Origin of the sequence: Neisseria sp. P0004.S004, assembly GCF_051963335.1 — a bacterium.
Classification (GTDB): domain Bacteria; phylum Pseudomonadota; class Gammaproteobacteria; order Burkholderiales; family Neisseriaceae; genus Neisseria.
The window spans coordinates 57,672-115,342 of record NZ_JBQCUK010000009.1 but is presented as its reverse complement, the minus strand read 5'-3'; the positions used below and the strand labels follow the sequence as shown (position 1 = coordinate 115,342).

53 protein-coding genes and 2 pseudogenes (2 of these 55 cut by a window edge) are annotated in these 57,671 nt (G+C 50.8%); 29 read left to right on the top strand and 26 right to left on the bottom strand.

Features of this window, described 5'->3' with window-relative positions; genetic code table 11:
• Together ACTHRY_RS09235 and ACTHRY_RS09230 are read right to left on the bottom strand one after the other, a co-directional pair.
• Positions 1-940 carry the 5' portion of a DUF4178 domain-containing protein gene (locus ACTHRY_RS09235; RefSeq protein ID WP_193388262.1) on the bottom strand. The gene continues 581 nt to the left of window position 1, outside the view, so 940 of the gene's 1,521 nt are visible here — the first part of the coding sequence; its start codon is at positions 938-940; its stop codon lies beyond the left edge, outside the window.
• A gap of 162 nt (positions 941-1,102) precedes the next feature.
• Entirely contained in the window at positions 1,103-2,116 is a 1,014-nt protein-coding gene (locus ACTHRY_RS09230) for an SPFH domain-containing protein (RefSeq protein WP_049323967.1), read from the bottom strand.
• 435 nt (positions 2,117-2,551) lie between these two features.
• Here ACTHRY_RS09230 and ACTHRY_RS09225 point away from each other — a divergent pair, with 435 nt between their 5' ends.
• On the top strand, positions 2,552-3,382 hold the full coding sequence (locus ACTHRY_RS09225) for an outer membrane beta-barrel protein (RefSeq protein WP_049323968.1): 831 nt from the start codon (positions 2,552-2,554) through the stop codon (positions 3,380-3,382).
• A gap of 189 nt (positions 3,383-3,571) precedes the next feature.
• Here the strand turns inward: ACTHRY_RS09225 and ACTHRY_RS09220 are convergent, their stop codons facing one another.
• A complete protein-coding gene (locus ACTHRY_RS09220) occupies positions 3,572-3,970 on the bottom strand; it encodes a DUF350 domain-containing protein (protein ID WP_079453827.1) in 399 nt (132 codons plus the stop codon).
• 205 nt (positions 3,971-4,175) lie between these two features.
• Here ACTHRY_RS09220 and ACTHRY_RS09215 point away from each other — a divergent pair, with 205 nt between their 5' ends.
• Positions 4,176-4,928 (top strand): CPBP family intramembrane glutamic endopeptidase, encoded by a 753-nt coding sequence (locus ACTHRY_RS09215; RefSeq protein WP_049323873.1) that lies wholly within the window; start codon positions 4,176-4,178, stop codon positions 4,926-4,928.
• A gap of 73 nt (positions 4,929-5,001) precedes the next feature.
• Here ACTHRY_RS09215 and ACTHRY_RS09210 read toward each other — a convergent pair whose 3' ends face one another.
• Entirely contained in the window at positions 5,002-5,349 is a 348-nt protein-coding gene (locus tag ACTHRY_RS09210) for a hypothetical protein (protein ID WP_003686176.1), read from the bottom strand.
• A 174-nt stretch (positions 5,350-5,523) separates the two neighbouring features.
• Here ACTHRY_RS09210 and ACTHRY_RS09205 point away from each other — a divergent pair, with 174 nt between their 5' ends.
• Together ACTHRY_RS09205 and ACTHRY_RS09200 are read left to right on the top strand one after the other, a co-directional pair.
• Positions 5,524-6,414, top strand: a complete 891-nt coding sequence (locus ACTHRY_RS09205; protein ID WP_049323872.1) for a DMT family transporter — start codon at positions 5,524-5,526, stop codon at positions 6,412-6,414.
• A gap of 18 nt (positions 6,415-6,432) precedes the next feature.
• Positions 6,433-6,789, top strand: a complete 357-nt coding sequence (locus ACTHRY_RS09200) for an STAS/SEC14 domain-containing protein (RefSeq protein WP_003678720.1) — start codon at positions 6,433-6,435, stop codon at positions 6,787-6,789.
• A 157-nt stretch (positions 6,790-6,946) separates the two neighbouring features.
• Here the strand turns inward: ACTHRY_RS09200 and argS are convergent, their stop codons facing one another.
• Positions 6,947-8,665 carry an arginine--tRNA ligase gene (gene argS / locus ACTHRY_RS09195; RefSeq protein WP_049323871.1) on the bottom strand — a complete coding sequence of 573 codons (1,719 nt, stop codon included), beginning with the start codon at positions 8,663-8,665 and terminating at the stop codon, positions 6,947-6,949.
• A gap of 153 nt (positions 8,666-8,818) precedes the next feature.
• Between argS and ACTHRY_RS09190 the strand changes: the two genes are divergently transcribed.
• Both ACTHRY_RS09190 and ACTHRY_RS09185 read left to right on the top strand, forming a co-directional pair.
• Positions 8,819-9,355 (top strand): isochorismatase family protein, encoded by a 537-nt coding sequence (locus ACTHRY_RS09190; RefSeq protein ID WP_049323870.1) that lies wholly within the window; start codon positions 8,819-8,821, stop codon positions 9,353-9,355.
• Positions 9,356-9,368: 13 nt separating this feature from the next.
• A complete protein-coding gene (locus ACTHRY_RS09185; RefSeq protein WP_049323869.1) occupies positions 9,369-9,869 on the top strand; it encodes a GNAT family N-acetyltransferase in 501 nt (166 codons plus the stop codon).
• 56 nt (positions 9,870-9,925) lie between these two features.
• Here ACTHRY_RS09185 and tehB read toward each other — a convergent pair whose 3' ends face one another.
• Positions 9,926-10,795 carry an SAM-dependent methyltransferase TehB gene (gene tehB, locus ACTHRY_RS09180; RefSeq protein WP_049323868.1) on the bottom strand — a complete coding sequence of 290 codons (870 nt, stop codon included), beginning with the start codon at positions 10,793-10,795 and terminating at the stop codon, positions 9,926-9,928.
• A 12-nt stretch (positions 10,796-10,807) separates the two neighbouring features.
• A complete protein-coding gene (locus ACTHRY_RS09175; protein WP_049323867.1) occupies positions 10,808-11,197 on the bottom strand; it encodes a PH domain-containing protein in 390 nt (129 codons plus the stop codon).
• Positions 11,198-11,316: 119 nt separating this feature from the next.
• Between ACTHRY_RS09175 and rnhA the strand changes: the two genes are divergently transcribed.
• The 4 genes from rnhA (at position 11,317) to ACTHRY_RS09155 (ending at position 13,741) form a co-directional block, all read left to right on the top strand.
• Entirely contained in the window at positions 11,317-11,754 is a 438-nt protein-coding gene (rnhA, locus tag ACTHRY_RS09170) for a ribonuclease HI (protein ID WP_049323866.1), read from the top strand.
• Positions 11,755-11,764: 10 nt separating this feature from the next.
• A complete protein-coding gene (locus tag ACTHRY_RS09165; protein ID WP_239662121.1) occupies positions 11,765-11,935 on the top strand; it encodes a hypothetical protein in 171 nt (56 codons plus the stop codon).
• Positions 11,936-12,075: 140 nt separating this feature from the next.
• On the top strand, positions 12,076-12,474 hold the full coding sequence (locus ACTHRY_RS09160; RefSeq protein WP_049323865.1) for an HIT domain-containing protein: 399 nt from the start codon (positions 12,076-12,078) through the stop codon (positions 12,472-12,474).
• A 73-nt stretch (positions 12,475-12,547) separates the two neighbouring features.
• The gene (locus ACTHRY_RS09155; RefSeq protein ID WP_049323864.1) at positions 12,548-13,741 is read left to right on the top strand and encodes an LD-carboxypeptidase; all 1,194 of its coding nucleotides are present in this window, start codon (positions 12,548-12,550) and stop codon (positions 13,739-13,741) included.
• A 62-nt stretch (positions 13,742-13,803) separates the two neighbouring features.
• Here ACTHRY_RS09155 and serC read toward each other — a convergent pair whose 3' ends face one another.
• The gene (gene serC / locus ACTHRY_RS09150; protein ID WP_049323863.1) at positions 13,804-14,910 is read right to left on the bottom strand and encodes a phosphoserine transaminase; all 1,107 of its coding nucleotides are present in this window, start codon (positions 14,908-14,910) and stop codon (positions 13,804-13,806) included.
• A gap of 343 nt (positions 14,911-15,253) precedes the next feature.
• On the opposite strand from serC, the gene rimP reads away from it, so the two are divergent.
• The 5 genes from rimP (at position 15,254) to ACTHRY_RS09125 (ending at position 23,875) form a co-directional block, all read left to right on the top strand.
• On the top strand, positions 15,254-15,685 hold the full coding sequence (gene rimP, locus ACTHRY_RS09145) for a ribosome maturation factor RimP (RefSeq protein ID WP_003745685.1): 432 nt from the start codon (positions 15,254-15,256) through the stop codon (positions 15,683-15,685).
• 27 nt (positions 15,686-15,712) lie between these two features.
• Positions 15,713-17,218 carry a transcription termination factor NusA gene (gene nusA, locus ACTHRY_RS09140; RefSeq protein WP_049323862.1) on the top strand — a complete coding sequence of 502 codons (1,506 nt, stop codon included), beginning with the start codon at positions 15,713-15,715 and terminating at the stop codon, positions 17,216-17,218.
• Between the two features lie 11 nt (positions 17,219-17,229).
• The gene (infB, locus tag ACTHRY_RS09135; RefSeq protein WP_049323861.1) at positions 17,230-20,118 is read left to right on the top strand and encodes a translation initiation factor IF-2; all 2,889 of its coding nucleotides are present in this window, start codon (positions 17,230-17,232) and stop codon (positions 20,116-20,118) included.
• A gap of 349 nt (positions 20,119-20,467) precedes the next feature.
• On the top strand, positions 20,468-23,206 hold the full coding sequence (locus ACTHRY_RS09130; RefSeq protein WP_049323860.1) for a calcium-binding protein: 2,739 nt from the start codon (positions 20,468-20,470) through the stop codon (positions 23,204-23,206).
• A 111-nt stretch (positions 23,207-23,317) separates the two neighbouring features.
• Positions 23,318-23,875: a nitroreductase family protein gene (locus tag ACTHRY_RS09125; RefSeq protein WP_049323859.1), complete on the top strand. Its 558-nt coding sequence runs from the start codon at positions 23,318-23,320 to the stop codon at positions 23,873-23,875.
• Between the two features lie 79 nt (positions 23,876-23,954).
• On the opposite strand, the gene ACTHRY_RS09120 is transcribed toward ACTHRY_RS09125, so the two are convergent.
• The 4 genes from ACTHRY_RS09120 to yajC all read right to left on the bottom strand — a co-directional run bounded on the left by ACTHRY_RS09120 (position 23,955) and on the right by yajC (position 28,294).
• A complete protein-coding gene (locus tag ACTHRY_RS09120; protein ID WP_049323858.1) occupies positions 23,955-24,836 on the bottom strand; it encodes a carbohydrate kinase family protein in 882 nt (293 codons plus the stop codon).
• Positions 24,837-25,159: 323 nt separating this feature from the next.
• Positions 25,160-26,095 (bottom strand): protein translocase subunit SecF, encoded by a 936-nt coding sequence (gene secF / locus ACTHRY_RS09115; RefSeq protein ID WP_003686183.1) that lies wholly within the window; start codon positions 26,093-26,095, stop codon positions 25,160-25,162.
• 3 nt (positions 26,096-26,098) lie between these two features.
• Positions 26,099-27,952 carry a protein translocase subunit SecD gene (gene secD, locus ACTHRY_RS09110; RefSeq protein ID WP_003745673.1) on the bottom strand — a complete coding sequence of 618 codons (1,854 nt, stop codon included), beginning with the start codon at positions 27,950-27,952 and terminating at the stop codon, positions 26,099-26,101.
• A 75-nt stretch (positions 27,953-28,027) separates the two neighbouring features.
• Complete coding sequence (gene yajC / locus ACTHRY_RS09105) at positions 28,028-28,294, bottom strand: preprotein translocase subunit YajC (RefSeq protein WP_003675720.1); 267 nt, start codon at positions 28,292-28,294, stop codon at positions 28,028-28,030.
• Between the two features lie 177 nt (positions 28,295-28,471).
• Between yajC and ACTHRY_RS09100 the strand changes: the two genes are divergently transcribed.
• The 5 genes from ACTHRY_RS09100 (at position 28,472) to copM (ending at position 34,526) form a co-directional block, all read left to right on the top strand.
• Positions 28,472-29,530, top strand: a complete 1,059-nt coding sequence (locus ACTHRY_RS09100) for a histone deacetylase family protein (RefSeq protein WP_003745671.1) — start codon at positions 28,472-28,474, stop codon at positions 29,528-29,530.
• A gap of 236 nt (positions 29,531-29,766) precedes the next feature.
• Positions 29,767-30,831, top strand: coding sequence for a 2,3-butanediol dehydrogenase (locus ACTHRY_RS09095; RefSeq protein WP_003745670.1), 1,065 nt, complete (start codon positions 29,767-29,769; stop codon positions 30,829-30,831).
• Positions 30,832-30,949: 118 nt separating this feature from the next.
• Positions 30,950-32,092 carry an NADH-dependent flavin oxidoreductase gene (locus ACTHRY_RS09090; protein ID WP_049323857.1) on the top strand — a complete coding sequence of 381 codons (1,143 nt, stop codon included), beginning with the start codon at positions 30,950-30,952 and terminating at the stop codon, positions 32,090-32,092.
• A 213-nt stretch (positions 32,093-32,305) separates the two neighbouring features.
• Positions 32,306-33,901 carry a peptide chain release factor 3 gene (locus tag ACTHRY_RS09085; RefSeq protein WP_049323856.1) on the top strand — a complete coding sequence of 532 codons (1,596 nt, stop codon included), beginning with the start codon at positions 32,306-32,308 and terminating at the stop codon, positions 33,899-33,901.
• 241 nt (positions 33,902-34,142) lie between these two features.
• Positions 34,143-34,526, top strand: a complete 384-nt coding sequence (gene copM / locus ACTHRY_RS09080; RefSeq protein WP_036491551.1) for a CopM family metallochaperone — start codon at positions 34,143-34,145, stop codon at positions 34,524-34,526.
• Positions 34,527-34,550: 24 nt separating this feature from the next.
• On the opposite strand, the pseudogene ACTHRY_RS09075 reads toward copM, so the two are convergent.
• Positions 34,551-34,721: pseudogene (locus ACTHRY_RS09075) on the bottom strand (IS3 family transposase); the annotation flags it as partial.
• A pseudogene (locus ACTHRY_RS09070) lies at positions 34,708-35,274 on the bottom strand (sulfite exporter TauE/SafE family protein); the annotation flags it as partial. The pseudogenes ACTHRY_RS09075 and ACTHRY_RS09070, both read right to left, overlap by 14 nt.
• Positions 35,275-35,471: 197 nt before the next feature.
• Between ACTHRY_RS09070 and ACTHRY_RS09065 the strand changes: the two are divergent.
• Positions 35,472-36,017, top strand: a complete 546-nt coding sequence (locus ACTHRY_RS09065) for a TIGR00645 family protein (protein WP_036491548.1) — start codon at positions 35,472-35,474, stop codon at positions 36,015-36,017.
• Positions 36,018-36,088: 71 nt separating this feature from the next.
• Here ACTHRY_RS09065 and ACTHRY_RS09060 read toward each other — a convergent pair whose 3' ends face one another.
• Positions 36,089-37,039, bottom strand: coding sequence for a bile acid:sodium symporter family protein (locus ACTHRY_RS09060; RefSeq protein WP_049360179.1), 951 nt, complete (start codon positions 37,037-37,039; stop codon positions 36,089-36,091).
• A 277-nt stretch (positions 37,040-37,316) separates the two neighbouring features.
• Between ACTHRY_RS09060 and ACTHRY_RS09055 the strand changes: the two genes are divergently transcribed.
• Positions 37,317-37,754, top strand: coding sequence for a hypothetical protein (locus ACTHRY_RS09055; protein WP_049323852.1), 438 nt, complete (start codon positions 37,317-37,319; stop codon positions 37,752-37,754).
• A 192-nt stretch (positions 37,755-37,946) separates the two neighbouring features.
• Here the strand turns inward: ACTHRY_RS09055 and ACTHRY_RS09050 are convergent, their stop codons facing one another.
• Positions 37,947-38,834, bottom strand: a complete 888-nt coding sequence (locus tag ACTHRY_RS09050; protein ID WP_234398658.1) for a YicC/YloC family endoribonuclease — start codon at positions 38,832-38,834, stop codon at positions 37,947-37,949.
• A 137-nt stretch (positions 38,835-38,971) separates the two neighbouring features.
• Here ACTHRY_RS09050 and rph point away from each other — a divergent pair, with 137 nt between their 5' ends.
• Both rph and ACTHRY_RS09040 read left to right on the top strand, forming a co-directional pair.
• Entirely contained in the window at positions 38,972-39,700 is a 729-nt protein-coding gene (rph, locus tag ACTHRY_RS09045; RefSeq protein ID WP_003745651.1) for a ribonuclease PH, read from the top strand.
• A gap of 171 nt (positions 39,701-39,871) precedes the next feature.
• Entirely contained in the window at positions 39,872-41,092 is a 1,221-nt protein-coding gene (locus tag ACTHRY_RS09040) for an aspartate kinase (protein WP_003745649.1), read from the top strand.
• Positions 41,093-41,170: 78 nt separating this feature from the next.
• On the opposite strand, the gene ACTHRY_RS09035 is transcribed toward ACTHRY_RS09040, so the two are convergent.
• Positions 41,171-41,611 (bottom strand): DNA polymerase III subunit chi, encoded by a 441-nt coding sequence (locus ACTHRY_RS09035; protein WP_049323851.1) that lies wholly within the window; start codon positions 41,609-41,611, stop codon positions 41,171-41,173.
• Positions 41,612-41,648: 37 nt separating this feature from the next.
• Complete coding sequence (locus ACTHRY_RS09030; protein ID WP_049323880.1) at positions 41,649-44,135, bottom strand: heavy metal translocating P-type ATPase; 2,487 nt, start codon at positions 44,133-44,135, stop codon at positions 41,649-41,651.
• Between the two features lie 361 nt (positions 44,136-44,496).
• On the opposite strand from ACTHRY_RS09030, the gene ACTHRY_RS09025 reads away from it, so the two are divergent.
• Positions 44,497-44,622, top strand: a complete 126-nt coding sequence (locus ACTHRY_RS09025) for a hypothetical protein (RefSeq protein ID WP_003678791.1) — start codon at positions 44,497-44,499, stop codon at positions 44,620-44,622.
• A 65-nt stretch (positions 44,623-44,687) separates the two neighbouring features.
• On the opposite strand, the gene hflX is transcribed toward ACTHRY_RS09025, so the two are convergent.
• The 4 genes from hflX to lptF all read right to left on the bottom strand — a co-directional run bounded on the left by hflX (position 44,688) and on the right by lptF (position 49,415).
• The gene (gene hflX, locus ACTHRY_RS09020) at positions 44,688-45,848 is read right to left on the bottom strand and encodes a GTPase HflX (protein ID WP_049323850.1); all 1,161 of its coding nucleotides are present in this window, start codon (positions 45,846-45,848) and stop codon (positions 44,688-44,690) included.
• Positions 45,849-45,892: 44 nt separating this feature from the next.
• Positions 45,893-47,113, bottom strand: coding sequence for a glycosyltransferase (locus ACTHRY_RS09015; protein ID WP_239662120.1), 1,221 nt, complete (start codon positions 47,111-47,113; stop codon positions 45,893-45,895).
• A gap of 119 nt (positions 47,114-47,232) precedes the next feature.
• Positions 47,233-48,303 carry an LPS export ABC transporter permease LptG gene (lptG, locus tag ACTHRY_RS09010; protein ID WP_049323849.1) on the bottom strand — a complete coding sequence of 357 codons (1,071 nt, stop codon included), beginning with the start codon at positions 48,301-48,303 and terminating at the stop codon, positions 47,233-47,235.
• On the bottom strand, positions 48,300-49,415 hold the full coding sequence (lptF, locus tag ACTHRY_RS09005; RefSeq protein WP_049323848.1) for an LPS export ABC transporter permease LptF: 1,116 nt from the start codon (positions 49,413-49,415) through the stop codon (positions 48,300-48,302). Before lptF ends, lptG begins: the two co-directional genes overlap by 4 nt.
• A gap of 158 nt (positions 49,416-49,573) precedes the next feature.
• Here lptF and ACTHRY_RS09000 point away from each other — a divergent pair, with 158 nt between their 5' ends.
• The 3 genes from ACTHRY_RS09000 to znuD all read left to right on the top strand — a co-directional run bounded on the left by ACTHRY_RS09000 (position 49,574) and on the right by znuD (position 54,061).
• The gene (locus tag ACTHRY_RS09000) at positions 49,574-50,983 is read left to right on the top strand and encodes a leucyl aminopeptidase (protein WP_440374203.1); all 1,410 of its coding nucleotides are present in this window, start codon (positions 49,574-49,576) and stop codon (positions 50,981-50,983) included.
• Positions 50,984-51,083: 100 nt separating this feature from the next.
• Positions 51,084-51,566, top strand: coding sequence for a cupin domain-containing protein (locus tag ACTHRY_RS08995; protein WP_440374204.1), 483 nt, complete (start codon positions 51,084-51,086; stop codon positions 51,564-51,566).
• A 206-nt stretch (positions 51,567-51,772) separates the two neighbouring features.
• Positions 51,773-54,061 carry a TonB-dependent zinc receptor ZnuD gene (gene znuD, locus ACTHRY_RS08990; RefSeq protein ID WP_440374202.1) on the top strand — a complete coding sequence of 763 codons (2,289 nt, stop codon included), beginning with the start codon at positions 51,773-51,775 and terminating at the stop codon, positions 54,059-54,061.
• Positions 54,062-54,145: 84 nt separating this feature from the next.
• Here znuD and ACTHRY_RS08985 read toward each other — a convergent pair whose 3' ends face one another.
• The 4 genes from ACTHRY_RS08985 to ACTHRY_RS08970 all read right to left on the bottom strand — a co-directional run bounded on the left by ACTHRY_RS08985 (position 54,146) and on the right by ACTHRY_RS08970 (position 56,382).
• Positions 54,146-54,958, bottom strand: coding sequence for a phosphatidylserine decarboxylase (locus ACTHRY_RS08985; protein ID WP_049360163.1), 813 nt, complete (start codon positions 54,956-54,958; stop codon positions 54,146-54,148).
• Positions 54,959-55,183: 225 nt separating this feature from the next.
• Positions 55,184-55,450 carry a hypothetical protein gene (locus tag ACTHRY_RS08980; protein ID WP_049360160.1) on the bottom strand — a complete coding sequence of 89 codons (267 nt, stop codon included), beginning with the start codon at positions 55,448-55,450 and terminating at the stop codon, positions 55,184-55,186.
• Positions 55,431-55,838: a phage holin family protein gene (locus ACTHRY_RS08975; protein ID WP_070823109.1), complete on the bottom strand. Its 408-nt coding sequence runs from the start codon at positions 55,836-55,838 to the stop codon at positions 55,431-55,433. The genes ACTHRY_RS08980 and ACTHRY_RS08975 overlap by 20 nt, the downstream gene beginning before the upstream one ends.
• Positions 55,839-55,947: 109 nt before the next feature.
• On the bottom strand, positions 55,948-56,382 hold the full coding sequence (locus ACTHRY_RS08970) for a DUF883 family protein (RefSeq protein WP_440374201.1): 435 nt from the start codon (positions 56,380-56,382) through the stop codon (positions 55,948-55,950).
• 265 nt (positions 56,383-56,647) lie between these two features.
• Between ACTHRY_RS08970 and ACTHRY_RS08965 the strand changes: the two genes are divergently transcribed.
• Positions 56,648-57,671, top strand: the beginning of a protein-coding gene (locus tag ACTHRY_RS08965; protein WP_440374200.1) for a DNA methyltransferase. The gene runs 1,733 nt beyond the window's last position; 1,024 of the gene's 2,757 nt are visible here — the first part of the coding sequence; its start codon is at positions 56,648-56,650; the stop codon falls past the right edge of the window.

Below are 57,671 nucleotides of genomic sequence, written 5' to 3'. Positions count from 1 at the left end.
TTTCGAATGTTTCCTGTGCGTCGGTTTCGGCGTATCTGACTGCGCCCATAACGTAAAATTCGCGATTTTTCAGACGGCCTTGTCTGCCGACGGGCAGGGTAAACAGGCTTTGCTGCGCCGTTCGTATGGCGTTGGCGGTAATGAGTTCGGCTTTGTCTTTGCCGATTGCCAATTCGCTGCCGCAGCTTGGGCAGTTGAGATGGGCGGTGAGGCCGTTGACCCAGTGGACGGACGAGCCGCAGTTGGGACAGTTTTCTGAGGAAATACTGCCTTTCAGACGGCCTGCGCTTTCTTTGATTTCGTCTTCGCTGCGGGTGTTTTCCAGCTTCAAATCATCTAGGTTTACCATCCGCCCAAAGAAGGCTTCAGGTGTTTCGCTGCTGTAATCGAGCGTGATGAAAAGGTTTTCGCAACGCCAGTCGGAAACCCGATTTTCTGCATCCTCTTTCAAAACAAACGGCAACTCACCCTGCGCGGCCGCATGTTTCAAGCTGATGTTGCGGACATCGGAGGCAATATAGCGTTTATCTTGAAAAATCAGCTCGCTAAACCCGGCTCGCGTGTCTTCAAATCTCGGCGGATTATCGATTTCGACCGGCATGGTCATCACATACAAATCGCCCGCCTCTGAAAGCCAACCGGCCTTGCCGTCGTCAAACAGCGCATACCATTCGTTCCACGCGCCATCGTCGTATTGCACCTGAAGCCGTCCGACCAAGGTAAAGCGTTGTGCGACAAATGTGCCGCTGGTTCCGATTTGCAGCGGACTAAAATCTTCCAGCAATGCGGAATCGCGGCCGGAGTCGACAACGCCGTTATCTTGCCGTACCAGCATGCTGTTGCAATAGCTGCACACCAGCGTCACGGCAGAAGCAGAATGCGCTTCGACAGGTGCGCCGCAGCTTGGGCAGTCGGTTTTGAAGAAAGGAGTTTGAGACATGGGTTTGCTTTTTTAGAATAAGTTGGGATGTTTCAGACGGCCTTAACGTTTTTGAAGTCGGACAGGCTTAATCAAATCATTCGAAAGGCCGTCTGAAACCTTTTCCACAGAAGCAGCTCAACGCTTCTTTTGAATGATATTTTTCAGACGGCCTTCAATTGATCAACCAATCAGCTGTTTCAACACTTCAGCCTTGGCTTTGTCAAAATCTTCTTGCGAAATCAAACCGCCATCGAGCAAAGACTTGAGTTTTAACAATTTCGCCTGCGGATCTTCGGCAGCCGGCTGAACATTTTGTTGAGCCTGTTGCGCATTCGGCTGCATCATGCCAGACATGGCACCCGCCATCGCCTGACCAATACCGGCACCCACGCCCAAACCCGCACCGATTCCGGCAAGTCCGCCTTCATTTTGTGCTGCAAGCGGGATAGATTCGGCGGTTTGATATTGGGTGTAGCGACCCAAATCGCCGATAACGCCCATCGAAATTTTCTTATCCAACGCAGCCTGGATAGAAGCAGGCAAGGAAATGCTTTCAACCGTAAAGTTTTCCAGCGCCAAACCCAGCTTGGCAAATTCTGCACCGAGCAATTCGCCGATTTTTTGCGACAACAAAACTTGGTTCGCCGCCATATCCAAAAACGGAATACCGGAGCTGCCAAATGCGGCCGCCAGTTGAGTGACTGCAATATTACGCAGCTGGTTTTCCAAATCTACGCCGCTGTATTGCGCCGCCACACCGCTGACTTCTTTGAAGAATTTTGCCGGATCGCTGATGCGGTAAGAATACATACCGAACGAACGCAGTTGCACCGCACCAAACTCGGCATCGCGCACGGTAACAGGTTGGGACGTACCCCATTTTCGTGCAAGCTGTTGTTTGGTATTGAAAAAGTAAACATCCGATTTAAACGGAGATTCAAAGAACTTGTCCCAGTTTTTCAAGTTGGTCAGCACCGGCAGCGTTTGCGTATTAAGCGTGTAACGCCCCGGACCGAACACGTCGGCGGTTACGCCTTCATCGACAAACATCGCCATCTGCGCCTCACGCACAGTCAGGCTCGCACCGTTTTGGATCTCCTCATCGGCAATCGGGAAACGCCACATCAGCAGGCTGTCATCGGGATTCGGCCATTGAATGACGTCGATAAACTGTTTCTTGATAAAGTTGAACATTTCAGTTCCTTATTTGAAGAAGAAGGGATAACTTATGGGCAATCAGGTCAATTTGCCTATCGGTCATATCGCTTATTTTATATGAATAGATAAAATGTTATACGATATTAACATTTAAAATGTCTTTAATGTATGTGAATAGAGTGGGCAGCTGTATATACTTTATCGCAAACTAAATAATAACCATAGGAATATTAACTTATTGAAAAATTCGAAATTAAACCTCTTGCGACTCAGTTTTACACGTTTTCCAGGTTTTTTTTATCCATACTGTCTCATAAAAAAGACAAATATTTACGATAAATCATTAAAAAATATAATAAGAGCAAATATATTACCCCATCGGCATTGTTAATATTCATTAAATATTATAAACTTTGCCATGCAATGGTACTAAATTATCACACTGATTTTTCCAAACTAAAAGGAATTTACATGAAAAATTCTGCTCATTTCTGTCTTGCTGTATTGGCACTGTCTGCTGCAGTAAGCGCACAGGCTGCCCGCCCTGTTGAATTTACCGTTGGTAGCGAATATTACAACGAAACCTATCGTGAATATGAAAAAGATGGCAGTCGCTTAATGCAACAAAAAGGCAATCTTTGGTCTATTAATGCGGGGGTTAAATACCGTTTCAACGATCGCCATGCGGCAAAATTGGAAGGCCGTTATTCCCGTGGTAAATCAGATTACACAGGAAGTTTCCAAAATGGATTTGGTGAATCCACAGGTTATGGTTCTGCCACACTCAAAGATGCCCCACGTCGTGCATACGATATCCGTGCCTTATATGAATATACACATCCGATTAATGATCGCTTCAGCCTGACTGCAGGTGCAGGCTTGGGACACCGTGTTCTGAGAGATTTGAGCCGACGTGTCGATCCTGATGATTATGACCGCAAAAACCGAACCACATATGCACAAATCAATGCCGGTGTAAATATCGCCCTTCCAGCAAACTTTGAGATTTCTCCTCGTATTGCCTACAATCGTGCCGTTAAGGGCCGCCAGTATTCTTACGAGCCAGATCGAGAAGAAACCAGAATGAAACAAGGTGGCGGACAAGGTATTGAGGTTGAAGTACCTGTATCTAAAAAATTCGCTAACGGTTCTAAAATCACCCTGACCCCGTTCTATCGCGGCTGGAAAGTCAAAGATTCAAACTTTACCGTTACAGAAGACTATGGCTTCGTTCAATTGGGCGCGATCGAACCTAAAAACCGCACCCGCGAAACAGGTGTAAGATTGCAATACTCATTCTAATTTAACGAAGTAGTTAAAACGTTTCAGACGGCCTTGTATATAACAGGCCGTCTGAATTTTTTGATGCCTCCCAAATCTCATCATTCCCTAATACCATCAGACATAAGACATTATCCGTCAAAAAAATCTACCGCTGTTTTTTCCAGACAAGATTTGAGATGAGTACATCTTTTGCGATCAAGCCCAAAATCAAGTCAAGCAAGCAGCGTTCAAAATGCCAATCGAGATGGATACCGCGCCAAATAACGCGCCGACGGCGACATTGTTGCCGATGAGTTCTGCGGTAGCGCCTTTAATCATCATGGTGGCGGCGAAATAGACAAAAATCTGAATCACGGCTGCGGCAAGGGCCCACAGGATAAAATCGATGAAGCTGACACTGTGGGCAATGCTTGACGCCAGTGTCAGACAGAAACCGACCAACGCGCCGCCAAATGATAAGGAGCAGGCAAGATTGCCGTTTTTAATCAGGCGCAATTCCTCAACGGGTGTAATCCGCAGATATACGGCGGCAAAAACAACGGTCATGGCGATACCTACCAACATATATTGCAGGTAGAGCAGATATTGGGACAGAGAAATACTCACGATAAGATTCCTTGGTTTGCAATAAAGTGATTATGCCATATTTTTGAAGATAAACCCTTCGGAAAATATGGCATTTTTAGAAGCGCTTCAGGCCGTCTGAAACAGCCTGATTTTTAATTCATGTTTTATTATGATAATTGTTGACGATTTTTGTATATTTATGTAACTATTGCGCACCGCTATTTATTAGATCAAAGAGGAGAATATGAGCATACTCGCCGCCATCCGCCCCAAAGAGCCTTTGCGCCATTTGCGCTGGTTTGACATGCTGATTGTAACCGCCATCCTGTTCGGTCAATTTGCCTACCGCTCCACCCAACTTTATATCGCCAGCCTGATGCCGCAAGTGGAAACGGCCGCCGTTGCCGAAGAGGCGCGCGATACTGCGGTAACCGGCGTGGCTTATTCGGAAAACATGAGCCTGCAGTTGACGCTGCTTGCTATTGCTCTGATTTACCTCATTATCCGCCGTTTCGACTTCAAACAATTGCCGATTCGTTTTAATTTAGGCGTGTTGTTTTGGACGCCTGTGATTTTTATCCTGATGGGCCTAACCGCCGATGCGGTAACTTCATTAAGCGGCGGCTACAATTACTTTACCACTGAAATCTTCCAATACATCAAACCATTATCCATCTTCGACAAATTTGCCGCCCTTGCGCCGATGGCCATCCTCTACGGCCTTTTAAACGGCTTTTATGAGGAATTCTGCTTCCTCGGCCTCTTGACCTGCGTGGAAGACAAATACAAATGGCAGGCATTGGCCTATTCGACCTTGGTGCGTATCTCCTTCCATACTTATCAAGGCATGCTTTGGGCGACCGTTATCGGCGTCGTTTTCGGCTTGATGTACTACTTTTTCTACAAATACAAAGTCAAAAACCTGCTGCCGTTTTTCCTGATTCACGCCTTGGCAGATATGTTCGGCTCCGGCTTCATCTATTTGATTTGCGCTTAATGGCAACGGTTGACTGAATAAACAAGGCCGTCTGAAACATCATTTTTCAGACGGCCTTTTATCCTCTATCGGTTTACTTAATCAAAGTAATTGCTACATCGGCATCTTCGGTTGCAACTGCCTCAATCACTGCATCGCCGCCAAAACGCAACACCGATCCTGCGCCGACCGTATGTTTTTCAGTCTGATTCAACGTCACGTCAAAGCTTCCTTTTCCAACGGCAAAAATCAGCGTTTTAAAACCCGGATGATCGTGCGGCTTAATTTGCTCCCCTTTCTTCATGTCCTTCTTAACGACCATGTAATTTTCGCCGCTGAAAATCTTACCGTTTTCGGAAGAAACTTCTCCCAAAGGCGCGGCAGAAACGGCAACGGAAAACAAAGCGGACAGCAATACAGCAGAAATATTGGAAACTTTCATGACAAGCCTTTCTTGAAAACAGGGCTTCCATTCTATAAAAAACCACTTCATTATTCAATAATAATTCTTATTTCTAATAAAAAGGCCGTCTGAAACCCAACGATATTTTTCAGACGGCCTGATTGACCTGTATAATATTTTCTTATTAATAAAATCGCTTTACATACCCATCAAATGGAAACCGTCAGAAAAGATCCGCTCGGCTCGGCATGGATGGTTATCGCCGCGCTCAGCTTTACCGTCATGAACCTCTCCGTCAAAGCCGCCTCTACACATTTCGGTTTTTCCAGCGGCGAGCTGGTCTTTTGGCGCATGCTGGTCTCCACCCTGTTCTTAGGCATCATGGCCAAAGCGCAAGGCAACACGTTTTCCACACCGCATTGGAAAACCCATCTCAACCGCAGCGTCATCGGCACGCTTGCCATGATGTGCACGTTTTATTCCGTCATGCACCTGCCGCTGGCAACAGGCGTCACGCTCAACTACACGTCCTCCATCTGGCTGGCCATTTTTTCATTTTTCATTTTAAAAGAACGAATTACGCTTTATACCCAAGCCATTTTGGTTATGGGCTTTATCGGCGTTATCCTCTTGCTCAACCCATCTTTTCAAGGTGGACAGGAGTGTGCCGCGCTGGTCAGTTTGGCAGGCGGCGCCATGTCGGGCTGGGCGTATTTGCAGGTACGCGAACTCTCGCTTTTGGGCGAGCCGGGCTGGCGCGTGGTGTTTTATTTGTCGCTTACCGGCCTGATTATGGGCGCAGTCTGGAGCACCATCACAGGCTGGCATCCGCTGACCGTGTCTTCCCTGCCCTATCTGGCCGGCATCGGCATCTCCGCCATGATTGCACAATTGGCCATGACCCGCGCCTACAAGGTCGGCAAGAAATTTACCGTTGCCTCGCTTTCCTACCTGACCGTCGTTTTCTCCGCCCTGTCCGGCGTACTGCTTTTCGGCGATAAAATCACTTGGCAGGAAGCCGCCGGCATGGTTATCATTGTTGCAGGCGGCGTGTTCAGCAGCTTTACTCCGGCCTCAATCAAAAAATTTCTGATGAAGCAATAATTTAACAAGGAGAACACCATGATTTCCATCCGCGAACAATCTTACGGCTTAAACGTAGCGCTGTACAACGAGTTCACTTTGGACGATTTCCGCCAATTGGAAGAAGCCTTGTTGGCCGCAAAACAAAAAGTCCATCTGCCCGACATCCTGTTGGACTTGTCCATGCTGAAAGACTTCACCATCGATATGGCAGTCGAGCAAATCAAATTTCTCAACCAACACGAAACCGACTTCGGCCGCGTTGCCGTCATTACCGACGATATCTGGATTAAACTCGGCGCGCGCCTTTCCAGCCTCCTGACCAACCAACATCCCAAATATTTCAGCGACGCTGCCGAAGCACAGGCTTGGTTGTTGGCAAGCAATTTGAAATAAAGACAAGGCCGTCTGAACGCATTACCTAAGTAAATTCAAAACCGCTTAGGCTCAAAATCAACGGTATCACAATATTTTTCAAAGCATAAAAAAGGCCGTCTGAAACCTTGCAACCTGCAACGTTTCAGACGGCCTTTCATCGTTTTTATTCAAAAATTTACATCACATCCAACACATCAATGCCCAACAATTCCAAGCCTTGTTTCAGCGTGTCGCCGGTGAGCTTCGCCAGTTGCAGGCGGCTGTTGCGGGTTGCGCCTTCTGATTTCAAAATCGGGCAGGCTTCGTAGAAGCGGCTGAACAGAGTGGCAATTTGATAGAGGTAGGCGGCGAGATAGTGCGGATACGCGGTATCTGCCACGCTTTGCAGTACGTCTTCAAATTTCAGCAGCTCGGCGGCCAGTTGTTTTTCCAAAGGTTCGGTCAAAACGGTTGGCGCGGTTGCATCCCATTCGCCGGCTTTGCGGAACACGCTTTGCACGCGGGTGTAGGCGTATTGCAGGTAAGGGGCGGTATTGCCTTCAAACGAAAGCATGGCGTCCCAGTCGAACACATAATCGCTGGTGCGGTTTTTGCTCAAATCGGCGTATTTGACCGCGCCGATGCCGACGGTTTTGCCGATTTTAGCTGCTTCGTCTGCGCCCAATTCAGGATTTTTCTCTTTCACCAAAGCAGTGGCGCGCTCAACGGCTTCGGTCAGCAAATCAACCAGTTTTACAGTATCGCCGCTACGCGTTTTGAATGGTTTTCCATCTTTACCCATCATCGTACCAAAGCCGATAAACTCAGCTTTTACATCTTCCGGCAGATAGCCTGCTTTACGGGAAGTGGTAAAGAGTTGCTCAAAGTGCAGGGCTTGGCGGTGGTCGACGACGTACAGCAGGCGGTCGGCATGAAGCGTGCCGACGCGGTAGCGCAAACACGCCAAGTCGGTGGAAGCATAAAGGAAGCCGCCGCCTTGTTTTTGTACGATAAATGCGGCAGGTTCGCCTTCTTTGTTTTTGAACTCGTCCAAGAACACGACTTTTGCGCCGTCGTCTTCGACTGCAAAACCTTTTTGAACCAAATCATCGACCACGGGCTGCAAATCATCGTTGTATTTCGATTCGCCCGCCACGTCTTCAGGACGCAGTTTCAAGCCCAGCGTGTCATAAACGGCTTGGGCGTGCGAGAGCGAAATATCGACAAACTGTTTCCACAACGCCAACACGGTTTCATCGCCGCCTTGTAGTTTCACAACGTATTCGCGCGCGGTGTCGGCGAAGGCAGGATCTTCGTCAAAGCGTACTTTGGCGGCGCGGTAAAACTGCTCCAAATCCGCCAGTTCAAATGCAGCATTGTCTTTTTGCTGCTCAACCAAATAAGCGACCAACATACCGAACTGCGTACCCCAGTCGCCGACGTGGTTTTGACGGATAACGGTGTTGCCCATAAATTCCAACACGCGCGAAATGCTGTCGCCGATGATGCTGGAACGCAGGTGGCCGACGTGCATTTCTTTGGCCAGATTAGGCGAAGAATAGTCGATAACGACGGTTTTCGGTTTGTCGGTTTTCGCCACACCGAAACGCGCGTCTTTCAAGGCCGTCTGAATGTTTTGGGCGAGAAATTCGGGACGCAGGCGCAGGTTGATAAAGCCCGGGCCGGCTACTTCCGCGCTTTCAATCACGGCGTTGTCGGCCAATGCTTCGGCCACTTTTTGCGCCAACTCGCGCGGATTTTGTTTGGCTTTTTTCGCCGCACCCATTACGCCGTTGATTTGGAAATCGCCGTGTTCGGCGTTTTTGGTCGGCTGTAAAACAACGGGACTGTCGGCGATGCCTGCGGCGGCAAAGGCTGCTTGGGCTTCACGTTCGACGGTTTGGTATAAATTCATGTTGTCGGTCTCTATCAATTCAAATCAGGCGGTATTTTAAAAGAATTTCGGGCTTTAAAACAGGGCAAGCTGCAATACTTTTCCAGCGGCTTGTTATATGATTGCATTCTGATTCAACGATTTTGCTGTAAAGGCCGTCTGAAAGGAAAAGCCATGAACCCTCAAAATACGCTTTGTCTGATTGTCGATATTCAAGAACGCCTGTTGCCCGCCCTCTCCGGCGCGGACGAAATGTTGGAACGCTGCCGCCTGCTGATTCAAGGTTTGACAGCTTTGGGCGTACCCTTTGCCGTAACCGAACAATATCCGAAAGGTTTGGGCAACACTGTGTCCGCCGTATCGCTGCTTTTGCCTGATGGGACGCCGTTTGTCGAGAAAACCCGATTCTCGGCGTTTTTACCTGAAATTCAGGAAATCTTACGCAAAAACGACATCAAAAACGTCATTTTAGTTGGAGCAGAAGCGCATATCTGTATGCTTCAGACGGCCTTGGATTTGAAAGCGCAAGGTTACGCCGTATCCCTGCCTTTTGAATGTACCGCCTCGCGCACAACAGCCAACCGCGACAATGGTTTGGCGCAACTGAGCCGTCAGGGCATTATCGTTTCCAATGTCGAAAGTATTTTGTTCCAACTGCTCGGCGATGCCAAACATCCGGCCTTTAAGACTATCTCCAAACTAATTCAATAACAGGCCGTCTGAAATGCAATACACCATCCGCCCTGCCCTGCGCCAAGACTTGCCCGCCATCATCGATATTTACAACAGCACCGTGGCCACGCGCCAATCCACGGCCGATTTGTCGCCGACCACGGTTGCCGAGCGTGAAATGTGGTTTGCCGCGCACACGGACAAACGCCCGATCTACGACCTTTACGATACCGACGGCACCGTATTGGCCTGGGGCAGTTTCAGCGACTACCATCCGCGCTACGCCTACCACATCAGCGCGGAAGTCAACATTTATGTCCGCCACGATATGCGCGGCGCAGGCGTGGGCAAAATCCTGTTGCGGCATATGCTCGAACGCGCGCCGTCCTTAGGCATCCGCAACGTCATCGCGCTTGTGTTCGGCCACAACTATCCGAGCCTGAACCTGTTTCACCGTTTCGGATTTGAAGAATGGGGGCGGCTGCCGCAAGTCTGCGATTTGGACACCATGTTGGCAGACGTGGTGATTTTGGGCAAAAGGATTGTCGATTGATGACGGCAAAGGCCGTCTGAAAACTGAATTCAGACGGCCTTTTGACGGCAAAACCTTTATTCCGGTTTCTTCGCCAGCATGGTGACGAATTTAAACTGAATCGGATTGCCAAATTCGTCTTTTGCGTGCATCGAGCCCAGCTCTTCCTTGTATTCCACCAATTCCCAATCCTTATAGTATTCGCGCAACTCGCCCTCGCCGAACTTGAACGGGAAAGGCATCGGGCAAGGGAAATCTTCCGTATCCATCGCAGACACGATCAGGTTGTAGCCACCGGGGTTGGTGTGTTCCTTCATATTGGCAATCACGTCAGGAACGTAACGCGGCATCAGGAACATAAATACCACGGTCGCCACCATATAATCGAAGTGTTCCTGAATATTGGCGGCGTTGAGGTCGTATTCAAACGCGCGGACATTCAACTCTTCAATACGCGCCAGCTCTTCCACGTTTTGAACCGCGTTCGGATTATTATCAACAGCGGTAACGTCAAAACCTTTCAAACCCAGATACAGCGCATTGCGGCCCTGACCGCAGCCCATATCCAAAACCTTGCCGACAGGCACGATGCCCTCGGCGGCGCGGACGGCCGAATGTGTCGCGCTCATGCCGTATTTCTTATTGAAATAGTCCGCCGCCTCGCAGTAAAACGACAGTTGGATTTCCGTGTCTTGCGTTTGCGGCGCGATAAAGTGCCATGCTTGCGGATGGATAACCCAATCATCGCTTTCAGGCGTCAACTCGTGCGTGGCCGTAATATTGCCCGCCTCGTCCACTTCGTTGAAGTTCAGACGGCCTTGGAGGACATTGAGGCAGCCCCAAGTACCGGCGGCAGTATTGTGTTTGGACAACAAGGCTTCGGGAATCTCGTCCGCCGTCCACACCGGCATCTGTTTGTAACAAAACAATTCTTGCTGTTCGCTCATCATGTTTCCTTTCTATTTTGACGGTTTCAACACAGCTTCTGCCAAGGCTTTCTGAATGGCAATCACGCTCTTGTCGCTTTTAAACTGCAAGGTTTCAGTCGGCACTTCGCTGGAAGAAACCCAAATCTTCAGCTCGGCATCCAAATCGAAATGACCCGAGGTTTCCACCGAAAAGCGCGATACGGAACGATACGGAATCGAACGGTAAGACACTTTCTTGCCGGTCAAACCCTGCTTGTCCACCAACACCAGCCGATATTCGGTAAACACAATCAAATCGCGCACCAGGCTGAATGCCATTTTTACCTGTTCGCCATCAATCAGGATATTCGCCAAATCGCGTTCCACCGCATCGGCGTCTTTTTGCGAAGCATTGCCCAAAAGGCCGCTGAACAATCCCATATCTGCCTGCTTTCTATACGAGTGATAAGTGCAGGGTATTTTACACGTGCAAACCGTATTTGCCGATATTTCAGACGGCCTTATGTTATGATACCGCCTTATTCGACAAAGACATGCCCATGGATAAACCCGTTTACCTCTACACAGACGGCGCATGCAAAGGCAACCCCGGCGCAGGCGGCTGGGGAGTGTTTATGCGCTACGGCACACACGAAAAAGAATTGTTCGGCGGCGAAGCCGAAACCACCAACAACCGCATGGAGCTGACCGCCGTCATCGAAGGTCTGAAATCCTTAAAACGCCGCTGCCAAGTCGTCATCTGCACCGACTCTCAATACGTCAAAAACGGCATGGAAAGCTGGATACACGGCTGGAAAAAAAACGGCTGGAAAACCGCCGCCAAAAAACCGGTTAAAAACGACGATTTATGGAAAGAGCTGGATAGTTTGGTTCAACAACACGATGTCCGCTGGACGTGGGTAAAAGGCCATGCCGGACACCCTGAAAACGAAAAAGCCGACGAGCTCGCCAACCGAGGCGCGGCAAAATTTTTATAACATTTCATCCATGACTGTACTCAAACATCTCAAACCATTCTTTTGGATTGCCATCATTGCATTGATTTGTGTGACGCCCCTAGCGCTGATGTTCGCCTATTCGCCCTTTCATGATGTCGATGATTTTTTTCGCTTTGGCTTATGTGATCACGTTAAGAGTGCCGAAGAATGTGCCGACTGAATCACGCCCTCCTATTTATTTTGGTGGTTTATACCTAAACCGTGGCTTTTCGCATTCATATCTCTGACTGCCATTTACCTCGTTCTAAAAATCCTGATTGAAATCATCCGATTCCTATTCAGACTGAGAAAGAAAAAACCATGACCTGCCCCATCTGCACTGCCGACAACGAAGACATTTTGCTGCAAACGCTAAACCTGCGCGTTATCTCCGTCCACAACGAAGCCGGCGCACCCGCATTCTGCCGCGTTATTTGGAATAACCATGTTTCCGAGATGACCGACCTTTCCTCTGCCGAACGCAACGAAATCATGGAAATGGTGTATCAGGTTGAAGCCGCAATGCGCCAAGTCTTCCACCCGGCCAAAATCAATTTGGCCAGCCTCGGCAATGTTGTGCCCCACCTGCATTGGCACGTCATCGCCCGCTTTGAAAACGATGCCAACTTCCCCGCGCCGATTTGGGCTGCGCCCGTCCGCGAACACGGCATGACCTTGCCCGAAAATTGGCCGCAACAAATCAAAAACTTAATTGCTTAAACTTTCAGACGGCCTGTAAGGTCCGACACGCCAAGTTCAGGCCGTCTGAACATATAACGAAAGGAAAACCTCAATGAACTCCACCACGCGCCGCCATTTCCTGCGTACCTGCTCTGCCGCGGCAGGCGCAGGGTTGTTGCAAGCCTGCGGCACAGGCACGACCACCACGCCGCAAACTAAAACCACATCTACCACCGCGAAAGCCAAAACCGTGCAACCTAAGCAATCCCATCCGCCACGTTCCGGCGACAACCTCCTGCGCGTTGTTGCGCCGTCAGGCTTCGCCGAAGACCCCAACCGCGTAACCACCGGCCTGACCCGCCTCTACAATGCAGGCTTTACCGTGACCAACCAACAGGCAGGTAGCCGCCGTTACCAACGCTTTGCCGGCAGCGACGCCCAACGTGCCGCCGACTTCCAAGACGTTGCCAGCGGTCGTGTCGAAACGCCCAAAGTCTTGATGGGCCTGCGCGGCGGCTACGGCGCGGCACGCATCCTGCCGCAAATCGACTTTGCCTCACTCGGCGCCAGAATGCGCGAACGCGGCACATTGTTCTTCGGTTTCAGCGACGTGTGCGCCGTCCAACTCGCCCTGTTGGCCAAAGGCAATATGATGAGCTTTGCAGGCCCGATGGTGTATAGCGAATTCGGCAAAGCAGACCCCAGCGTCTTTACCATGGATTCCTTTATCCGCGGCACGACCAACAACGTCAACATCGTTGATGTCCCAACCATCCAACGTGCTGATGTCAACGTAGAAGGCACATTGTGGGGCGGCAACCTCAGCGTGCTCGCCTCCCTCGCCGGCACGCCCTACATGCCCGACATTCAAGGCGGCATCCTCTTTATCGAAGACGTCAGCGAGCAACCCTACCGCATCGAGCGCATGCTCAATACGCTTTATCTGTCAGGTGTTTTGCAAAAACAACGCGCCATCATCTTCGGCGATTTCCGCATGGGTACCATCCGCGACGTGTACGACTCTAGCTACGACTTCTCCGCCGTCGTCAACCACATTTCTCGTACCGCCAAAATTCCTGTGTTGACCGGTTTCCCATTCGGCCACATTACCAACAAAACCACTTTCCCGTTGGGCGCGCATGCCAAAGTCCGCAGTACCGGCAACGGCGGTTATTCCGTTACCTTCAGCGGCTATCCTACGCTGAACCCGTCCGCGCTGACACTCGACAGCCTGCTGCCGCCTCCTGTTCCGACTTACGACAGCACCATCTACCGCGACAGCATTACTGAAGAAGTCACCGAATAAGGCTTGTTCAAATCAAAAGGCCGTCTGAAACCCAGTTTCAGACGGCCTTTTGATCTTAAGTCTTAACCGTAACGTCGTTGGAAATCTTTCATAAAGTCAGCCAACGCGTTCACACCTTCAAGCGGCATCGCATTGTAAATGCTGGCACGCATACCGCCGACGGTTTTATAGCCCTTAAGCAGGCACAAGCCCTGCAACTCGGCTTCCAACACAAAGCGGCGGTCCAAGTCTTCGCTTGCGGTTTTGAAGACCACATTCATTTTGGAGCGCGCATCAGGATGAATATCGTTGATGTAAAAACCGCCGCTGCCGTCTATCGTCTCATACAAGGTTTGCGCCTTTATTCGATTGACCGCTTCAATTTTTTTCACACCGCCCTGCGTTTGCAGCCAGCGGAACACCAAGCCCGACATATAAATCGCATAAGTGGAAGGCGTGTTGTACATACCGTCGCGGTTGATGTGCGAACGGTAGTTGAACACATCGGGAATATCGTTCGGACAACGCTCCAGTAAATCCTCGCGGATAATGACCACTGTCGCACCGGCAGGGCCGATATTTTTTTGCGCGCCGGCATAAATCAGGCCGTAATCGGATACATCAAACTCACGCGACAAAATCTCGCTGGACATATCGCACACCAGCGGCGGCAGGCCGTCTGAAAGTTTGGGGACGTTTTGATACTGCAAGCCGTTTACGGTTTCATTAATCGCAAAATGAACAAACGCGGAATTCGGGTTGACATCCCAATCCTCCACCGCAGGCAGGTTTTTATAGGCATATTGCTCGCCGCCATGCGCAGCCAAACGGATTTCGGCATTGCTCAAACGACTCATCTGTTCATAGGCAATACGGCTCCAGTTGCCAGTTACCACCGCGTCAGCAGTCGCAAAACCGTGCGCCAAATTCATGGCTACCATATTAAATTGCGTGGTCGCACCGCCCTGTAAAAACAGGATTTTATAGTTGGACGGAATATTCAAAAGCTGGCGCAAGTCTTGTTCGGCATGATGCAGAATACTCAAAAACATATCCGAACGGTGGCTCATCGCCATCACGGGGAAGCCCGTACCGTTGTAGTCAAGCATTTCCTGTTGCGCGGTACGCAATACCGCTTCCGGCAATACGGCAGGACCTGCGGAAAAATTGTAAATCGGGTGTGCGGACATGGCGGCCTTCTTTCTTATTCGGTGGGTATGAAGAAATTGTAGAACCGCCTTGCGCATTGTGCAAGCACGAAAAATCAGGAAATACAAGGCCGTCTGAAAACAAAGCAATAACAATTCTTTGTTTTCCAAAACAATTTCAGAAACACCGCATCAAAACTTGTCAACAATTCCCTTTTCAGACGACCTCAACTCTACTCTTTACCTTTAAGCAATCACTTCAAAAAATCCACGCCAAATCAACGCTTTTCTTTTATCTGGAAAACAGTTATAATAGGCCAATTTTTCAAATCACACGAAAAATGGCCGCGCGGCCATTTTTTTGTTTATGTACTTCTGGAGAAGCATGGATATTCAAAGCATTCTTGATAAAACCCTGCCCGGCTTGGGCTACGAGCTGGTCGATTTCGAACTGACCGCGCAAGGCGATTTGCGCATTTTCATCGATAAAGAAGGCGGCATCACCGTCGAAGACTGCGCCACTGTCAGCAACCATCTGAGCCGCGTGTTCATGGTTGAAGACATCGACTACAAACGCTTGGAAATCTCCAGCCCGGGCCTTGACCGGCCGTTGAAAAAAGCCGCCGACTTCGTGCGCTTTGCCGGCCAGAACGCCAAAATCAAAACACGCCTGCCGATTGACGGTCAGAAAAACTTCATCGGCCGCATCGAATCTTGCGAAAACGACATTGTTACCGTCTCTTTCGACGGCAAAACTGCCCAAATCGAATTGAGCAACATCGACAAAGCTCGTTTGCGCCCCGAATTTAAATTTTAAAAACCGATTACTTGGAGATTCTAGAAAATGAGTCGCGAAATGTTACAGCTGGCCGAAGCGCTGGCAAGTGAAAAAAACGTTGAAACGGAAGTCGTATTCAAAGCCCTTGAATTCGCCCTCTCTACTGCCGCCAAGAAAAAAGCCGACCGCGAGCACATGGACGTGCGCGTCGAAATCGACCGCGATACCGGCGAATACCAAACCTTCCGCCGCTGGCTGATTGTTGCCGATGAAGACTACACCTACCCCGACGTAGAAAAAACCATCGAGGAAATCCAAGAAGAAATCCCCGGCACCACCATCCAAATCGGCGAATACTACGAAGAGCAGCTGCCAAACGAAGGCTTCGGCCGCCAAGCAGCGCAAACCGCCAAACAAATCATCCTGCAACGCATCCGCGATGCCGAGCGCGAGCAAAACCTGAACGAGTTCCTCGCTTCTAAAGAAGACATCGTTTCCGGCACCGTAAAACGCGTCGAGCGCCACGGTATTATCGTTGAAGTCGTCGCGGGCAAACTTGACGCCCTGATTCCGCGCGAAGAAATGATTCCGCGCGAGAACTTCCGCAGCGGCGACCGCATCCGCGCCCTCTTCCTGCGTGTGGACGAAATCGGCAATACCGGCCGCAAACAAGTCATTTTGAGCCGTACCAGCGGCGACTTCTTGGCCAAACTCTACGCCAACGAAGTGCCTGAAATTGCAGACGGCCTGTTGGAAATCCGCGAAGTAGCACGCGATCCAGGCCAACGCGCCAAAGTTGCCGTTAAAGCCAACGACCAACGCATCGACCCGCAAGGTACTTGTATCGGCGTGCGCGGCTCCCGTGTCAACGCCGTGAGCAACGAATTGTCCGGCGAACGCATCGACATCGTTTTGTGGTCTCCCGAGCCAGCCCAATTCGTGATGAACGCGCTGTCTCCTGCCGAAGTGAGCCGCATCGTGATTGACGAAGACAAACACGCCGTTGACGTGATTGTTGATGAAAACCAACTGGCGCTGGCTATCGGCCGCGGCGGTCAAAACGTCCGCCTGGCTTCCATCCTGACCGGCTGGCAGCTGAACATCATGACCGTTGAAGAAGCCGATGAGCGCAATGCCGCCGAAGACGCCGTTATCCGCAACCTCTTCACTACCTACTTGAACATCGACGACGAAACCGCCGATATTTTAGTTGAAGAAGGTTTTGCCACATTGGAAGAAGTGGCTTACGTTCCGGCGGCAGAATTGCTCGCCATCGAAGGCTTTGACGAAGAAATAGTTGAAACCCTGCGCAACCGCGCACGCGACGCCATCCTGACCATGACCATCGCGGCAGAAGAAAAACTGGGCGAAGTGTCTGAAGACATGCGCAATCTGGACGGCGTAGATTCAGATATGTTGCGCAAGCTTGCCGAAGCAGGCGTGACCCAACGCGATGATCTGGCCGAATTGTCTGTTGACGAATTGGTCGAAATTACCGGTGTTGACGAAGAAGAAGCCAAAAAAGTGATTTTGGCTGCACGCGAACACTGGTTTACTGAAGAAAACAACTAAGGGGGTACTGAATGAGTAATACAACCGTAGCACAATTTGCCGCCGAACTAAACCGCCCCGTCGATGATTTGCTTAAACAATTGAAAGAAGCCGGCGTCAACAAAAACAGCGGTAATGACAGCCTGACCACTGACGACAAACAACTGCTGACCGCTTACCTGCAAAAGAAAAACGGCAGCAACAGCGGCACCATCAGCATCCGCCGCAAAAAAACCGAAGTCAGCACCGTTGACGGCGTAAAAGTGGAAACACGCCGCCGCAGCCGTGCCGTTACCATTCCTTCTTCCGAAGAATTGGCCGCGGAAGCCAAAGCCAAAGTAGCGGCTGAAAACCAAAAAGCCGAAGCAGAAAAAGCAGCCGCCAAAGCTGCCGAAGAAAAAGCCAAAGCTGAAGCAGAAGCAGCCGCAAAAGCCGAAGCCCGCGCCAAAGCAGAGGCCGAAGCAGCCAGACTGAAAGCAGCCAAAGCCGCACCAAAAGCAGAAAGCAAGCCTGCCGAAGCCAAAAAAGAAGAAGCTAAACCGGTTGAAGCCGTAGAAGCTAAAGTAGAAGCCAAAGCAGACACCAAGCCGTCTGAAAAATCCGTTGAAGCTGAAAAACCGGCCGAAGCCAAAAAACCTGCTAAAGCCAAACAAGACAAAGGCGGTAAAGGCAAAGAAGCGAAAAAGGCAGCCAAACCTGCCGCGCCTGCCGTACCACAACCTGTCGTCAGCGAGGAAGAACAGGCTCAACGCGATGAAGAAGCGCGCCGTGCCGCCGCACTGCGTGCGCATCAAGAAGCCTTGTTGAAAGAAAAACAAGAGCGTCAAGCGCGCCGCGAAGCCATGAAACAACAGGCCGAGCAAGAAGCAAAATCTGCCAAAGAAGCCAAATCCAAATCAGGCGAACGCAACAAACCTGCCGAGAAAACCAAAGCCTCAGCCGGCGAAGGCAAATCCGAACACAACGCGCGCAATAAAAAAGACGACCGCCGCGATCGTGACGAAGAGAACCAAGGCCGCAACGCCAAAGGCAAAGGCGGCAAAGGCGGTCGCGACCGTAACAATGCGCGCAACGGCGACGACGAGCGTGTACGCAGCGGTAAAAAAGGCAAGAAACTCAAACTCGAGCCGAACCAACACGCCTTCCAAGCACCGACCGAACCTGTCGTACACGAAGTTTTGGTTCCCGAAACCATTACCGTTGCCGATTTGGCGCACAAAATGGCCGTTAAAGGCGTCGAAGTGGTTAAAGCCCTGATGAAAATGGGCATGATGGTCACCATCAACCAATCCATCGACCAAGACACCGCCCTGATTGTGGTGGAAGAACTCGGCCACATCGGCAAACCTGCTGCTGCCGACGATCCAGAGGCATTCTTGGATGAAGGCGTGGAAGCCGTAGAAGCCGAAGCATTGCCGCGTCCGCCGGTGGTTACCGTCATGGGTCACGTCGACCACGGTAAAACCTCCCTGCTGGACTACATCCGCCGCGCCAAAGTGGTACAAGGCGAAGCGGGCGGCATTACCCAACATATCGGTGCATACCACGTTGAAACCCCGCGCGGCGTGATTACCTTCTTGGATACTCCGGGTCACGAAGCGTTTACCGCCATGCGTGCGCGCGGCGCGAAAGCAACTGACATCGTGATTCTCGTGGTCGCAGCCGACGACGGCGTGATGCCGCAAACCATCGAGGCGATTGCCCATGCTAAAGCCGCAGGCGTACCGATGGTAGTTGCCGTCAACAAAATCGATAAAGAAGCTGCCAATCCAGAGCGCATCCGCCAAGAGTTGACCGCGCACGAAGTCGTGCCGGACGAATGGGGCGGCGATGTACAATTTATCGACGTTTCCGCCAAAAAAGGCATCAATATCGACGCCTTGCTCGAAGCCGTCTTGCTCGAAGCCGAAGTTTTGGAACTGACCGCCCCTGTCGATGCACCAGCCAAAGGTATCATCGTTGAGGCACGTTTGGACAAAGGCCGCGGTGCGGTTGCCACCCTCTTGGTGCAAAGCGGTACGCTGAAAAAAGGCGATATGCTGCTGGCCGGTACTGCATTCGGTAAAATCCGTGCGATGGTTGACGAAAACGGCAAAGCCATCAATGAAGCCGGACCGTCTATCCCTGTCGAAATCCTCGGTTTGTCTGACGTACCGAACGCCGGTGAAGATGCAATGGTATTGGCGGATGAGAAAAAAGCGCGCGAAATCGCCCTCTTCCGTCAAGGCAAATACCGCGATGTACGCTTGGCCAAACAACAGGCCGCGAAACTGGAAAACATGTTCAACAACATGGGCGAAAACCAAGCCCAATCCTTGTCTGTCATCATCAAAGCAGACGTACAAGGTTCTTACGAAGCTTTGGCGGGCAGCCTGAAAAAACTGTCCACTGACGAAGTGAAAGTGAACGTGTTGCACAGCGGCGTGGGCGGCATTACCGAATCGGATGTCAACTTGGCCATCGCTTCCGGCGCATTCATCATCGGCTTTAACGTCCGTGCAGATGCTTCCGCACGCAAACTGGCCGAAAATGAAAACGTGGAAATCCGTTACTACAACATCATTTACGATGCCATCGATGACGTGAAAGCCGCCATGAGCGGCATGCTCTCTCCAGAAGAGAAAGAGCAAGTCACCGGTACGGTCGAAATCCGTCAGGTTATCTCCGTTTCCAAAGTCGGCAATATTGCAGGCTGTATGGTTACCGACGGCGTGGTTAAACGCGATTCCCATGTCCGCCTCATCCGCAACAACGTGGTCATCCATACCGGCGAACTGTCTTCTTTGAAACGCTACAAAGACGACGTCAAAGAAGTCCGCATGGGCTTCGAATGTGGTCTGATGATCAAAGGCTACAACGAGATTATGGAAGGCGACCAACTCGAATGTTTCGACATCGTCGAAGTTGCCCGTACGCTGTAATCAGACAGGCCGTCTGAAAAATCAGAAGCAGGTTTTGCAATGCGAAACCTGCTTCTTTTTTTCAGACGGCCTTTTTACACTCTTCATAGTTTGAAACTATAGAAATCAATGTGTGGTATAGAAGGCACAAAACAATCAAACAAGGCAAAACCATTTAGTAAAAGAAGGGACGACAAACACGGCTCGACAAGGCTCTCTAATTATTGTCATATCTTAATGTTTTTGTTGTTTTTATCAAATTTCGGCACTAGTATATATAGCCTAAACACAATACAAATTAAGCAATACCGGCCATATGCCGAATACGTTTACTTCCTTGTTACTCTCATCAATATCTAAAGAAAATATCATGACAACCGAAAAAGCAACCCGCATCCGCAATGCGCAATTTGAATTACGACATGCAGAGCAATTACAACCTCCCTCCCTTGCCCAAACAACCACAGGCACGCCCGGGGATGACGTTTATTATGTCACCCGCAGCGACGATACAATCATTGAAGACCCAAACGGCGGCGATGATACGGTTTACAGCAGCGTCAGCTATACCCTCCCCAACTACGTTGAAAACCTTGTTTTGACCGGTACGGCCAACATCTTCGGCGCAGGCAACAACAGCAACAACATCCTCATCGGCAATGAAGGCCGCAACCGACTCAACAGCGGGCGCGGTGACGACATCGTTTACGGCGGCGGCGGCAACGATTTCATCAACGGCGGCGAAGGCAACGACCGTCTTTTCGGCGAAACAGGCAATGACACCCTCAACGGCGAAGCAGGCAACGATGTGCTTGAAGGTGGCGAAGGCGACGATACCTACCTTTTCTCTGCCAAAAGCGAACAAGACACCGTCATCGACAACCAAGGCCACAACAGTATCCGCTTCCATACCGACCTGAGCCTTAACGATTTAACTGTCGAAGTCCGAAACAACGAAACCGGCGGTCAAGACTGGCTGATTGCCGTGAAAAACAGCAATGCCGTTTTAACCATCCCAAACCAATACACGCAAAACGGTACAACGCCGGCAGTCTCCCAATTCATCATCGGCACACAAAAACTGGATGTAAACAGCTTTGCCAAATATTTCAATATTTCCCTGACTGAGCATACCGAAAGCGGCAAAACCATTGATGGCGGCGACGGTAATGACCACCTGATCGGCACATCCGGCGACGATATTATCGACGGCAAAGCCGGTGCCGACATCATGGAAGGCGGAGACGGCAATGACACTTACTATGTTGATAACACAAAAGACGTAGTGATTGAACAAGCTGGCGGCGGCGAAGACACCGTATTCAGCAGCATTTCATATACTGCCGCCACCCACGTTGAAAATGTTACCTTGACCGGCACAGCCAATATTTTTGCCGCCGGCAACAACAGCAATAACATCCTGACCGGCAACGAAGGCCGCAACCGCCTCAATAGCGGACGCGGTGATGATACCGTTTACGGCATGGGCGGCAACGACAACCTCAATGGCGGCGACGGCAACGATTATCTGGATGGCGGCGACGGTAACGATGCCATCAATGGCGATGCTGGCGATGATATTTTGGTGGGCGGCAACGGCAAAGACATTCTGAAAGGCGGCGCCGGAAACGATACCTATATTTACGGCGACAACGATACCATTATCGACAACCAAGGCATCAATACCCTCAAGTTTTCAGACGGCCTGAACAATGCCAAGCTCAACCTGAAGACCATTCATAACGACGACGGCAGCCAAAGCTGGGAAATTACTTCGGAGCAAGGTTCAGCCTTGATTCAAAACCAAATCGGCGCAGATGGCAGCGTTTCCATCGACCGTTTCCAGTTCAGCGACCAAACCTACACTGCCGCGCAGTTCCAACAAACCTTCCAAGCCCTGAAAGCCGAAACCATCAAATTTGTCGGTACAAACGGCGACGATACCTTTCATGGCGATGCAGGCAACAATGAAATCGACGGCGGCAATGACGGCCGAGACATCCTCTTTGGCCACGACGGCGATGACATCTTGCGCGAACACAGCGAAACCTATTACGGCAATGAACCCGCTTCCGACGATAAACTCTACGGAGGCAACGGTAACGACAAACTCTATGCCCATGTAGGCGCAGACTTACTCGACGGCGGTGCAGGCAATGATTATCTGGAAGGCGGAGAACACAACGACACCTATGTTTTCGGAAAAGGTTACGGACACGACACCATTTTCGACTACAACTTCGGTTTCGACAACGAGGCCGGCCTGCACACGCTCAACGCCAACGTCGTGAAATTTAGCGGCGGCATTACCCTTGACGACCTTGAAATTACCGTTGAAAAAGGTTACGACAAAACCGGTATTGCCGACCTGCCCGACAGCAACCAATTTGTATCTCCTCCCCTGCTGGATGGCGACACTTGGCATATCCGCATCAAAGGCACAGACGATGTTTTGACCATCAAAAACCAAAGCGGTATCTATGGGGCGATTTCTGAATTTCAGTTTGACGGCAATGCCTCATACAGCACGGGCGAGCTGATCAACCACTTCAAACTGTCTATCCCGCACATGATCGGCAACAAAAACATCGTCCAATACACCGGCCAACCCGTTGAAGAACTCAACCGTGATGTGTACAACAACTTCAACCACACCATCCATGCCGATAGCGACAACAGCGATTTAGATTTGTCGCGTTACACTTCTGTTGTCGAATACAGGGGCAACCGCAGCGATGAAACCATTACTTTGGGCCGAGGCATCAACATCGTTGATACGGCCGGCGGCAACGACACCATTACCGATCCTGGTGCCGACAACACCGTCATCATGTTTGGCAGAAACAGCGGCAACGACACCTTTAATCCGTATGGTGGCAGCGATACCCAAGTCCTTTTCAAAGAAGGGCTGACGCTGAAAGATTTACAGTTGAAAACCGGCGATGATTGGGTCTTAACCATCAAAGATACAGGCGAAACCCTGACCATCCATGATATTGCCAACAATAATATCGACAGCTTTGTATTTGAAAGCGGTAAGAGCTACACCGCCGACGAAATCAGCAAAGCACTGATTACTGAAAATACGCAAAACAACGGTATCCTGTAAAACCCAAAGGCCGTCTGAAAACTGAATTCAGACGGCCTCAGTCTTTTGCTGATTTATTTATCTTTCCGCTATATAATTATTCTCATTCAAGTTCACAAGAAAGAATAAAACATGGATGCCTTAAATCTTCTGACCACACGTCGCTCTTCCAAAAAACTGACGGCTCCCGCGCCCAATGCCGAGCAACTGGAACAAATGCTGCAAGCGGCCACACAAGTACCTGATCACGGCAATATGCGCCCTTTCCGCTTTACTGTGATTCAAAGCGAAGCCGGTTTGCAACGTTTCCGCGAGCTTTTGAGCAAGACCGTTACCGAACTCAACTTCGGCGATGACGCCATGAAAAAAGCCGAACGCGTCGGCAACATGGCACCCATGATTATCGGCGTTACATTCGTGCCAAACCGTGAAGTGGCAAAACCCAAACCCGAATGGGAGCAAATGCTGACTGCCGGATGCGCTGCCTACGCATTGCAACTGGCCGCATCAGCCCAGGGCTTCGACAATGTTTGGATTACAGGCATGTGGGTCAACAGTCCATTGTTGCGCGAAGCATTTGAGTGTACCGACAAAGACAAAATCATCGGCCTGATGATGATTGGTTCGCCGACCGAAGAAGGCAGCGGCCCGAAAAATACTAACCTGGAATGCTTTACCACTTATTGGTAAAGCCTAAAAACACTCAGGCCGTCTGAAAACCTGATTTAATGGTTTTTCAGACGGCCTTTTTATATCTATTATCGAAGCATCAATCCGGATTCATAAATGCTTCAATTTCTTCCAAAGAAATATCCGCCGTTGCACCATGACGCGAAGCAACCAACGCGCCCAACGCACAAGCAAAAGTAATGGCTTCTTGAGGAGGCGCATTGTTCAACAATTTGTAAGTCAAACCGCCAAGAAAGCTGTCGCCCGAGCCGACAGTATCCACCACTTTAACGCGGAAACCGCAATGACGGTACATCTCGCCGTCCTTATACAAAACCGCACCATGGCTGCCCAAAGTCACACACAAGATTTTGACACCCGTCAGCTTAACAAGGTAGCTGATATTTTGTTCGATACTGTGATAAGGAGAGCCGTAAGCCGCAGCCAACTCATACAGCTCATCATCATTGAGTTTGACCATATCGGACTGTTTCATGGTCTCCAACAAGCGGGCAATATCGTAATGCGGCTTGCGCAGATTAACGTCAAAAATTTTGAATTTGGCTTCTTTCAATAAAGCGTCCAAGCTTTTACGCGAAACCTCGTCACGAGTTGCCAAGCTGCCAAAAACGAACGCATCGGATTCCGCCACTCGCTTGATTGCCGCATTATTATTCGAAATCCTGTCCCACGCGCAAGGATAAACAATCTCATAAGACGCACTGCCAGACTTGTCCAAATGCACTTTTACCAAACTGGTCGCGCATTCGTGGCAAACCTGCAAATAATCAGTATTGACGTTTTTGCTTTGGACCTGGCGCAGCAATTCCTCGCCGTCGGCATCATCGCCGCGACGGCTGATGATGGCAGCATCGATACCCAAAGACTGCAAACGGACAGCAACATTCAAGGGGGCGCCACCCAATACCTTTCCGTTTGGAAAATCGTCCCACAGCACTTCGCCGAAACTGGTTACTTTCATTCTGAACCTTCCTTATTTGAGGTTGATTGGCAGGGTCTGCACACCCGACAGATTTTTTTAAATCATATACTTGTAGTAAAACTCCAGCACCGGGGGCAAAAGTATTATGTTTTAAAATGTTGAGACTGACAAGCAATTAAGGGCATATCAGACAATAAACTTGATTCATCACAAAATTATATTATTCCTATTTTTTCTTTTTCTTTCACATTTATCCCCTCTGATTTCATCAAAATAAAACATTTTGAAATTTAAATACAAAAGGCCGTCTGAAAACTGATTCAATCAATTTTCAGACGGCCTTTATCGAAGCATTGCAGCGATTAAACTACCACTTCTTCTTTTTTCTTCACTTCTTTGGCAATGTTCTCACGACTCAAGCCAAACATCAGCAAGAGCGGGCTGGCAACCAATACGGAAGAGTAAATACCGAACACAATACCGATGGTCAGCGCCATAGAGAAACCGTGCAAGGCAGCACCGCCGAACACCAGCATCGAAACAACCATTGCCTCGGTCGAACCGTGGGTAATGATGGTACGGCTCATGGTAGCGGTAATTGCGTTGTCGATAACCTCCGGCACAGTATGGCCGCGCATATGCGGTTTGCGGAAGTTTTCACGAATACGGTCAAACACCACCACGGATTCGTTCACGGAATAACCCAAAACTGCCAAAATACCTGCCAAGACAGTCAATGAGAATTCCCATTGGAAGAAGGCGAAACAGCCGAGAATAATCACGATATCGTGCATATTCGCAATAATCGCCGATACTGCAAAACGCCACTCAAAACGCATGGACAAGTAAATAATGATACCTGCCACCACGAAGCCTAATGCCATCAAACCGTTAGTGACCAATTCTTCGCCGACCTGAGGGCCGATGAATTCGACTTGGCGCAAGGTAACGTCAGGATTGTCTTTTTTCAGCAAATCCATCACTTGGTTGGACAATTGGGCGGAGGTTACGCCTTCTTTGTTCGGCAGGCGGATCATGATGTGCTTGTTCGTACCCAATGCCTGAACCTGTACATCACCCATTTTCAGCGTATCGAGGCGTTCGCGTGTTTTATTCACATCAACGCCCTGCTGATATTGGACTTCCATCACCGTACCACCGGTAAATTCGACGGAGAAATTCAGGCCTTTGGTTACCAAAAAGAACACGGCGGCGATAAACGTAACCAACGAAATAAAAGTCGTCAGTTTGCCGTAGCTCATAAACGGAATATCGCGTTTGATTTTAAATAATTCCATGTTTTACTCCTTGCCTTCTGCCATTTCAGCTTTCGGCTTCCATACCGAACCGATGGAAATATTTTGCAATTTGCGACGACGGCCGTACCACAGGTTGACCAAAGCACGGAACACGACCACGGATGAATACATCGAAGTCAGAATACCGATACAGTGTACAACCGCAAAACCGCGTACCGGGCCGGAACCGAATACCAACAAAGCGATACCGGCAATCAGGGAGGTCAAGTTGGAGTCGACAATGGTTGCCCAAGCGTGTTGGAAACCGAGGTTGATGGCCTGCTGCGGTGCGACACCGGCACGCAGTTCCTCACGGATACGTTCATTAATCAACACGTTGGAGTCAATCGCCATACCCAAGGTCAAAGCCAAGGCGGCAATACCCGGCAAGGTCAGCGTTGCCTGCATGGCAGACAAAATACCCACCAGGAACAAGATATTGGTACTCAAGGCAATGGTAGAGAAGAAACCCATCAAGCGGTAGTAAATCACCATGAATGCAGCAACAGCGGCAAAGCCCCACAAGGTAGAGTGGAAACCTTTTTCAATGTTTTCTTTACCCAAAGACGGGCCGATGGTACGTTCTTCAACAATCTGCATCGGTGCGGCCAGCGAACCGGCGCGCAGCAACAATGAAGTATCGTTGGCTTCGGCTGTCGTCATGCTACCGGAAATCTCTACGCGGCCGCCGGTAATGGCGGCACGGATGACAGGCGCGGTAACGACTTCGGATTTACCTTGGTCGATCAACACCATAGCCATACGTTTACCCACATTGGCCGAAGTCAATTCGCCAAAAATGCTGCCGCCCGCACTATCCAGGCTCAGGCTCACGGCAGGCGCACCCATTTGGTCAAAGCTAGGTTGCGCGTCGTTGATGTTGTCGCCGGTCAGTTCAACTTGTTTGTTGACCAAAATAGTTTCCGGATGATCGCCACCGCTTGACAGCAATTCGTAACCGGTCGGCACATTGCCGTTCAAGGCTTCTTGCAGTTTGATCGGATCATCTTCCACCATGCGCACTTCCAAAGTCGCGGTACGGCCGATAATGTCTTTGGCTTTGGCAGTATCTTGCACGCCCGGCAGCTGTACGACAATGCGGTCAAGGCCGGATTGTTGGATAACCGGTTCGGCTACGCCCAATTCGTTCACACGGTTGTGCAACGTATTGATGTTTTGTTTAACCGCATCAGAACGTACTTTATTGATTGCCTCTTCAGACAAAGTCAGCACGATATTGTTGCCGTCCGGCAGCAGCGTGGCTTCAGGGAACAATTTTTGCAACTGAGGCAAGGCTTTTTGTACATCGGCAGCATCTTGCAAAGGCACGGTCAGACCGTTTTCAGTCTGATGCACCGTGCCGGTACGGATTTTTTCGCGGCGCAATTCGCGGCGGATGTCGCCGGAATAACGTTCAAACGTTTTCTGCATCGCGGCTTTCATGTCCACCTGCATGGTGAAATGCACGCCGCCGCGCAAGTCCAGACCCAGGAACATCGGATTGGCTTTGATTTTCGCCATCCACTCAGGGCTGTCTGCCAACAGGTTGAGCGCGGTAATATAGCCCTCGCCCAAAGTATTTTCGATGACGTCGCGCGCTTTCAATTGCGTTTCGGTATCTTTGAAACGCACTTTCAGCGAGTTGTCGACGATGAACATACCATCAGTCTGAATACCTGCCTGCTTCAGCGCGGCATCCACTTTAGACTGGGTTTGATCGTTGATCACGATGGCTTGTCGGTTGGTCGATACCTGTACGGCAGGCGTTTCACCGAAAAGGTTGGGCAGCGAGTAAACAGCCGCAACCACAATCGTGAACGCAATCAGCAGGTATTTCCATAAAGGATAACGGTTCATGGTAAACCTTTGCTTTATTTATAAAGGCAAACAGCCGCGCTCGGAAAATGAGGCGGCTTTTTGCAAAAAAACGGATTATTCGGCTTTCGCAGCAATCGCGTTGCGCTCAACTTCCACTTCGATTTTCGCACCTTGACCGATGTCGACAGTGTAGAATTGCTCGCCGACTTTGGTCACGCGGCCTTTGAAACCTGCCGCCAAAACGACTTTATCGCCGACTTTCAAAGCGGCCAACATCGCTTGGTGCGCTTTGAATTTCTTTTGTTGAGGACGCATAATCAGGAAGTAAAACACCACCATGATCAGCACTAAAGGGGCAAATTGAGCCACTGCTTGATTCATAATATATCCGTTCTTTCAAGTTTTAGATTAAGTAAAAAACTGCACACTGCAATCAAACACATTGGTTGGACTGCAAAATTGAGCTATTCTAAAGGCCGTCTGAAAAATTTCCAAGTATTTCCGTATTTATTAACCATATTTAGCAGTCTTTACGACTTGTCCGACACATACTGTTCCATGTTCAAAAAAATCCTTTGGCGCATCAGCACCCGCCTGCGCCGTTTGTTTGGCAAAAACGCCCGCACCGTATGGATTTCGCATCCGATATTCCTACAGCACCAGCCGGGGCCCAACCATCCCGACAGGCCCGAACGCATCAGCGCCATTCAAACCGCCTTAAAACAAGAAGGCATTTGGCGTCGCCTGCAAACCGCCGAAGCACCGGAAATCAAAGATGCGCAGCTGGCATTGGTCCACTCGCGTAACTATCTGCACGAGTTGGAAGCCGCCCAGCCGCTCCCCGGTAAAATCCACCGTATCGACGACGATACCGTCATCTGCCACGACTCCCTCCAAGCCGCCCGTTTTGCGGCCGGTGCTGTCGTCAAGGCAGTCGATATGGTGATGAACAAAAAGGCCTGGCATGCCTTCTGCGCCATCCGCCCGCCAGGCCACCATGCCCACAGCAACAGCGCCGGCGGATTTTGCCTGATCAACAACGTTGCCGCCGGCGTGATGCACGCCATTGCCCAATACCGCCTGCAACGCATCGCCGTCATCGATTTCGACGTCCACTTCGGTGACGGTACTGCGGAGATTCTCCAAGACGATCCGCGCGTGATGTTTTTCAACCTGTTTGAAACCGACATCTTCCCCTTCCCTCAGGCGGAACAATACGCCGGCAATAAAAATATGCTGCATACGCCCCTCAAACCGGGCACAGGCAGCCGTATCTTCCGCACGACCATCCGCGAACAATGGCTGCCCAAGCTCACGGCCTTCCGCCCCGAGTTGGTGTTGCTTTCGGCCGGTTTTGACGGGCACAAACAAGACGAAACAGGCCGTCTGAACCTGCATGAAGCCGATTTTGCCTGGCTGACGCACAAAATCGTCCAAGCAACGGCAAGCTGTCAGGGACGCGTCGTTTCCGTACTGGAAGGCGGCTATACCTTGGAATCCATGTCCAAATCCGCCGCCGCCCACATCCGCGTATTGGCGGGCTTAAGCAAGGCCGACTACGTCGTCGCCTACCAAAAACATTTGAAGCGCGGCAAAAGTAACAATCCTACACCATAACGCATTCAAACTATTGACCCCAGGCCGTCTGAAAACAGATTATCCATTTCAGACGGCCTTTTTTTTTTCATTTACAAACTTTAATTTGAGCAAAGACAAACCATTTCCATATTATCAGTAGTAAAATAACAAACATAAAACATATCAATAAAAATACTTCACACGCCACACTGCTTCCCTTTCCCTAATTGACCGTCTTTTTCAGACGGCCTCCACTTTAAAAAAGGAGCGTTACAATGAAAGCAGCACGTTTTTATAACAAAGGCGACATCCGCATCGAAGACATTCCAGAGCCAACCGTAGCTCCGGGTACTGTCGGCATCAATGTTGCTTGGTGCGGTATCTGCGGTACCGACTTGCACGAATTCATGGAAGGCCCGATTTTCATTCCGCCTTGCGGCCATCCGCACCCAATCTCCGGCGAGTCTGCGCCTGTAACTATGGGTCACGAGTTCTCCGGCGTGGTTTATGCCGTAGGCGAAGGCGTGGACGACATCAAAGTCGGCCAACACGTTGTCGTTGAGCCCTACATCATCCGCGACGACGTACCGACCGGCGAAGGCAGCAACTACCACCTCTCCAAAGACATGAACTTCATCGGCTTGGGCGGCTGCGGTGGCGGCTTGTCTGAAAAAATCGCCGTCAAACGCCGTTGGGTGCACCCTATTTCCGACAAAATCCCATTAGACCAAGCTGCTTTGATTGAGCCTCTGTCTGTCGGCCACCATGCTTATGTACGCAGTGGCGCGAAAGAAGGCGACGTCGCATTGGTCGGCGGCGCAGGCCCAATCGGTTTGCTGTTGGCTGCCGTATTGAAAGCCAAAGGCATCAAAGTCATCATCACCGAATTGAGCAAAGCGCGTAAAGACAAAGCACGCGAAGCCGGCGTGGCCGACTACATCCTCGACCCGTCCGAAGTCGACGTCGTTGAAGAAGTGAAAAAACTGACCAACGGCGAAGGTGTGGACGTCGCATTCGAATGCACCAGCGTCAACAAAGTGCTGGACACCATGGTCGAAGCCTGCCGTCCGACTGCGAAAGTCGTCATCGTATCCATTTGGAGCCACCCCGCTACCATCAACGTCCACAGCGTCGTGATGAAAGAGCTGGACGTGCGCGGCACCATCGCTTACTGCAACGACCACGCCGAAACCATCAAATTGGTTGAAGAAGGCAAAATCAACCTTGAGCCTTTCATCACCCAACGCATTAAACTGGACGAATTGATTTCCGAAGGCTTCGAGCGCTTGATCCACAACAACGAATCCGCAGTAAAAATCATCGTCAATCCTAATCTTTAATCCTAAGGCTTAAAGAATAAACAGGCCGTCTGAAACCTTTCAGACGGCCTGTTTACTTGATAAATTCCCGAATGGCCCAATCCTCTGCCAACCATTCACTTATCAAGAGCAAAATCTCATGAATCCAAAATACGCCCCACTCTTTCAAACATACACCCTCAATAACGGCGTAACCATCAAAAACCGCCTTGCCGTCGCCCCCATGACCCATTTCGGCTCACAAGCCGACGGTTTGATCAGCGACCAAGAGCGCACCTTCCTCAGCAACCGCGCAGGCGATATGGGCCTGTTTATCACTGCCGCCACTTTGGTTCAAAAAGACGGCAAAGCCTTTCACGGCCAACCTGAAGCCACAGGCGAACACTGCCTCGGCAGCCTGAAAGAAACCGCACAAATCCTGCAACAGCAAGGCGCAAAAGCGATTTTGCAAATCCATCACGGCGGTTCCAAAGCCATTGATAACCTTTTGGACGGTCTCGACAAAATCAGCGCTTCCACCAACGAAGCCGAACACGCACGCGAAGCAACGGCGGAAGAAGTCAAAGCACTCATCGCCTCTTATGCGCAAGCCGCCGATTTGGCGCTTCGTGCCGGTTTTGACGGCGTGGAAATCCACGGCGCGAACGGCTATTTAATCCAACAGTTTTACTCTGCCCAAAGCAACCGCCGCAACGACCAATGGGGCGGCAGCTTGGAAAACAGAATGCGCTTCCCGCTGGCCGTTGTCGATGCCGTGGTTGCCATCCGTGAAAAACACCAGCGCGACGACTTCATCATCGGCTACCGCTTCTCCCCCGAAGAGCCGGGCGACGACGGCTTAACCATGACCGAAACCGGCGCACTGATTGATGCATTGGTACAAAAACCGTTGCAATATCTGCACGTTTCCCTGTGGGAATTTGATAAAAAAATCCGCCGCGGCGGCGATACCGCCCAAACCCGTATGCAGTTTATCCACGAACGCATCAACGGCAAACTGCCGCTTATCGGCGTGGGCAACCTGTTTACCGCCGACCAAATTTTGGCCGCCTATGAAACCGGCTGGGCAGAATTTATCGCCTTGGGCAAAACCGTGATGATTAATCCGCACATCGCCACGCAAATCCGCGAAGGCCGCGAAGCTGAAATCGAAACGCAACTCGACCCGACGCGCGCCGACCATTACGGCCTCCCCGACACCTTGTGGGGATTTGCCTCCAGCGGTACGCAATCATGGCTGCCGCCGGTAAAAGGCGCGGAATGGAAACCGATGGATATTTAATCATCGATTCATAACCGAAGGCCGTCTGAAACTTTTCAGACGGCCTTTGGTTTGGTGCAAACATTGAATTATCAAGCATTTTTTTGTACAATTCCGCATCTTTCAATCTATTGCAGGGCGTGTCGCACACGCCCTTATTTTAGCCTGTTTTCCAACACCCATATCCTTCAGGCCGTCTGAAAAAGCGGCCTGAAACTTTTTGCAAAGAAAACCATGTCCCAAGAAATCCTCGACCAAGTGCGCCGCCGCCGCACGTTTGCCATCATCTCCCACCCTGACGCGGGTAAAACCACGTTGACCGAAAAACTGTTGCTGTTTTCAGGTGCGATTCAGAGCGCGGGTACGGTAAAAGGCAAGAAAACCGGCAAATTCGCCACCTCCGACTGGATGGAAATCGAGAAGCAGCGCGGCATTTCCGTGGCATCCAGTGTGATGCAGTTCGACTACAAAGACCACACCGTCAACCTCTTGGACACGCCGGGACACCAAGACTTTTCCGAAGACACCTACCGCGTTTTGACCGCCGTGGACAGCGCCTTGATGGTCATCGACGCGGCAAAAGGCGTGGAAGCGCAAACCATCAAACTCTTGAACGTCTGCCGCCTGCGCAACACGCCGATTGTGACGTTCATGAACAAATACGACCGCGAAGTGCGCGATTCTTTGGAATTGCTGGACGAAGTGGAAAACATCCTGCAAATCCGCTGCGCGCCCGTCACTTGGCCGATCGGCATGGGCAAAAATTTCAAAGGCGTGTACCACATCCTGAACGACGAAATCTATCTCTTTGAAGCCGGTGGCGAACGCCTGCCGCACGAGTTCGACATCATCAAAGGCATCGACAATCCCGAACTGGAACAACGCTTTCCATTGGAAATCCAACAGTTGCGCGACGAAATCGAATTGGTGCAGGCGGCTTCCAACGAGTTCAATCTCGACGAATTTCTCGCCGGCGAACTCACGCCCGTGTTCTTTGGCTCGGCGATTAACAACTTCGGTATTCAGGAAATCCTCAATTCATTGATTGAATGGGCGCCTGCGCCGAAACCGCGCGACGCAACCGTACGCATGGTCGAGCCGGACGAGCCGAAGTTTTCCGGATTTATCTTTAAAATCCAAGCCAATATGGACCCGAAACACCGCGACCGCATCGCCTTCTTGCGCGTCTGCTCCGGCAAATTCGAGCGCGGCATGAAAATGAAACACCTGCGCATCAACCGCGAAATCGCCGCCTCCAGCGTGGTAACCTTCATGTCGCACGACCGCGAGCTGGTGGAAGAAGCCTACGCCGGCGACATCATCGGTATCCCGAACCACGGCAACATCCAAATCGGCGACAGCTTCTCCGAAGGCGAGCAACTGGCGTTCACCGGCATCCCCTTCTTCGCGCCCGAACTGTTCCGCAGCGTCCGCATCAAAAACCCGCTGAAAATCAAGCAACTGCAAAAAGGCTTGCAACAGCTCGGCGAAGAAGGCGCGGTGCAGGTCTTCAAACCGATGAGCGGCGCAGATTTGATTTTGGGCGCGGTCGGCGTGTTGCAGTTTGAAGTCGTTACCTCACGCCTCGCCAACGAATACGGCGTAGAAGCCGTGTTCGACAACGCATCCATCTGGTCGGCGCGCTGGGTATCGTGCGAAGACAAGAAAAAGCTGGCGGAATTTGAAAAAGCCAACGCAGGCAACCTTTCGATAGACGCTGGCGGCAACCTCGCCTACCTCGCGCCTAACCGCGTCAACCTGAACCTGACGCAAGAACGCTGGCCGGATATCGTGTTCCACGAAACACGCGAACATTCGGTTAAACTGTAAAACGCAAAGGCCGTCTGAAACTTTCAGACGGCCTTTTTTTCATTCGATATCAACCCAATAAATCCCAAGCAAACTTCCCAATGGTCAGGCACAGCAGCAGCATAAATCCGTAACGCAGCTCAAATATTGTCTTATTTTAGCTTTTAGCACCTCACCAAACATTTTCGGAATAAATGTTGACTTTAACCTTAGGTCAAAGTTCATAATTTGTGCTCCTTCAGTTATCACATAGGCGAAAAACATGAAAAAACTTATGACTTTTATCACACTTAGCGCTGTTGCAATTTCAAATTATGCCCAAGCTAATGAACAACCGCATCAAGCACACATGAATATGCCAATGTCGACAGATTCTGCAATGCAACAAGAATTAATGCAAGGTATGAATCAAATGAATCAAGACATGATGGCAGCTGCGCAATATAAAGATCCTGATGTTGCTTTTGCAGCAGGTATGTTGCCACACCATATTGGCGCAGTAAAAATGGCGGAAGTTGAATTAAAATACGGAAAGGATCCTGAGATGCGTAAGCTTGCTGAGGATATTATTAACGCACAACAAGCGGAAATTGAACAAATGCAAAAATGGCTTAAAGCACACAACAAAAAAAGCTCCGTAAAATGATCTGACCCCAAAAGTTAGACTGATTTAGTTCAAGGACTGAGTTCTGTAATTCACAGAGCTCAGTCCTTTTAGTTTCCCCTGAATGCGCTCATGGTTGTAATAATGAATGTACTCATGAATCGTTTTTTCCAGTTGTTAGAACGTCTCAAATCATTTACCGTAATAACATTCCATTTTTAATCGTCCAATTGATGACCTTTGCCGAAGCGTTGGCCGCTAAAAAATCATAGCCGTAAAAGCGGACGAACACAAAAGCCAGCAGGCTGCCCGTCCCCGGCCCGAACACGCCGTCGTAAAACCCGATTAATGCGCCGAAAAACAAGCCCCATAAAGTTTCGCGGCGCATCAGCTTTTCAGTGCGCACCGTCTGCCCCAAGTCTTTTTTCAAAAAAGTGTACAGGCACATGGCAATCATGATGACCAGCATTGCCGGTTTCATGTATTGCACGGGGAAATACACCACCGTTTTCGCGCCCAAATATGAAGCGGCAAATGCAAACGCCGCGGCAGGCAGCAGCATTTTCCACGGCACGGGGATTCGGCGCAGATATTGCTCCGTCGCAGTCAACGTACCGCAGCAAGAAGCAAATTTATTGACACCCATCACCGAAGCCACAGGCGTGGTATTTGGCAATAGGTTGAACAATCCGGGAATCTGCAACAGCCCGCCGCCGCCAACCGCAGCATCCATCAGCCCGGCGGCAAAGCCGACCAACACCAGATAATAAAAAAACGAATCTGCAAGCATAATGTCCATCTCTAAAAAGCAAAGCGATTTTGCGCGTGTTTGCCCGACCTGACAACCTACAAGGCCGTCTGAAAACAAGAAGCCGACATCCTGTTTTCAGACGGCCTTTCTTTTTAAATTCAGCCACTAATAAGATTGCAGCTTGAAAATTTTTCCATTAAAATGCCGCCCCCTGTCTTTCCCGAACACAACATATTATGGAACATTCTACCCCGACCAAACACACGCCCCGCGACCGAATGGGCATCTTCGCGCATTTCATCTTCGCCAGCCGCTGGCTGCAACTGCCGATTTATCTGGGCTTGATTGTCGCCCAAGGCATTTACGCCTACAAATTCCTCAAATCCTTATGGCATTTGGTCACCAATCTCGGCATCATGGACGAAAACACCATCATGATGGCCGTGTTAAACTTGATTGACGTTGTGATGATTGCCAATCTGCTGACCATGGTCATTGTCGGCGGCTACGAAACCTTTGTCTCACGCCTCCACGTTGACGAACACCCCGACCAGCCCGAATGGCTCAGCCATGTCAACGCATCGGTTTTGAAGGTTAAGCTGTCAATGTCCATCATCAGCATTTCCTCCATCCATCTGCTGCAAACCTTCCTCAACGCCGCCAACCTGACCGAAAAACAAATCATGTGGCAGTGCATTACCCACATCTGCTTCCTGATTTCCGCCATCGCCATGGCGTTAACGGACAAAATCGTGTACGGCACGACGCATAAAGCGCATTGATTTCAAAAACAATCAAAAGGCCGTCTGAAATGTTTCAGACGGCCTTTTATTATTTGGCAATGTTTACCGGCTTATTGCTGACGCTTGTCCCACCAGGCAAACAAATTGCCCAAAATCGTTCCCGATACGGAGTGCCAAACGCAGGCAACGGCGGCGGCAACGGCAGACTCGGCATTGCCGGGGAAGAATTTGGCGCTCAAACCGGTGGCAAGTCCGGCATTTTGTACGCCGACTTCGATGGCAAGGGTGCGTTTTTTGGCGGTATTCATACCGGTTAACGCGCCGCTGTAATAGCCGAGGATATAGCCGCCGATGTTATGTGCGGCGATGGCGAGTATCATGACCAAGGCAGATTCGGCAAAGCGGTGGCCGTGGACGGCCGCAACGCCGCCGACAATACATGCGAATGCGGCAACGGCAACAGCCGGCATAATCGCGCGCACGTCTTCAAACCAGTGTTTTTTGTGCAGCAAAATATTGGCCACCGAACCAATGACAACAGGCAAAAGCGTTACAAGCAGCATAAATTTGAACATACCCCAGCCGTCCATTTCGACGGTTTGTCCGACCAAATAAGTCATCCACAGCGGCGTCATCACAGGTGCGAGGACGGTGGAAACCGTGGTCATGCCGACTGAAAAGGCAACATCGCCTTTAGCCAAAAAACTCATGATATTGGACGAAACGCCGCCCGGACAGGTACCGACCAAAACCAAACCCAGCGTCAATCCGGGCGAAAGATTGAAGGCTTTGGCAATACCAATGGCGAGCAGGGGCATAATCGTATATTGGGCGATTGCGCCGATAAAAATATCGAGCGGACGCTGCGCCATAATTTGATAATCTTCTTTGCCCAAAGTCATGCCCATGCCGAGCATGATGATGCCGAGTACGACGACTTGCGTATCGCCTTTTACCCATGAAAAAGTGACAGGTTCGATAAAGGCGATAATGGAGGCAAGAATGATGATCAGGGCGGTGAAGCGGGTCATTTGCCGACTGATTGCGGTCAGAAAGTTCATGTTTTTACTCCTTTGTATGTTCTTATCATGACAATAATTGCCATAAGTTAACAGATATTAACTTATTCATATAACTCTGACAATGAAAATAGAAAAACTGTCATTTCATCAAATTAAACATAAAATATAACGACAATCGTAGCTTATAAGTATCAAGTAGTCTTTGCCGCCAGAAAAATAGTGATGTCTTATGTTTTAAATGCCTCCAATTTAATTTTGCAAAAGACCAAAGCGATACAGGGAAGTTAAATTACAACAACTTAAAAGGAAATAAAAAATGAATTTAAAAGAGCAGGTTGAGTTGTTATTATCTCAGCAGAAACATCCTGAAATAATAAAGAAAAATTTAGATGACCAAAAACTTACCCATGATGTTTTATTATCTTTGGGCGTAAGACCTGATAGTGAATTTTATGAGCTTTATACCAAATATTTTTTAGGATCACTAATTGGTAGCTATAGTGAACTTGTTGATCCATGTTCACCTGACAGCTTTGATGGAGCAATCATGGCTCATGAGTATTGGGATATCCCAAAAAATTATATTCTCTTTACAACCGGGGAAGGAGAAGGGAGTTATTTTTACAATACTGAAGATAATAGCGTTTGGGATTATGGCTTGGGTGAGCAACACTTGCTAGGTACAGATCAGCTAAGGCATTGGAGTAGCTTTTACAAATTTATGGTTTGGTATTTGACGCCCGATGAATCATAATGGCACTTTGAAAGACTATTAAGTCCTGTCCAGCTTTTTTCAAATTCAAAGATATTTGTTAGATTTTCCACTCAATCTACACCTGTTTTAATACAGATTTGGGATTTGCAACAAATTTCAAAAGCAAAACAGTAGCATTAAGGCCGTCTGAAAACTTTTCAGACGGCCTTATTCTATCTGTTCGTTATCGATTTATTCGATATTTTGAACCTGTTCGCGCATTTGTTCGATTAAGACTTTCAGTTCAACCGAAGCTTGCGTGCATTCGGCGGCGATGGCTTTGCTGCCCAAGGTATTGGCTTCGCGGTTGAGCTCCTGCATCAGGAAATCCAAACGTTTGCCTACGCTGCCCTTGCCTTCGGTAACGATGCGGCGCACTTCGGCGATATGGGTGCGCAAACGGCTGAATTCCTCATCCACATCAGATTTCTGAATGAACAAAGCAAATTCCTGTTGCAAACGGTCATTGTCGATATTGCCGACGGCTTCTGCCAAACGGGCTTTGACTTTGTCCATATGCGCCTGCAGCAGGCTGGGGAACAATTCGTTCAAAGCGTCCACAATCTCTTCCATGCCGTCCAGACGTTGCAGCAGGTGCTCGCCCAGCTTTTTGCCCTCGCGTTTGCGGGCGGCTGCAAACTCTTTCAAAGCGCTGGTCAATAAATCTTTAACGCCTTTGGCCAAAGCCTCGGCGTCTTCGCCCTGACCCGCCAAAACGCCGGGAAAACGCAAAACATCGGCCACGCTCAATTTGGCAAAATCATGTTCCTTGCGCCAAGTTTTGTTCAAATGCGCCAGTTGGACAACCAAATCTTGATTGACCTCCAAAGTCTGTCCGCCCGAGGAGGCATCCTGCAGCTGGATGCGGCATTCCAATTTACCGCGCGCCACGGCCGCGGCAATCTGCTCGCGCAACGCGCCTTCCAAATAGCGCAACTCTTCCGGCATACGGAATTGGACATCCAAATAACGATGATTGACCGCGCGGATTTCCAAATTAATCCGCTTGCCGCCGCATTCGCCTGCGGCATTGGCAAAGCCGGTCATGCTGTGGATTTGAATATTTCGTCTTGTAGCCATGGTTTTACTCCGTTTCCAAATACGAGTGAAAGTACGGATACTATAACACACCCGACCGCCGATTTTCAGACGGCCTTTGCCGCCAAATTCCTCTATAATTCAAGGCAACCTGTTTTTTATTTCCCCAAAGGACCATCATGAGCGACTACACACGCACCGGCCGCGCCGCCGACAGCCTGCGCAACATCAAAATCACCCCAAACTTCCTCCCCCACGCCGACGGCTCCTGCCTTATCGAGTGCGGCAACACCAAAGTGATTTGCACCGCCTCCATCGACGAAAATGTCCCACCGTTCCTGCGCGGTAAAGAACAAGGCTGGGTAACGGCCGAATACGGCATGCTACCGGCTTCCACCGCCTCCCGTATGCGCCGCGAGGCCGCCGCAGGCAAACAGTCCGGCCGCACACAAGAAATCCAACGCCTGATCGGCCGCTCGCTGCGCGCCGTCGTCGATATGGAAAAACTCGGCGAACGCCAAATCCTGATTGACTGCGACGTTATCCAAGCCGACGGCGGCACGCGTACCGCCTCCATTACCGGCGCCTACGTTGCCCTGCAAATCGCCGTGGACAAACTCCTTTCAGACGGCCTCATCAGCGAAAACCCCATCCGCGAAGCCGTTGCCGCCGTTTCCGCCGGCGTGGTGGGCGGCGTACCACTCCTGGACTTAGACTATCCCGAAGACTCAGGCTGCGACAGCGACGTCAACATCATCATGACCGCATCCGGCAAAATCATCGAAATTCAAGGCACGGCCGAAGGCGCACCGTTCAGCATCGAAGAATTGGGCAAACTCATTGCCCTCGCGCATAAAGGCATTGCCGAATTGGTCCAACACCAAAAGGCCGCCCTTTTGTCCCGATAAGCAACAAGGCCGTCTGAAAGATTTCAGACGGCCTTTTTTAACCCCGTCCATTTATGCGCATTTACTCAAAAAAGCGCGTCCCATCCTTGAATTTCATGTAAAAAATAGTAATAATAACCCTTTTTCCAGCAAACCAAGCTGCCCGACAAACCCCACAAGAAAGCACGAAACATGGCGTTAATCGTACATAAATACGGCGGCACATCAGTAGGCTCGCCCGAACGCATCAAAAACGTAGCCAAACGTGTCGCCAAAGCCCGCGCCGAAGGACACGACATCGTAGTCGTCGTATCCGCCATGAGCGGCGAAACCAACCGACTGGTCGCCCTGGCGCACGAAATGCAAGAACATCCCGATCCGCGCGAGCTGGACGTCGTCCTTGCCACCGGCGAACAAGTAACCATCGGCCTGCTGGCCATGGCCCTGAAAGACATCGGCGTTGACGCCAAGAGCTACACCGGCTGGCAGGTTGCCCTCAAAACCGACACTTCCCACACCAAAGCCCGCATCGAAAGCATCGATGACGAAAAAATGCGTGCCGACCTCGCCGAGGGCAAAGTCGTTATCGTAGCCGGTTTCCAAGGCATCAGCAGCGAAGGCAATATCTCAACTCTCGGCCGCGGCGGCTCCGATACCTCCGCCGTTGCACTTGCCGCAGCCCTCAAAGCCGACGAATGCCAAATTTATACCGACGTAGACGGCGTTTACACCACCGATCCGCGCGTCGTACCCGAAGCACGCCGCATGGACACGATCACATTCGAAGAAATGATCGAATTGGCCAGCCTCGGCTCAAAAGTTTTACAAATCCGCTCCGTAGAATTCGCCGGAAAATACAAAGTGCGCCTGCGCGTACTCAGCAGCCTGCAAGAAGGCGGCGACGGCACCCTGATTACCTTTGAAGAGGACGACAACATGGAAAGAGCAGCCGTAACCGGTATCGCATTCGACAAAAACCAAGCCCGTATCAACGTACGCGGCGTACCCGACAAACCCGGCGTTGCCTACCAAATCCTCGGCGCAGTTGCCGATGCCAACATCGAAGTCGACATGATCATCCAAAATGTCGGCAGCGAAGGCACAACCGACTTCTCCTTCACCGTACCACGCAGCGACTACAAACAAACCATCGAAATCCTGCAACAACGTCAAGACAGCATCGGCGCAGCCTACATCGACGGCGACGACACCGTATGCAAAGTCTCCGCAGTCGGCTTGGGCATGCGTTCACACGTCGGCGTAGCCGCCAAAATCTTCCGCACCCTCGCAGAAGAAGGCATCAACATCCAAATGATTTCAACTTCCGAAATCAAAGTATCCGTCCTGATTGACGAAAAATACATGGAACTGGCCACCCGCGTTCTGCATAAAGCATTCGACTTGGGCAACTAATTCCAGCCAATCAAAAGGCCGTCTGAAACTTTATTGTTTCAGACGGCCTTTTTAATTAAAACTTTGCTGTTTTAATCCTCAATCCTTTCCTTCTCTCGAAAAATGCTCAATCTCAAATCCGCTCTGACGATAAGTTCGGAAACGGTCTCGGGCTTCGGCCAAATCTTCTAAGCTGTTGCCCACAATTTCAAGGATACGGTTTGGAATGGCCGGGGCTTGGCTCCAGAAATCGGCAGACAGGTTTAAAACCGTGCAATCTTTCGGAATATTCGGCAGTGCATTTCCAAACGCAAGCAATACCGGCGTTTCAGACGGCATGGGGTCGGTAGGCAGCCAGACTTCATGCGGAATAAAGCTTTCGGGAATCTGCTGCCACAAATCAATGTCGAGTTGCTGCACTGCCGCGGCAGAATCCGACCACACCAAAATCTGCCCGCCATCGCGTATGGCGCGCGCAATCAGGCGGCAGGCAAAGGCGGCCGGTTGGGCGACATGTGTATAAAAAGTGGCTTTAGGCATGGCGTATTCTTTCGTTTAGGCAATGGATTGGCCGTTTTTAGACGGCCTTTTTGGTTTTCAACAATCTCAAGGCATTACCCAACACCAGCAGCGAGCTGAAACTCATGCCGAGCGCGGCGATCCACGGGGTCACGTAACCAAACACGGCCAGCGGAACGGCAACCAGATTGTATGCGCTCGCCCAAGTCAGGTTTTGGCGGATGATTTGATGGGTGCGGCGTGCCTGTTCCATCATCACGGGCAAAACGTTCAAATCATCATTGAGCAAAACCACATCGGCACCGTCGCGCGCCACATCGGCACTCGTGGCCACTGCGGCCGACACGTCGGCTTGGGCAAGGACGGGGGCGTCGTTGATCCCGTCGCCGATCATCATGACTTTACGTCCTTGTTTTTGTAGATTTTCTACATAGGCCAGCTTGTCTTCTGGCGTGGCTTCGGCACGATAGGCATCCAAACCCAGCTCTTGCGCAACTTGGGCGACGGCAGCCTGACGGTCGCCGCTTAAAAGGTGCAGACGGATGCCGTGCTGTTTCAGGTTTTGCAACATTTCGGCGGCGCTGTCTTTGATTTGGTCTTCCAGCAAAAAGGCCGTCTGAAAACCGCTTTGATTGCCCAAGAAAATAATGCCGCCTGTGTGGTCGATATGGGCAAATGTTTCAGGCAGATTGCCGGCAATTTCTGAAACAAACGCCGCTTTGCCCAAAGCCCACACTTGGGTTTCGCCATCCAATTCGATTTGCGCGCTGACACCGTGTCCGATACGGTTGACCCGTTGCTGCACTTTCACATCAAGCGCGGATACAGGGCCGTCTGAAAGCGTATGGTTTAAAATGGCACGGGCGATGGGGTGTTCGGATTGCTGCTCCAATGCTTGGGCAATGGCAAGGGCTTGGGCTTCGTTCAGACGGCCTGCGCTCAACATCCGGCTGACAGAAAGCTGCCCTTTGGTCAGCGTACCGGTTTTATCGAACACGACGTCGCCAATTTGGGCAAGCGTTTCCAGGCTTTGTTTGCCGCTGATGAGAATGCCGTCTTTGGCCAGCGCACCGGTAGAAGCAGCCAGCGCGGTCGGTGTGGCAAGCGACAAGGCACACGGGCAGGTGATGACCAGCAGGGCAACGGTAATCCATAAGGCAGTGTGCGCGTCGGCATACCAAGCCCAGCCGATAAAAACAGGAATGGCAAGCAAGAGTTCGCCAAACACAAAACTGGACGCGTATTTTTCAGCCAACTCGGCGGCACGCGGTTTTTGCGCCAGCGCACGGTCGAGCAGTTTGACGATATGGGACAGGCGCGTGTTGCCACCGGTATGGTCGGTGCGGATGATTAAAGGGCTGCTGGTGTTGAGCGTGCCGGCAGTTACTTTTTCAGACGGCCTTTTCACGATGGGCAGGCTTTCGCCGGTCAACATGGCTTCGTTGACTTCGCTCTCGCCGGACAAAACCGTACCGTCCACCGGAATGACTTCGCCGGGCTTCACAACAATCGTATCGCCGATATTGAGGCGGACGACTGCTGCTTCCTCGATGGCTTCGCTTTCCGGATAAGACGGCAAACGGTGGCAGAATGCCGGAACCAGTTTGACCAACCGCTCCGCCGCATCGCCTGCTTTGCGTCGGGCAATCTGTTCCATAAAACGCCCGCCCAACAGGAAAAACAACAGCATGGCGATGGATTCAAAATACATGCCCTGCCCTGCGTTGGTGGCCAGACTGTAAATACCGGCGATAAAGGTCATCACAATGGCAATGGCAATCGGCGTATCCATGCCGACACGGCGGTTTTTCCAGTCGCGCCATGCGCCGCGGTAAAACGGCAACGCGCTGTAAAACACAACGGGCAACACCATCAAAAAGCCGCCCCAATGCAGGATTTCCAAATAAAGCGGCTCGATGTCGCCGCCGTAAAAATAAGTCGGCAGGGCAAACATCATCGTCTGCATCATGCCCAGACCGGCCACGGCCAATCTGACGATAAACTGCTTGCGCTCTTTCTGCGCCTGCGCTTCGATTTTTTGCGCATCATAAGGCGCGGCGGTATAACCGGTTTGGCGGATTTTCAGCAAAATATCCGACAATTCGATGTGGGCGCTGTCCCACACCACGCGGCAGCGGTGTGTGCTGTAATTCAAATCCACACGCACCACGCCCTTCATGCGCAACAACTGCTGCTCAATCAGCCACACACACGCGGCGCAGGTAATGCCGCCCAGCATCAACACCGCCTCGCGTTCATCCCCAACGCCTACCTCGACAAAGTCCGCCTGCACTTCGGGCAAATCGTACAGCTTTAATTGCGACAACACTTCCGGCGGCGGCAATTCGGATTTCTCCGCGTCGGCAGTACGCTGTTTGTAATAATTGCCCAAACCGGCATCAATAATACTCTGCGCCACCGCTTGGCAGCCTGCACAGCAGGTTTCGTGTTCTTCGTCTTCAAAACGAACCGTCAGATGCAGATGCTCGGGGACTTCAAGCCCGCAATGAAAGCAGTTTTTTTTGGGGTGTGTGGGAGATGTCATCATGTGTTCGATTTATTTTTCAGACGGCCTGAAACAACCGTCCCATGGTGTTACATTTTAGCAAAAAGCGTTTTTCCGCCTCTTTTCATTCAATTTTGAATTAACAGGCTGTCGGATTTTATAAAAAATATGGAAAACAAAGTATTGACCGTTTATCAAACGATGAACGGTAACATATAAATACCGTTTATCTTTAAAAACTTCCGATTATTTTAATGTAAAAATGGAACTTTTTTAAAAATCCCGATACATTCTTTGTTGACCTCAATCCATTTAAGCAGCATACTTTAGGCATTCCGCGAAGACGGAAATCAAAAAACACACATTTACTTATAAAACTAACTTATTGGGAAACCTCACCATGATTGATCGCCTTATGCCTATTTTTGCCGTTATCGGCATTTTGTCCAGCACCGTATACCTGAGCCTCGCCGCTTGGATGCTTTACGAAAGCGTGTTCAAAAAGAAAAGCCCTCTGTCGGCATAATCCTCAGATTTAGAATTTTACGGTAAGGCCGTCTGAAGATTCAGACGGCCTTGTTTCATTTAACATCAAGCATTCGGCTGTACGGCCAATTCAATCATCGCTTCGCGCAAACCGTCCAGGCCCAAACTTTTGGCAACGGAAACATTCACGCCGACTGCCTGCCCGGAATTGTCGCGCAAAATGCCTGCTTCACGCATACCCGACGGTAGCAAATCGATTTTGTTGTACACCACCAATTGCGGAATTTCATGCGCGCCGATTTCTTCCAAGACTTCGTTGACATCGTCCATCTGCCGTTCAAAATCGGGATTGGACGCATCAACGACGTGCAGCAGCACATCCGCCATCGCCGTCTCTTCCAAAGTGGCGGAAAACGCCGACACCAGCTTGTGCGGCAAATCGCGGACGAAGCCGACGGTATCGGTCAAAATCACGCTCGCCTCATGCGACAGGAACAGTCGACGCGCAGTGGTATCTAAAGTGGCGAACAACTGGTCTTTCGCCAATACGTCCGCTTTAGTCAAACGGTTGAACAGGCTGGATTTTCCGGCATTGGTATAGCCGACGATGGCAAAGGTTTTCAGACGGCCGCTCATGCGCGATTTGCGGCGCGTGGCACGTTGTTTGCGGACATCGGCAAGCTGTTTTTTCAATGCCGTGATTTTTTGTCCGATTAAACGGCGGTCGGTTTCCAACTGGGTTTCGCCCGGCCCTTTCAAGCCGATGCCGCCCTTCTGACTTTGCAAATGTCCATAACCGCGTACCAGCCGTCCGCTCAAGTGGTTCAGCTGGGCCAACTCCACCTGCAACTTACCTTCCTGCGATTGGGCGCGTTTGGCAAAAATCGCCAAAATCAAACCCACTCTGTCAAGGACGCGGCATTGAAGCTCTTTTTCCAGATTACGCTCTTGTGTCGGCGTGAGTTCGTGGTTGAACACGACCAACCCGACATCATGCTGCTTGACCGCTGTCGCCAATTCTTCTGCCTTGCCCGTACCGACAAACAAAGCCGGATGCGGTTTGTCGCGACGCGAAGTTTCGATAGAAACCAAATCGCCGCCGGCTGCGCCCACCAATTCTGCCGCTTCGGTCAAGGCCGTCTGAAAGCCGCGCTCGCGCGTTTCGTTTGCGCCGGAATAGTCCGCCGTCAACATCACGCCGACCAAGAGGACGCGTTCGGGCTTTTCCAAAGATTTATCGACGGAAAACAGATTGCGCTTGCTCAAAAAATTTCCTTTCAGACGGCCTGACAGCTGGGTCAAAGTCCTGATTAACGGTTTTTCAAAATATCGGCAAAATATTCGGTTACTTCTGCCAAACGTCCGCCCTGCGCAGCATAAGGCTGCATGACAGCCACCAGCTGCTCCAACACTTCGCGCGTTTCGGTTTGCGCGTGTTCGCGGTAGAGCCACATATTTTGCATGGTCACCGTGGTCAATGCCTCGCGTACATTCAGCAAGAGCAAGTGGCGGCAAGACTCATAGCCTTGGCGCAAATCGCCGGCCGCATAGGCGGTAACCGACAATTCATAGTCGATGTCCAACTGATAAACATTGTTTTGGACAAAAAGAATATCGTCTTTCGGGAACGGAATGCGTTTCGCCATCAGGCCGATTGCATGGGAAATGCGGTATTTTCCCTCCTGACGCAGCATGGTTTGCGCAAGGTAGAGGCACTCGGCACGGCGCGGGTTGTAATCGTAGCCTGCCAACCAAGTCGCCAAGGCTTCATCGCGTTTGCCCATTAATTTGTAGCACTCGCCCAGCTGTTGGTAAGAAACCGTTACTTCTTCGACCCAACCGCCCAACTCGATGCGTTTTTTAAACCATTCGCTCGCACGCTCGGGCATATCGGAATCCCAATAAGAACGCGCCGCATAAAAGGCGTAACGCGGTTTCAGGTCTTCATCTTCGGGGCTGTAAAACGCTTTTTCCAAAGAAACGGCGTCAAGCAGGTATTTGTTCGCCATGTTGCTGCGCGCGCCGAAACGGCCGCTGAGGACCATATAGTCGCCATGAAGCGTGGCTTCGCTGGTATCTTGTTTGTCGGTTTCGATAAACTCGTGCAACACGCCGCGCCAGTAGAATGTACCGTCATTGCGCAACAACAGCGGACGGTAATAAATCACGCTGCCCGTAGCATTTCTCATGCGGAGGCGGTAGCGGTCGGCGGTCAGCTCGGGCAATTCCAATTTGCCTTCAAAGCGGTCGTCCGCATCAAAAATCAACACGTAATCGGTTTTGCCTTTTGCGTGTTTCAACGCCTGATTGCGGTTGTATGCAAAATTTTGCCAACCATCATGATGAATCTCGCCCGCGATGCCCTTTGCATCGAAAAAGCGGCGGATCACGCCGACGGTATCATCGGTCGAGCCGGTATCGCTGATGACATAGTAGTCAAGTTTGATGTGGTCGGTGATGTTGGCCAGTGTTTCTTCGATGATTGCCGCTTCGTTTTTGACAATCATATTCAAGCAGATGGTTTGGGACATTTTCAATAGCCGCATTGGTTTGGAAAGGTATTATTTTACTTTAGCATTTTGTTTTTTGCACACAAAATACTCAGGCCGTCTGAAGATTGCCTTTCAGACGGCCTGAAGTTGATTTTGCCTTATCTTTTTTCCTGACGGCGTATCAGATACACCGCCAACAGTGCAAACAAAACCGTCGGCAATGCGCCTGCCAAAAACGGCGGCACGCCGTACAACTGGCTGGTAAAGCCGAAGAGTCGTCCGGCAAAGTGGAACAGCAAACCGAGACAGATACCGCCGAAAAGTTTCAAGCCCATATTGCCGTGGCGCGTGGTTTGCGGGGTAAAGGCGAAGGCAACAAGTGCCATCACCCATGCGGCAACGGGATACACCAGCTTGCGCCACCATGCGATGGCATAGACTTGGGTATTTTGGTTGTTTTTTTCCAGATGGTCGATGTAGGTGGTCAATTCGCCGACAGACATTTGGTCGGGCTTGACGAGCAATACGTCCATCAGGTTGCGCTTGACGGAAATCGGCCAGTTTTCTTCGGCGGTAGTGGAAACCTCGACTTTATCTTCGCCCAATATGCTGCGGCGGATGTTTTTCAGCTGCCAGCTGCCGTCAGGATTCAAAACGGCGGATTCTGCTTCAGCCGCTTGGGTCAGTTCGTTTTTATCGTTGCGCTGCCAAATTTTGATGCCCAAAAGCGTATGGTCGGGCAGCATTTCACGCACGTTGATGATGCTGTTTTTTTCTTTCAGCCAAAGGCCGGTATTGCCGGTACTGATTTTGCCGTTGATGGCGGCGGCTTTGATGTTTTCGGCTTTTTGGCTCAGCGTGGGGGCAACCCATTCGCCAAGCGCGACGGTGGCAATGGCGAAAATCAAACCGAACTGCGACAGAATCAACAGCAGCTTTTTGGTGCTCATGCCGCTGGCTTTGATGACGGTCAGCTCGCTGCCGGAAGCCAGTTGGCTGAGGGAAATCAGGCCGCCGATCAAAACGGCAAGCGGCATCAGTTCATACGCGCGCGCAGGCATCTGCATTAAAACATACTGCCCCAATTTTGCGCCGTTATAGCTGCCTTTTCCAAGATCGCCGACTTCGTTGATGATTTCAAAAAAGCTGTACAAAGCGAGGAAGGCAAGGAGGGCGTAAACCGCCATAACCGCCATTTGACGGATGATGTAACGTGAAATCAGGTTCATTTTCCGCCTTTCAATGTCAGACTTTTGGCAATCGCCTGCCAGAAGGGTTGGCTAGGCATACTGCGCACGCGCAGCAGGACGACGGCAATCACAAACATGATGATGTGCATGGGCAGCAGTCCGAGCCAAAAATGGATTTTGCCGTCTTCCACGGCGTTGCGCAGGAAGGTCAGCCCGTTTTGGTAAACCAAAAACAAACCGATGGCAATCAAGATATTGTAAGTGTGGCCGCTGCGCGGGTTGAAATAGGAAAGCGGCACGGCAAGCAGGCACAGCAACAAAACGCTGACGGTCAAGGAAATACGCCACATCAATTCCGCTTGGTGTTGGGGATTGCTGCTGCCAATCAGTTGGGCGGTCGGGATGGTACGTCGGTGTGAAACAGGGTCGATGAGTTTGGGCGTGGTGCTGATAATCAGGCTGAGCTTTTGGAAAGAAACGCGGTTGTAATCGGCTTTGCCGGGCGTACCGCTGTAACGGTAGCCGTCGCGCAATTCAAGCGTACGTTTGTTGTCGGTTAGCGAAAAATTGCCCTCTTTGGCAAAAACGATGTTGTCGTTGCCGTTTTTATCCTGCTCGCGCAGGAACAGGTTTTTCATGATGCCGGATTCGGTATCGAAGGTTTCGACAAAATAAACCCTGCCGTTGCGCTTGCCCAAGTTATTGAACTCGCCGGCTTCCACCAAAGACAATTCCTGCTTCTGCTTCAAGATTTCGGCATATTCGCGGCTGCGCAACTCTGCCCACGGCATCACCCAAAGCTGCATGACGGCAATCAAAATGGCAAACGGCACGGCAAACTGCATGACCGGGCGTATCCATTGTTTCAACGCCAATCCGCAGGAAAGCCAGACCGACATCTCGCTGTCGCGCCAGTAGCGGGTCAATACGGTCAGCGTACTGATAAATGCGGTCAACACCAGCAAAAGCGGGGTCATGCCGATGACCCAGAAACCGACCAAGGCCAACACGGCATCGATGGCTACGCGCCCGTCGGCTGCGCGGCCAAGCAGGTTGATGGCCTGCGTGGACACCAATACCGCCAAGAGGACGACAAAGATGCCGACGGCGGTAAAGGAAAGTTCTTTAATAAAGTTTCTTTGGTAAATCATAAGATTGAGCGTGGTATACGGTTTATGGGAAACCCATATTTATTCATAAGGCTTCAGACGGCATGACACAAATGGAGTACAATGATTTTCATCTGTTCGGACGGTTGGTCAACAGGCCGTCTGAATAACCGACAACCGTTCCAATCAGGAGAATAAACGTGAAATTTAGCACAAAAGCCGAAACTTTGCAGGCTCAACAGGCAGGTATGCAATTATTTGTCTGCGCCGAAGCATCGCAACTGAGCAACCCGACTGCCCTCGCCCTCTTCGCTTCCCTTGAAGAAGGTCAAAATTTCGCCGACACCAAAATCCCGACGGACAACGGTTTGCAGGCAGTCGCCGTCGCCCGCCTCGAAAAAACCGACCGCGTCGCATTGAACAAAGCCGCCGCCGAAGCCGCCAAATGGGCGCAAAACCAAGAAACGGTCAATGTGGACGTTCACGCCTTTGAAGAAGCGCAAGCAGCAGCCGTTGCCGAAGCGTTTGCGATTGCGTTCGGCAACGCCGCCTACCGTTTCGACCGCTACAAAAAAGAAGCCAAACCGGCCAAATTTGCAGAAGCCGTGTTCCACAGCGCACACGAAGCCGCCGTTAAAGAAGCCCTGCGCGTTGCCGAAGCGCAGGTTTACGGACAAAGCCTCTGCCGCGACTTGGGCAATGCCGCGCCCAACGAATGCACGCCTGAGTTCCTCGCACGTACCGCCAAAGCCGAAGCCGAAAAACTGGGCGCACACGCCAAAATCATTGAAAAAGACTACATCAAAGAAAACATGGGTTCGTTCTGGTCTGTCGCCAAAGGCAGCGTCGAAGACCCATATTTGGTCGAACTGAGCTATTTCGGTGCGGCCGACAAAGAAGCCGCACCTGTGGTATTGGTCGGCAAAGGCATTACCTTCGACACCGGCGGCATTTCCCTCAAACCCGGCCTGAACATGGACGAAATGAAGTTTGACATGTGCGGCGCGGCAACCGTCATCAGTACCTTCTGCGCCGCCGTCAAACTGCAACTGCCGATCAACCTGATTGCCATCGTCGCCACTTGTGAAAACATGCCTTCCGGCGCAGCCAACAAACCGGGCGACGTCGTAAAAAGCATGAAAGGCTTGACCATCGAAGTATTGAACACCGATGCCGAAGGCCGTCTGATTTTGTGCGACGCGCTCACTTACGCCGAGCAATTCAAACCCAAAGCCGTCATCGACGTCGCCACCTTGACCGGCGCGTGCATCATCGCCTTGGGACATGACGTCAGCGGCGTGATGGGCAACAATCAGGATTTGATCGACAGCCTGCTTGCCGCCTCCCGCAACGTGGACGACAAAGCATGGCAACTGCCGCTTTTCGAGACCTACAAAGACCAGCTCAAATCCAACTTCGCCGACATCCCCAACATCGGCACGCCCGGCGCAGGCACGATTACCGCCGCCACCTTCCTGTCTTATTTCACCGAAGACTACCCGTGGGCGCACCTCGACATCGCGGGTACGGCATGGAAATCCGGCAGCGAAAAAGGCGCGACCGGCCGCCCCGTTCCCTTGTTGCTGAACTATCTGCGCAATGTGAAATAAATCTTGAGGGAAGCCTGCGGGGTTAATCGTTTCAACCCTGCAGGCCGTCTGAAAACGGAATCCGCATTATCTGACTCAACCTGACAAACGGAGAACCATGATGAAACCACTATTTGCCGCATTATCTGTCGCCCTTCTGCTCGGCACATCTCTAAACGCTCAAGCCGCCGAACAAACCACCCCCACCGACCGCAGCATCCAAGTGTACAAAAAAGCCGACTTGGCAGAATGGAACCGCGAAAACGCAGCCGGAGGCCAAGGCCCGTTGCTCGGCAGCTTTGCCTTCACGCGCCATCAAACCGCCGACCAAGACGCATTCAAAGAAATCGGCTGGCTCACATTGCCGCCGGGCGCTTCCATCGGTCAGCACAAACATACCGGCAATGAAGACGTTTACATCATCGTATCCGGCAAAGGCCTGTTTACCGACAGCGAAGGCAAACAAACCGAAGTCGGCGCCGGCGACATTACCATCGCCCGCCCCGGCCAGTCCCATGCACTCAAAAATATCGGCAAAAAGCCGTTGGTATTCTTGGATTTGATTGCAGAGACTGCTGGCGCTAAAGCCGCCGAAACCAAGTAAATTTTCAATGAAAACAAATAATCTGCCGTGATTTAGAACCAGGCAGCAGAAAGATTGTTCCGTTTTCATTTAAACCCGTATACAAACCAAAGGCCGTCTGAAAACCACGCTTCGTTTTCAGACGGCCTTTTTTCTCAAAAATCTTATCATATTAATAATGAAATGTTATATAATAACAGCCTTTCGAAATATGATGAGAAACTAAAATGACACAAACCACACTCAAACCCATTGTTTTATCTATTCTTTTAATCAGTACCCCCATCCTCTCCCAAGCGCATGAAACCGAGCAGTCGGTTGACTTGGAAGAGGTTACTGTCGTCGGTAAAAGCCGTCCGCGCGCCACTTCGGGGCTGCTGCACGCTTCGACCGCCTCCGACAAAATCATCTCCGGCGATACCTTGCGCCAAAAAGCCGTCAACTTGGGCGATGCTTTGGACGGCGTACCGGGCATTCATGCTTCGCAATACGGCGGCGGCGCGTCTGCTCCCGTTATTCGCGGTCAAACAGGCAGACGGATTAAAGTGTTGAACCATCACGGCGAAACGGGCGACATGGCGGACTTCTCGCCAGACCATGCCCTGATGGTGGACAGCGCCTTGTCGCAACAGGTCGAAATCCTGCGCGGCCCGGTTACGCTCTTGTACAGCTCGGGCAATGTAGCCGGTTTGGTCGATGTTGCCGATGGCAAAATCCCCGAAAAAATGCCTGAAAACGGCGTATCGGGCGAAGCCGGATTGCGTTTGAGCAGCGGCAATTTGGAAAAACTGACATCCGCAGGCATCAATATCGGTTTAGGCAAAAACTTCGTGCTGCATACCGAAGGCTTGTACCGCAAATCGGGCGATTACGCCGTACCGCGCTATCAAAAAGAAGAAGGCCGTCTGAAACGACTGCCCGACAGCCATGCCGATTCAAAAACAGGCAGCATCGGCCTGTCTTGGGTTGGGGATAAAGGTTTCCTCGGCGTGGCGTACAACGACCGCCGCGACCGCTACGGCCTGCCTGCCCACAGCCATCTCTACGATGACTGCCACGCCGACATCATCTGGCAAAAGAGCTTGATTAACAAACGCTATTTGCAGCTTTATCCGCACCTGCTGACTGAAGAAGACATCGATTACGACAATCCGGGCTTGAGCTGCGGCTTCCACGACGACGATAATGCACACGCCCATGCCCACAACGGCAAACCGTGGATAGACCTGCGCAACAAACGCTACGAACTCCGTGCCGAATGGAAGCAGCCATTCCCCGGTTTTGAAGCCCTGCGCGTACACCTGAACCGCAATGACTACCACCATGACGAAAAAGCAGGCGATGCAGTAGAAAACTTCTTCAACAACAAAACACACAACGCCCGTATCGAGTTGCGCCACCAACCCATAGGCCGTCTGAAAGGCAGCTGGGGCATACAATATTTGGGACAAAAATCCAGCGCGCTTTCCGCCCTCCCCGAAACCGTCCAACAACCGATGTTGATTGACAACAATGTGCGCCATTACAGCCTTTTCGGTGTAGAACAGGCAAACTGGGACAACTTCACGCTTGAAGGCGGCGTACGCGTGGAAAAACAAAAAGCCTCCATCCAATACGACAAAGCCCTGATTGATCGGGAAAACTACTACAACCAACCCCTGCCCGACCTCGGTGCGCACCGCCAAACCGCCCGCTCGTTCGCGCTTTCCGGCAACTGGTATTTCACGCCCCAACACAAACTCAGCCTGACCGCCTCCCATCAGGAACGCCTGCCGTCAACGCAAGAGCTGTACGCACACGGCAAACACGTCGCCACCAATACCTTTGAAGTCGGCAACAAACACCTCAACAAAGAGCGTTCCAACAATATCGAACTCGCGCTGGGCTACGAAGGCGACCGCTGGCAATACAATCTGGCACTCTACCGCAACCGCTTCGGCAACTATATCTACGCCCAAACCTTAAACGACGGACGCGGCCCCAAATCCATCGAAGACGACAGCGAAATGAAGCTCGTGCGCTACAACCAATCCGGCGCCGACTTCTACGGCGCGGAAGGCGAAATCTACTTCAAACCGACACCGAGCTACCGCATCGGTGTTTCCGGCGACTATGTACGAGGCCGTCTGAAAAACCTGCCGTCCCTACCCGGCAGGGAAGATGCCTACGGCAACCGTCCTTTCATCGCACAAGACGACCAAAATGCCCCTCGTGTTCCGGCTGCGCGCCTCGGCGTCCACCTGAAAGCCTCGCTGACCGACCGCATCGATGCCAATTTGGACTACTACCGCGTGTTCGCCCAAAACAAACTCGCCCGCTACGAAACGCGCACGCCCGGACACCATATGCTCAACCTCGGCGCAAACTACCGCCGCAATACGCGCTATGGCGAGTGGAATTGGTACGTCAAAGCCGACAACCTGCTCAACCAATCCGTTTACGCCCACAGCAGCTTCCTCTCTGATACGCCGCAAATGGGCCGCAGCTTTACCGGCGGCGTGAACGTGAAGTTTTAAAATCGGACAGGCAAATAAAAAAGGTTTTCAGACGGCCGTCTGAAAACCTTTTTCTTGTTTTAGCCAATCATTTAAAACTGACTATTAATCTTTCAACACATCTTGCACAGCCGCTTGAATTTTAGCCGCCGCTGCTTCGATTTGCTGCTGTTCGGTAGATCGGCTTGCCACTGTTTCAGCCGGAGCAGCTTGTGAAACTGGCGCGGCTTGTGGAGCTGCGGCTTTAGGCTCAGATTCAGTTTGTGGCGCAGTCAGCGGCAAACGCGCCAATACAGTGCTGACGCCGGTGACTTTATCGCCAATCGCCACTTGCGCCTGCGCATCGACAGGCAGATACATATCCACGCGCGAGCCAAAGCGGATAAAGCCATAGCGTTCACCGCGAGACAGTTTTGCACCTGCTTGGGTGTAGCACAAAATACGGCGCGCCACCAAACCGGCCACTTGAACAAAAGTAATTTCACGACCAGAAGCCGTAGTCGCCAACACCGCATTGCGTTCGTTTTCCGTGCTGGCTTTGTCCAAATCCGCATTCACGAATTTGCCTTTGTTATAGACCACTTTCGTTACCGTACAATCGGCAGGCGATTTTTGCGAATGCACGTTGAACACGTTCATAAAAATACTGATTTTCAAAGCATCGACATCACGATACGGATCGCGTGCGCGCTCGACCACCACGATACGGCCGTCAACCGGGCTCAACACCGCTTCAGGATTTAGCGGAATCTCACGCGCAGGGTCGCGGAAAAACTGCAAAGCAAATACAGTAAACACCCAAAACGGCAAAGACCACCAGCCGCAACACATCGACACCAGCAGGCTCAAAGCCAAACCGCCGCCGATAATCGGCCAGCCCTCACGGGCGATAATCGGGTGGGGATACAAACGGTTCATCACTTATCCTTCATTTAATAATTTCAAAATTGTCGCCATTATATCTGAAACTCCAAACATTGAGGCCGTCTGAAATGTTCAGACGGCCGGTGTCTTTTGTAAAAAATACTCAACATAGATAAAGTTTCAGTTTCGGCAACACAATGACGCAGCGTCCTCAACAAGCGGCTCAGACGAGCCAACAACTCGCCGCAAATATCATTTTGACCAAACCTCTGCCCTCGATTATCTCGACAAGCCCAGTATGACCGCCAACACTAGCCAAATCCAATGCCGACGGCGCGATGTAGAAAACAAAGCGCGTTGAGACAGCAAACGCGTTTGGCTCAACTGATACGCCACATCTGCCAACATTACCAAGCGATTAGTCTGCCGAGCATTACTTTCTTCCGCTTTACGCAGTTTCAAATTTTCCGCTTCAATCCGCAGCCACACCAGCTTGGCCTCCAAAAGCAGCAGCTCGCGTGCTTCTTCATACTCCTGTTGCTTCATCGTCCGCACCCTTGTCTATCTCACCGCGCAAATACGCAATGTCCGTCCGAATATCCTGCAAGGTCTCAGCCACACGACTGCCCTGCTCCCGATAATCTGCCGATACTTTGCGGAACAATACGGCAATAATCAGCAGGCTTACGAAGAAAATGCCAAAAAATACCCACAACGCCGCCACATCCGACAGCACACGGTTCAAGCCGAACAGCAAACCGACCAAGCCCACCATCAACAGCGCGCCGGACAACACCAGCCAAATCGCCAAACGGAACACATTCTCCGCCTGACGCGTCAAATCCAAACTCAATACCTGCAAACGCAACAGCAGCAAATCCGCGCCCTGATTCAACAAAGCCTTGCCATGTTCAAAACGCTGGCGAATTCCCATCTCGATTATCCTTTTTCTCAGGAACAATAAGGCTAAGGCCGTCTGCACGGCGCAATGAAATCCATGATTTCATGTACACGCCTGTTCAGACGGCCTTAACATATTCACATTAACGGCGGTTCAACAACACACCGACCACCAAACCGGCCAATGCAGCAAAACCCATCGCATAATATGGTTTTTCATGCACTACTTCATCAGCGTGTTTGGCACCGCGTTTCAAACGCTCGCCCGCATCGGCTTCAAATTCGGCAAAACGCTCTTTGCCTTCTTTCAAACGCTCCTGAGCCGCTTCTTCAAACTGCTCGTATTTCTCACGCGCACGCTCGGCATGATGGCGCAGACGCTCGCCGGCTTCTTCTTCAAAACGGCTCAAACGCTCTTTGGCCACAGCCAATTTTTCTTCCAATTTGGCTCGGGCTTTGCCGCCCTCTTCCGAACCGGCTTCCACACCGTCGCGGTACAACTCTTCCACATCATCCATCACTTCTCGGATGTCTTTCAGCAAAGCCTCGCGACGTGCTTCAAAATCGTGTTTTTTCATGTTTTTCTCCTTGAGATAGGTTGATATGGTTACAGACTGTTTATCTGTTAATCAATTATAAACATTTCTCTCCGGTTATCGCATTAATTCCAATCAAATTAAGTATCAAATATGTAAAAACAACCAAATGAAATTAAAAAAGGCCGTCTGAAAATTTCAGACGGCCTATTAAATACCTTTTACACAGCCTATTCCAATATTCTTTCTTGGTAAAAAAAGATATAATTTCATATCATTACAATTTCTTAACAAAGGTATCACGATCATGGCAATCAATCCCACCAAACTTTTTGACGGACTGGCCAAGCTCGTGCAGTCGGAAGACAAAGCAAACTTCATCTATGGCTTCCTGCGCCTGTTCGATACCCCGAAAGCCACCATTACCAAACTGCAAAACCAAACCCCCGGCACCAACGTTGCCGATATGCCCCTGCATGGCGAAATTGCCCTCAGCCGCAAACTCTATTTCAAACCCGTCGCCCCCGATTCAGACATATACGACGTCCTGCAAGACCTGAAACAATCCGCCACAGCCGACAAAAACAAAATCCGCTTCTTTATCGTAACCGATTTTCAAAACATCGCCGCCTACGATATCCAAGCCGACGACTACCTCGAATGCGCCTACACCGATTTAGCGCAAAACTACGGCTTTTTCCTTCCCCTTGCAGGCTTGGAAAAAAGCAGCGGATTTGAAGAAAATCCCGCCGACACCAAAGCCGCCGAAAAAATGGGGCGCCTTTTCGACCACATCCGCCGCACCAACCATCTTGAAAAACCCGAAGACATCCATGCCCTCAATGTCTTCCTGACCCGCCTGCTCTTCTGCTTTTTTGCCGAAGACACCAAAATCTTCCCAAAAGACAGCTTTACCAAACTCATCGAAAGCCATACGCACAAAACCGGCGAAAATGCAGACGAAGTCCTGACTGCACTTTTCCAAACCCTCGACACGCCCCCTGAAAAACGTTCCGAAGCCCTGCCTGTCCATCTTGCAAGTTTCCCCTATGTCAACGGCGGACTTTTCCAAGCAGACGAGCCCATCCCCGATTTCGATACCCGCACCCGCCGCCTTTTGCTCGAATGCGGCAAACTCAACTGGTCTGAAATCAATCCCGACATCTTCGGCTCCATGTTTCAAAGCGTGATAGACCCGAAACAGCGCAGCCGATTGGGACAGCACTACACTTCCGTCCCCAACATCATGAAGGCCATCAAGCCGCTCTTTCTTGACGAGCTTCAGACGGCGTTTCAAGACATCTTCAAACGCTATCCCAGCAATGAAGGCC

Coding starts and splice junctions, on each gene's coding strand:
- ACTHRY_RS09230 (WP_049323967.1), bottom strand. CDS start 2,116: ATGTTCAACTTTATCAAGAAACAGTTTATCGACGTCATTCAATGGCCG.
- ACTHRY_RS09225 (WP_049323968.1), top strand. CDS start 2,552: ATGAAAAATTCTGCTCATTTCTGTCTTGCTGTATTGGCACTGTCTGCT.
- ACTHRY_RS09215 (WP_049323873.1), top strand. CDS start 4,176: ATGAGCATACTCGCCGCCATCCGCCCCAAAGAGCCTTTGCGCCATTTG.
- ACTHRY_RS09210 (WP_003686176.1), bottom strand. CDS start 5,349: ATGAAAGTTTCCAATATTTCTGCTGTATTGCTGTCCGCTTTGTTTTCC.
- ACTHRY_RS09205 (WP_049323872.1), top strand. CDS start 5,524: ATGGAAACCGTCAGAAAAGATCCGCTCGGCTCGGCATGGATGGTTATC.
- ACTHRY_RS09200 (WP_003678720.1), top strand. CDS start 6,433: ATGATTTCCATCCGCGAACAATCTTACGGCTTAAACGTAGCGCTGTAC.
- argS (WP_049323871.1), bottom strand. CDS start 8,665: ATGAATTTATACCAAACCGTCGAACGTGAAGCCCAAGCAGCCTTTGCC.
- ACTHRY_RS09190 (WP_049323870.1), top strand. CDS start 8,819: ATGAACCCTCAAAATACGCTTTGTCTGATTGTCGATATTCAAGAACGC.
- ACTHRY_RS09185 (WP_049323869.1), top strand. CDS start 9,369: ATGCAATACACCATCCGCCCTGCCCTGCGCCAAGACTTGCCCGCCATC.
- tehB (WP_049323868.1), bottom strand. CDS start 10,795: ATGAGCGAACAGCAAGAATTGTTTTGTTACAAACAGATGCCGGTGTGG.
- ACTHRY_RS09175 (WP_049323867.1), bottom strand. CDS start 11,197: ATGGGATTGTTCAGCGGCCTTTTGGGCAATGCTTCGCAAAAAGACGCC.
- rnhA (WP_049323866.1), top strand. CDS start 11,317: ATGGATAAACCCGTTTACCTCTACACAGACGGCGCATGCAAAGGCAAC.
- ACTHRY_RS09165 (WP_239662121.1), top strand. CDS start 11,765: ATGACTGTACTCAAACATCTCAAACCATTCTTTTGGATTGCCATCATT.
- ACTHRY_RS09160 (WP_049323865.1), top strand. CDS start 12,076: ATGACCTGCCCCATCTGCACTGCCGACAACGAAGACATTTTGCTGCAA.
- ACTHRY_RS09155 (WP_049323864.1), top strand. CDS start 12,548: ATGAACTCCACCACGCGCCGCCATTTCCTGCGTACCTGCTCTGCCGCG.
- serC (WP_049323863.1), bottom strand. CDS start 14,910: ATGTCCGCACACCCGATTTACAATTTTTCCGCAGGTCCTGCCGTATTG.
- rimP (WP_003745685.1), top strand. CDS start 15,254: ATGGATATTCAAAGCATTCTTGATAAAACCCTGCCCGGCTTGGGCTAC.
- nusA (WP_049323862.1), top strand. CDS start 15,713: ATGAGTCGCGAAATGTTACAGCTGGCCGAAGCGCTGGCAAGTGAAAAA.
- infB (WP_049323861.1), top strand. CDS start 17,230: ATGAGTAATACAACCGTAGCACAATTTGCCGCCGAACTAAACCGCCCC.
- ACTHRY_RS09130 (WP_049323860.1), top strand. CDS start 20,468: ATGACAACCGAAAAAGCAACCCGCATCCGCAATGCGCAATTTGAATTA.
- ACTHRY_RS09125 (WP_049323859.1), top strand. CDS start 23,318: ATGGATGCCTTAAATCTTCTGACCACACGTCGCTCTTCCAAAAAACTG.
- ACTHRY_RS09120 (WP_049323858.1), bottom strand. CDS start 24,836: ATGAAAGTAACCAGTTTCGGCGAAGTGCTGTGGGACGATTTTCCAAAC.
- secF (WP_003686183.1), bottom strand. CDS start 26,095: ATGGAATTATTTAAAATCAAACGCGATATTCCGTTTATGAGCTACGGC.
- secD (WP_003745673.1), bottom strand. CDS start 27,952: ATGAACCGTTATCCTTTATGGAAATACCTGCTGATTGCGTTCACGATT.
- yajC (WP_003675720.1), bottom strand. CDS start 28,294: ATGAATCAAGCAGTGGCTCAATTTGCCCCTTTAGTGCTGATCATGGTG.
- ACTHRY_RS09100 (WP_003745671.1), top strand. CDS start 28,472: ATGTTCAAAAAAATCCTTTGGCGCATCAGCACCCGCCTGCGCCGTTTG.
- ACTHRY_RS09095 (WP_003745670.1), top strand. CDS start 29,767: ATGAAAGCAGCACGTTTTTATAACAAAGGCGACATCCGCATCGAAGAC.
- ACTHRY_RS09090 (WP_049323857.1), top strand. CDS start 30,950: ATGAATCCAAAATACGCCCCACTCTTTCAAACATACACCCTCAATAAC.
- ACTHRY_RS09085 (WP_049323856.1), top strand. CDS start 32,306: ATGTCCCAAGAAATCCTCGACCAAGTGCGCCGCCGCCGCACGTTTGCC.
- copM (WP_036491551.1), top strand. CDS start 34,143: ATGAAAAAACTTATGACTTTTATCACACTTAGCGCTGTTGCAATTTCA.
- ACTHRY_RS09065 (WP_036491548.1), top strand. CDS start 35,472: ATGGAACATTCTACCCCGACCAAACACACGCCCCGCGACCGAATGGGC.
- ACTHRY_RS09060 (WP_049360179.1), bottom strand. CDS start 37,039: ATGAACTTTCTGACCGCAATCAGTCGGCAAATGACCCGCTTCACCGCC.
- ACTHRY_RS09055 (WP_049323852.1), top strand. CDS start 37,317: ATGAATTTAAAAGAGCAGGTTGAGTTGTTATTATCTCAGCAGAAACAT.
- ACTHRY_RS09050 (WP_234398658.1), bottom strand. CDS start 38,834: ATGGCTACAAGACGAAATATTCAAATCCACAGCATGACCGGCTTTGCC.
- rph (WP_003745651.1), top strand. CDS start 38,972: ATGAGCGACTACACACGCACCGGCCGCGCCGCCGACAGCCTGCGCAAC.
- ACTHRY_RS09040 (WP_003745649.1), top strand. CDS start 39,872: ATGGCGTTAATCGTACATAAATACGGCGGCACATCAGTAGGCTCGCCC.
- ACTHRY_RS09035 (WP_049323851.1), bottom strand. CDS start 41,611: ATGCCTAAAGCCACTTTTTATACACATGTCGCCCAACCGGCCGCCTTT.
- ACTHRY_RS09030 (WP_049323880.1), bottom strand. CDS start 44,135: ATGACATCTCCCACACACCCCAAAAAAAACTGCTTTCATTGCGGGCTT.
- ACTHRY_RS09025 (WP_003678791.1), top strand. CDS start 44,497: ATGATTGATCGCCTTATGCCTATTTTTGCCGTTATCGGCATTTTGTCC.
- ACTHRY_RS09015 (WP_239662120.1), bottom strand. CDS start 47,113: ATGTCCCAAACCATCTGCTTGAATATGATTGTCAAAAACGAAGCGGCA.
- lptG (WP_049323849.1), bottom strand. CDS start 48,303: ATGAACCTGATTTCACGTTACATCATCCGTCAAATGGCGGTTATGGCG.
- lptF (WP_049323848.1), bottom strand. CDS start 49,415: ATGATTTACCAAAGAAACTTTATTAAAGAACTTTCCTTTACCGCCGTC.
- ACTHRY_RS08995 (WP_440374204.1), top strand. CDS start 51,084: ATGAAACCACTATTTGCCGCATTATCTGTCGCCCTTCTGCTCGGCACA.
- znuD (WP_440374202.1), top strand. CDS start 51,773: ATGACACAAACCACACTCAAACCCATTGTTTTATCTATTCTTTTAATC.
- ACTHRY_RS08985 (WP_049360163.1), bottom strand. CDS start 54,958: ATGAACCGTTTGTATCCCCACCCGATTATCGCCCGTGAGGGCTGGCCG.
- ACTHRY_RS08980 (WP_049360160.1), bottom strand. CDS start 55,450: ATGAAGCAACAGGAGTATGAAGAAGCACGCGAGCTGCTGCTTTTGGAG.
- ACTHRY_RS08975 (WP_070823109.1), bottom strand. CDS start 55,838: ATGGGAATTCGCCAGCGTTTTGAACATGGCAAGGCTTTGTTGAATCAG.
- ACTHRY_RS08970 (WP_440374201.1), bottom strand. CDS start 56,382: ATGAAAAAACACGATTTTGAAGCACGTCGCGAGGCTTTGCTGAAAGAC.